At 42.1% G+C, this 57671-nt stretch carries 58 protein-coding genes, 1 rRNA gene and 2 pseudogenes (2 of these 61 only partly in view); 5 read left to right on the top strand and 56 right to left on the bottom strand.

The genetic code is table 11. The annotated features are described in order from the left end of the window. The 3 genes from CLIN57ABFB40_RS18570 to CLIN57ABFB40_RS18560 form a co-directional block, all read right to left on the bottom strand. Window positions 1–317, bottom strand: a 16S ribosomal RNA gene (locus CLIN57ABFB40_RS18570); it reaches 1212 nt to the left of the window's first position. 2046 nt (window positions 318–2363) lie between these two features. Further along, window positions 2364–4691: a beta-galactosidase gene (locus CLIN57ABFB40_RS18565; RefSeq protein WP_175631435.1), complete on the bottom strand. Its 2328-nt coding sequence runs from the start codon at window positions 4689–4691 to the stop codon at window positions 2364–2366. Between the two features lie 11 nt (window positions 4692–4702). Further along, window positions 4703–6076: a Gfo/Idh/MocA family protein gene (locus CLIN57ABFB40_RS18560; protein ID WP_410489620.1), complete on the bottom strand. Its 1374-nt coding sequence runs from the start codon at window positions 6074–6076 to the stop codon at window positions 4703–4705. Window positions 6077–6318: 242 nt separating this feature from the next. Between CLIN57ABFB40_RS18560 and CLIN57ABFB40_RS18555 the strand changes: the two genes are divergently transcribed. Then, window positions 6319–6861, top strand: coding sequence for an RNA polymerase sigma factor (locus CLIN57ABFB40_RS18555; protein WP_175631567.1), 543 nt, complete (start codon window positions 6319–6321; stop codon window positions 6859–6861). Between the two features lie 87 nt (window positions 6862–6948). On the opposite strand, the pseudogene CLIN57ABFB40_RS18550 reads toward CLIN57ABFB40_RS18555, so the two are convergent. The 5 genes and pseudogenes from CLIN57ABFB40_RS18550 to CLIN57ABFB40_RS18530 form a co-directional block, all read right to left on the bottom strand. Further along, window positions 6949–10518: pseudogene (locus CLIN57ABFB40_RS18550) on the bottom strand (glycoside hydrolase family 2 TIM barrel-domain containing protein); the annotation flags it as partial. 75 nt (window positions 10519–10593) lie between these two features. After that, a complete protein-coding gene (locus tag CLIN57ABFB40_RS18545; protein ID WP_175631432.1) occupies window positions 10594–11604 on the bottom strand; it encodes an aldo/keto reductase in 1011 nt (336 codons plus the stop codon). Window positions 11605–11818: 214 nt separating this feature from the next. Then, window positions 11819–13306 carry an MBOAT family O-acyltransferase gene (locus CLIN57ABFB40_RS18540; RefSeq protein ID WP_175631431.1) on the bottom strand — a complete coding sequence of 496 codons (1488 nt, stop codon included), beginning with the start codon at window positions 13304–13306 and terminating at the stop codon, window positions 11819–11821. Next, window positions 13293–14210 carry an SGNH/GDSL hydrolase family protein gene (locus CLIN57ABFB40_RS18535; RefSeq protein WP_175631430.1) on the bottom strand — a complete coding sequence of 306 codons (918 nt, stop codon included), beginning with the start codon at window positions 14208–14210 and terminating at the stop codon, window positions 13293–13295. Before CLIN57ABFB40_RS18535 ends, CLIN57ABFB40_RS18540 begins: the two co-directional genes overlap by 14 nt. Beyond that, window positions 14197–15594, bottom strand: a complete 1398-nt coding sequence (locus CLIN57ABFB40_RS18530; RefSeq protein ID WP_175631429.1) for an SGNH/GDSL hydrolase family protein — start codon at window positions 15592–15594, stop codon at window positions 14197–14199. The genes CLIN57ABFB40_RS18535 and CLIN57ABFB40_RS18530 overlap by 14 nt, the downstream gene beginning before the upstream one ends. Window positions 15595–16110: 516 nt before the next feature. On the opposite strand from CLIN57ABFB40_RS18530, the gene CLIN57ABFB40_RS18525 reads away from it, so the two are divergent. Genes CLIN57ABFB40_RS18525 through CLIN57ABFB40_RS18515 form a run of 3 tightly spaced genes read left to right on the top strand, consistent with a single transcriptional unit; the run spans window position 16111 to window position 17212 of the window. After that, entirely contained in the window at window positions 16111–16446 is a 336-nt protein-coding gene (locus tag CLIN57ABFB40_RS18525) for a hypothetical protein (protein WP_175631428.1), read from the top strand. Window positions 16447–16458: 12 nt separating this feature from the next. Further along, entirely contained in the window at window positions 16459–16821 is a 363-nt protein-coding gene (locus tag CLIN57ABFB40_RS18520; RefSeq protein WP_175631427.1) for a hypothetical protein, read from the top strand. A gap of 52 nt (window positions 16822–16873) precedes the next feature. After that, complete coding sequence (locus tag CLIN57ABFB40_RS18515; RefSeq protein ID WP_175631426.1) at window positions 16874–17212, top strand: hypothetical protein; 339 nt, start codon at window positions 16874–16876, stop codon at window positions 17210–17212. Between the two features lie 114 nt (window positions 17213–17326). Here CLIN57ABFB40_RS18515 and CLIN57ABFB40_RS18510 read toward each other — a convergent pair whose 3' ends face one another. The 7 genes and pseudogenes from CLIN57ABFB40_RS18510 to CLIN57ABFB40_RS18480 all read right to left on the bottom strand — a co-directional run bounded on the left by CLIN57ABFB40_RS18510 (window position 17327) and on the right by CLIN57ABFB40_RS18480 (window position 25783). Beyond that, the gene (locus CLIN57ABFB40_RS18510; RefSeq protein ID WP_175631425.1) at window positions 17327–17620 is read right to left on the bottom strand and encodes a PG0541 family transporter-associated protein; all 294 of its coding nucleotides are present in this window, start codon (window positions 17618–17620) and stop codon (window positions 17327–17329) included. Between the two features lie 15 nt (window positions 17621–17635). Next, the gene (locus CLIN57ABFB40_RS18505) at window positions 17636–20794 is read right to left on the bottom strand and encodes an efflux RND transporter permease subunit (RefSeq protein WP_175631424.1); all 3159 of its coding nucleotides are present in this window, start codon (window positions 20792–20794) and stop codon (window positions 17636–17638) included. Window positions 20795–20824: 30 nt separating this feature from the next. Next, window positions 20825–21841, bottom strand: a complete 1017-nt coding sequence (locus CLIN57ABFB40_RS18500; protein WP_175631423.1) for an efflux RND transporter periplasmic adaptor subunit — start codon at window positions 21839–21841, stop codon at window positions 20825–20827. A gap of 33 nt (window positions 21842–21874) precedes the next feature. Further along, window positions 21875–23221 (bottom strand): TolC family protein, encoded by a 1347-nt coding sequence (locus CLIN57ABFB40_RS18495; RefSeq protein ID WP_175631422.1) that lies wholly within the window; start codon window positions 23219–23221, stop codon window positions 21875–21877. Window positions 23222–23266: 45 nt separating this feature from the next. Beyond that, window positions 23267–23923 carry a TetR/AcrR family transcriptional regulator gene (locus CLIN57ABFB40_RS18490; protein ID WP_175631421.1) on the bottom strand — a complete coding sequence of 219 codons (657 nt, stop codon included), beginning with the start codon at window positions 23921–23923 and terminating at the stop codon, window positions 23267–23269. A gap of 320 nt (window positions 23924–24243) precedes the next feature. Beyond that, window positions 24244–25038 (bottom strand): annotated as a pseudogene (locus CLIN57ABFB40_RS18485) (urocanate hydratase); the annotation flags it as partial. Between the two features lie 103 nt (window positions 25039–25141). Next, the gene (locus CLIN57ABFB40_RS18480; RefSeq protein WP_175631420.1) at window positions 25142–25783 is read right to left on the bottom strand and encodes a DUF6563 family protein; all 642 of its coding nucleotides are present in this window, start codon (window positions 25781–25783) and stop codon (window positions 25142–25144) included. A gap of 295 nt (window positions 25784–26078) precedes the next feature. Here CLIN57ABFB40_RS18480 and CLIN57ABFB40_RS18475 point away from each other — a divergent pair, with 295 nt between their 5' ends. Continuing rightward, window positions 26079–27905, top strand: coding sequence for a MutS family DNA mismatch repair protein (locus CLIN57ABFB40_RS18475; protein WP_175631419.1), 1827 nt, complete (start codon window positions 26079–26081; stop codon window positions 27903–27905). Between the two features lie 52 nt (window positions 27906–27957). On the opposite strand, the gene CLIN57ABFB40_RS18470 is transcribed toward CLIN57ABFB40_RS18475, so the two are convergent. The 41 genes from CLIN57ABFB40_RS18470 to rplA form a co-directional block, all read right to left on the bottom strand. Beyond that, complete coding sequence (locus CLIN57ABFB40_RS18470) at window positions 27958–28500, bottom strand: hypothetical protein (RefSeq protein WP_175631418.1); 543 nt, start codon at window positions 28498–28500, stop codon at window positions 27958–27960. 105 nt (window positions 28501–28605) lie between these two features. Then, a complete protein-coding gene (locus tag CLIN57ABFB40_RS18465) occupies window positions 28606–29001 on the bottom strand; it encodes a hypothetical protein (protein WP_175631417.1) in 396 nt (131 codons plus the stop codon). Window positions 29002–29150: 149 nt separating this feature from the next. Beyond that, entirely contained in the window at window positions 29151–29654 is a 504-nt protein-coding gene (gene rplQ / locus CLIN57ABFB40_RS18460) for a 50S ribosomal protein L17 (protein ID WP_024988114.1), read from the bottom strand. A gap of 3 nt (window positions 29655–29657) precedes the next feature. Then, entirely contained in the window at window positions 29658–30650 is a 993-nt protein-coding gene (locus CLIN57ABFB40_RS18455; protein ID WP_004296325.1) for a DNA-directed RNA polymerase subunit alpha, read from the bottom strand. An 11-nt stretch (window positions 30651–30661) separates the two neighbouring features. Next, entirely contained in the window at window positions 30662–31267 is a 606-nt protein-coding gene (gene rpsD, locus CLIN57ABFB40_RS18450; RefSeq protein WP_004296326.1) for a 30S ribosomal protein S4, read from the bottom strand. Between the two features lie 117 nt (window positions 31268–31384). Beyond that, a complete protein-coding gene (gene rpsK / locus CLIN57ABFB40_RS18445; RefSeq protein ID WP_004296327.1) occupies window positions 31385–31774 on the bottom strand; it encodes a 30S ribosomal protein S11 in 390 nt (129 codons plus the stop codon). An 11-nt stretch (window positions 31775–31785) separates the two neighbouring features. Next, window positions 31786–32166, bottom strand: a complete 381-nt coding sequence (gene rpsM, locus CLIN57ABFB40_RS18440) for a 30S ribosomal protein S13 (RefSeq protein ID WP_004296328.1) — start codon at window positions 32164–32166, stop codon at window positions 31786–31788. A 33-nt stretch (window positions 32167–32199) separates the two neighbouring features. Then, window positions 32200–32316 (bottom strand): type B 50S ribosomal protein L36, encoded by a 117-nt coding sequence (gene ykgO / locus CLIN57ABFB40_RS18435; RefSeq protein WP_002558051.1) that lies wholly within the window; start codon window positions 32314–32316, stop codon window positions 32200–32202. A gap of 8 nt (window positions 32317–32324) precedes the next feature. Further along, entirely contained in the window at window positions 32325–32543 is a 219-nt protein-coding gene (gene infA, locus CLIN57ABFB40_RS18430) for a translation initiation factor IF-1 (protein WP_002558052.1), read from the bottom strand. Window position 32544: 1 nt separating this feature from the next. Further along, a complete protein-coding gene (map, locus tag CLIN57ABFB40_RS18425; protein WP_175631416.1) occupies window positions 32545–33342 on the bottom strand; it encodes a type I methionyl aminopeptidase in 798 nt (265 codons plus the stop codon). A 15-nt stretch (window positions 33343–33357) separates the two neighbouring features. After that, entirely contained in the window at window positions 33358–34698 is a 1341-nt protein-coding gene (gene secY, locus CLIN57ABFB40_RS18420) for a preprotein translocase subunit SecY (protein ID WP_175631415.1), read from the bottom strand. Window positions 34699–34702: 4 nt separating this feature from the next. After that, window positions 34703–35149, bottom strand: a complete 447-nt coding sequence (gene rplO, locus CLIN57ABFB40_RS18415) for a 50S ribosomal protein L15 (protein ID WP_175631414.1) — start codon at window positions 35147–35149, stop codon at window positions 34703–34705. 32 nt (window positions 35150–35181) lie between these two features. Further along, the gene (rpmD, locus tag CLIN57ABFB40_RS18410) at window positions 35182–35358 is read right to left on the bottom strand and encodes a 50S ribosomal protein L30 (protein ID WP_004296332.1); all 177 of its coding nucleotides are present in this window, start codon (window positions 35356–35358) and stop codon (window positions 35182–35184) included. Between the two features lie 9 nt (window positions 35359–35367). Beyond that, window positions 35368–35886, bottom strand: coding sequence for a 30S ribosomal protein S5 (gene rpsE, locus CLIN57ABFB40_RS18405; protein WP_004296333.1), 519 nt, complete (start codon window positions 35884–35886; stop codon window positions 35368–35370). 5 nt (window positions 35887–35891) lie between these two features. Then, window positions 35892–36236, bottom strand: a complete 345-nt coding sequence (gene rplR, locus CLIN57ABFB40_RS18400; RefSeq protein ID WP_024988108.1) for a 50S ribosomal protein L18 — start codon at window positions 36234–36236, stop codon at window positions 35892–35894. 21 nt (window positions 36237–36257) lie between these two features. Then, window positions 36258–36827 carry a 50S ribosomal protein L6 gene (gene rplF / locus CLIN57ABFB40_RS18395; protein WP_175631413.1) on the bottom strand — a complete coding sequence of 190 codons (570 nt, stop codon included), beginning with the start codon at window positions 36825–36827 and terminating at the stop codon, window positions 36258–36260. A 15-nt stretch (window positions 36828–36842) separates the two neighbouring features. After that, window positions 36843–37238, bottom strand: a complete 396-nt coding sequence (gene rpsH, locus CLIN57ABFB40_RS18390) for a 30S ribosomal protein S8 (protein WP_024988107.1) — start codon at window positions 37236–37238, stop codon at window positions 36843–36845. A 52-nt stretch (window positions 37239–37290) separates the two neighbouring features. After that, on the bottom strand, window positions 37291–37590 hold the full coding sequence (rpsN, locus tag CLIN57ABFB40_RS18385) for a 30S ribosomal protein S14 (RefSeq protein WP_024988106.1): 300 nt from the start codon (window positions 37588–37590) through the stop codon (window positions 37291–37293). Window positions 37591–37595: 5 nt separating this feature from the next. Continuing rightward, on the bottom strand, window positions 37596–38153 hold the full coding sequence (gene rplE / locus CLIN57ABFB40_RS18380) for a 50S ribosomal protein L5 (protein ID WP_024988105.1): 558 nt from the start codon (window positions 38151–38153) through the stop codon (window positions 37596–37598). Continuing rightward, complete coding sequence (rplX, locus tag CLIN57ABFB40_RS18375; protein WP_007747948.1) at window positions 38153–38482, bottom strand: 50S ribosomal protein L24; 330 nt, start codon at window positions 38480–38482, stop codon at window positions 38153–38155. Before rplX ends, rplE begins: the two co-directional genes overlap by 1 nt. Window positions 38483–38502: 20 nt before the next feature. Then, a complete protein-coding gene (gene rplN, locus CLIN57ABFB40_RS18370) occupies window positions 38503–38868 on the bottom strand; it encodes a 50S ribosomal protein L14 (RefSeq protein WP_024988104.1) in 366 nt (121 codons plus the stop codon). Between the two features lie 2 nt (window positions 38869–38870). Continuing rightward, window positions 38871–39140: a 30S ribosomal protein S17 gene (gene rpsQ / locus CLIN57ABFB40_RS18365; RefSeq protein ID WP_004296341.1), complete on the bottom strand. Its 270-nt coding sequence runs from the start codon at window positions 39138–39140 to the stop codon at window positions 38871–38873. Beyond that, window positions 39137–39334 carry a 50S ribosomal protein L29 gene (rpmC, locus tag CLIN57ABFB40_RS18360; protein WP_005675431.1) on the bottom strand — a complete coding sequence of 66 codons (198 nt, stop codon included), beginning with the start codon at window positions 39332–39334 and terminating at the stop codon, window positions 39137–39139. The genes rpsQ and rpmC overlap by 4 nt, the downstream gene beginning before the upstream one ends. A 5-nt stretch (window positions 39335–39339) precedes the next feature. Continuing rightward, window positions 39340–39774, bottom strand: coding sequence for a 50S ribosomal protein L16 (gene rplP, locus CLIN57ABFB40_RS18355; RefSeq protein WP_004291234.1), 435 nt, complete (start codon window positions 39772–39774; stop codon window positions 39340–39342). Window positions 39775–39797: 23 nt separating this feature from the next. After that, window positions 39798–40529 carry a 30S ribosomal protein S3 gene (rpsC, locus tag CLIN57ABFB40_RS18350; protein WP_005675430.1) on the bottom strand — a complete coding sequence of 244 codons (732 nt, stop codon included), beginning with the start codon at window positions 40527–40529 and terminating at the stop codon, window positions 39798–39800. Between the two features lie 5 nt (window positions 40530–40534). Then, window positions 40535–40945 (bottom strand): 50S ribosomal protein L22, encoded by a 411-nt coding sequence (rplV, locus tag CLIN57ABFB40_RS18345; RefSeq protein WP_005675428.1) that lies wholly within the window; start codon window positions 40943–40945, stop codon window positions 40535–40537. Between the two features lie 36 nt (window positions 40946–40981). Beyond that, window positions 40982–41251, bottom strand: coding sequence for a 30S ribosomal protein S19 (gene rpsS, locus CLIN57ABFB40_RS18340; RefSeq protein WP_175631412.1), 270 nt, complete (start codon window positions 41249–41251; stop codon window positions 40982–40984). A 20-nt stretch (window positions 41252–41271) separates the two neighbouring features. Beyond that, complete coding sequence (gene rplB / locus CLIN57ABFB40_RS18335) at window positions 41272–42096, bottom strand: 50S ribosomal protein L2 (RefSeq protein WP_007747936.1); 825 nt, start codon at window positions 42094–42096, stop codon at window positions 41272–41274. Window positions 42097–42101: 5 nt separating this feature from the next. Then, on the bottom strand, window positions 42102–42392 hold the full coding sequence (gene rplW / locus CLIN57ABFB40_RS18330) for a 50S ribosomal protein L23 (RefSeq protein WP_007747932.1): 291 nt from the start codon (window positions 42390–42392) through the stop codon (window positions 42102–42104). Window positions 42393–42408: 16 nt separating this feature from the next. Then, complete coding sequence (gene rplD, locus CLIN57ABFB40_RS18325; protein ID WP_175631411.1) at window positions 42409–43035, bottom strand: 50S ribosomal protein L4; 627 nt, start codon at window positions 43033–43035, stop codon at window positions 42409–42411. Continuing rightward, a complete protein-coding gene (gene rplC / locus CLIN57ABFB40_RS18320) occupies window positions 43035–43652 on the bottom strand; it encodes a 50S ribosomal protein L3 (protein WP_175631410.1) in 618 nt (205 codons plus the stop codon). Before rplC ends, rplD begins: the two co-directional genes overlap by 1 nt. Window positions 43653–43670: 18 nt before the next feature. Continuing rightward, a complete protein-coding gene (gene rpsJ, locus CLIN57ABFB40_RS18315; protein WP_002558075.1) occupies window positions 43671–43976 on the bottom strand; it encodes a 30S ribosomal protein S10 in 306 nt (101 codons plus the stop codon). 81 nt (window positions 43977–44057) lie between these two features. Beyond that, entirely contained in the window at window positions 44058–46175 is a 2118-nt protein-coding gene (fusA, locus tag CLIN57ABFB40_RS18310; protein ID WP_175631409.1) for an elongation factor G, read from the bottom strand. A 47-nt stretch (window positions 46176–46222) separates the two neighbouring features. Continuing rightward, window positions 46223–46699, bottom strand: coding sequence for a 30S ribosomal protein S7 (gene rpsG, locus CLIN57ABFB40_RS18305; protein ID WP_175631408.1), 477 nt, complete (start codon window positions 46697–46699; stop codon window positions 46223–46225). A 144-nt stretch (window positions 46700–46843) separates the two neighbouring features. Next, complete coding sequence (rpsL, locus tag CLIN57ABFB40_RS18300) at window positions 46844–47245, bottom strand: 30S ribosomal protein S12 (protein ID WP_005675419.1); 402 nt, start codon at window positions 47243–47245, stop codon at window positions 46844–46846. A 136-nt stretch (window positions 47246–47381) separates the two neighbouring features. Continuing rightward, on the bottom strand, window positions 47382–47690 hold the full coding sequence (locus tag CLIN57ABFB40_RS18295; RefSeq protein ID WP_175631407.1) for a DUF3467 domain-containing protein: 309 nt from the start codon (window positions 47688–47690) through the stop codon (window positions 47382–47384). 141 nt (window positions 47691–47831) lie between these two features. Further along, window positions 47832–52115 carry a DNA-directed RNA polymerase subunit beta' gene (gene rpoC, locus CLIN57ABFB40_RS18290; RefSeq protein WP_175631406.1) on the bottom strand — a complete coding sequence of 1428 codons (4284 nt, stop codon included), beginning with the start codon at window positions 52113–52115 and terminating at the stop codon, window positions 47832–47834. A gap of 105 nt (window positions 52116–52220) precedes the next feature. Next, the gene (gene rpoB, locus CLIN57ABFB40_RS18285; protein WP_175631405.1) at window positions 52221–56033 is read right to left on the bottom strand and encodes a DNA-directed RNA polymerase subunit beta; all 3813 of its coding nucleotides are present in this window, start codon (window positions 56031–56033) and stop codon (window positions 52221–52223) included. 104 nt (window positions 56034–56137) lie between these two features. Next, window positions 56138–56512 (bottom strand): 50S ribosomal protein L7/L12, encoded by a 375-nt coding sequence (gene rplL, locus CLIN57ABFB40_RS18280; RefSeq protein WP_002558082.1) that lies wholly within the window; start codon window positions 56510–56512, stop codon window positions 56138–56140. A gap of 46 nt (window positions 56513–56558) precedes the next feature. After that, a complete protein-coding gene (rplJ, locus tag CLIN57ABFB40_RS18275) occupies window positions 56559–57077 on the bottom strand; it encodes a 50S ribosomal protein L10 (RefSeq protein WP_175631404.1) in 519 nt (172 codons plus the stop codon). A 15-nt stretch (window positions 57078–57092) separates the two neighbouring features. Continuing rightward, window positions 57093–57671 carry the 3' portion of a 50S ribosomal protein L1 gene (gene rplA / locus CLIN57ABFB40_RS18270; protein ID WP_175631403.1) on the bottom strand. Its footprint extends 120 nt past the window's final position, so 579 of the gene's 699 nt are visible here — the last part of the coding sequence; its start codon lies beyond the right edge, outside the window; it ends in the stop codon at window positions 57093–57095.

The following is a 57671-nucleotide window of genomic DNA, read 5'->3' as shown; positions in this document are numbered from 1 at the left end:
GGGGACCTTCCTCTCAGAACCCCTATCCATCGTTGTCTTGGTGGGCCGTTACCCCGCCAACTAACTAATGGAACGCATCCCCATCTCATACCGAAATTCTTTAATAATCCGATCATGCGAAAGGACTATGCCATCGGGTATTAATCTTTCTTTCGAAAGGCTATCCCCGAGTATGAGGCAGGTTGGATACGTGTTACTCACCCGTGCGCCGGTCGCCATCTTTAGTTTGCAAGCAAACTAAAATGCTGCCCCTCGACTTGCATGTGTTAAGCCTGTAGCTAGCGTTCATCCTGAGCCAGGATCAAACTCTTCATTGTAAAAGTATTGTTAATCTGCCGTTAGGCAGGTTTTTGCTCTGTTCAGGATGCCGTACAATTTATTGACTCTTTTCAATTACCTGTGTTTCACTTGTATTGCTACATGGGAAACAAGTATTGACGGTTCTATTTTTTAACTTGTACTACTTGTATTGTTTATCAATATTTCAAAGAACTTGTCGCTTTCGTTTCAAAAGCGGGTGCAAAGGTAAGAGGTTTTATTTTAACTGCCAAACTTTTTTGGAAGTTTTTTTTGTTTTTTCTTTTCAACTCGTTTCTCAGGCTCTCTTGCGAAAGGGAAAGAATAATCATAAAAGAAAAAAAGCAAAACCGCTTTCTTTGCGAATCGGACTGCAAAGATAAGAACTTTTATTTATTTATTCCAAACTTTTTCGGAACTTTTTTTGTTTTTATCGTTAAGCGGTCCTGCGCTTTGTACACTAAGTCATTTTATCAAGGCTTTCTTCTCTTGGAAAGCGGGTGCAAAAGTACGCCCTTTTCATATATGCTCCAAATATATTCTGCTCTTTTTTCTAATTATTTTTGAATGTTTATGCTAACTCGTTGATTGATAATGATGTTGTAGAACATGTTTTTTAATAAAGGGACAGGAGTGTGAGGGGACGGGAAAGAAAGGACACCTTATTATATTCACACGTGCGCGTAAAGCGCGCACGAAGAGAGAAAGAAGAGAGAATGAAAAAGGATAGGAGAAGAATCCAAAGAACGACTTTCACAAGCAGACAGAAGATTCAGGAACTCCATACTGAAAAAACGGATAGGGTTACGAAAACTTATTCAGAGGCATAACATGGAATGAAATATGGAGGAATAGAAGATTTATTATTCCATAAGCAAACTGACTAGTTCTCCTAGTGATACATAGGCACACATGAAAAGATTCCGTTCCTACTAGAAACTATTTCGAAAAATCATTTCTCATATTCTCATAGTTTACATAGCAAACATCTATTAATCAACAATATAACACCATGAGAAATAAAATAAGAAACGGCATTTCTCATGGTTTTTATGCCATTTTGCCTCAACAACCATGTATTTCTCATACTTATTTAAATCATTTCTCATTAGGCATAAAACAGCATGAACCGGATTTGAAGAATCTGAAACATTTATTATGCACTTGAAAAAGGTATGGAGAACCGTTCAATAAAATATCTGCGGAAAAACTAAAAGACCAGGAAACAATAATCGGCTTCAAGGCAAGTAGCAACAAGGATAGCACTTAATTACACATTATCAAGCAGTTATCAAGATGATAAAGAACGACATACGTATGTTTTTCTATAAGCATTTCTATCGTTGCACTCCAGTACACAGGCTTGTGCACTTTAGTGCACATACCTAAGCACTCTAGTGCACAAACCTGTGTACTGGAGTGCAACAAGATAGATGGCTATAGAAAAACATAACAATGATTAATCAAAAACATAGAGACAACAGGTGAACGGCATAAAAACAAGCTATAAAACACAGGAAGTGGATAGGAAGTTGACAGAAAGTTGGTAGAAAGTCAGCAAGGAATTAGCAGAAAATTGGCAGGGAGCCGACAAAAGGCTGATGGGTTGACTGGCGAAAAAGCCAAAGAAAAGAAGAACATTGAATCGGGCAAAATCAGAAAAGAAATACAAGGGTAATGGATGAGAAATACGATAAAAAAGAGAGAAAAACTATGAAAATAAGACTAAAGCCAATGAGAAACGGTTGAAATAGGTATGAGAAACACATGGTTTTTGAGGCAAAATGGCTGAAAAACAATGAGAAATGCCGTTTCTTATTTTATTTCTCATGCTGATATATTATTGATTAACAACACATTGACTTATAAACAATGAGAACATGAGAAATGAAAATGAAAAATCGTTTCTAGTATGGATTTAAGTTTTTCTGTAGTCTCCCGCTCTGCCTGAGCTTATCTGGTAAGAAAATAAACTTCAAACATTTACCCTTTCCGCACGCCAATCCCTAAAAACAAAGAGATTAAACGTGGAAAAGGGTAAATGTGAGATGATTCAATCCGGCAATCTATTGACGGAACAAAAAGAATTGCGGACGAGTATATAGCTGTATATCTTTTACTTTACCGGATAAGAACGAGCCTTCACGCACTTTCACCCGTAGGGCAGAAACTTTATATATCTCCTTCATGTCAATAATAATCTGATGAGGATGGTCAGAACCGACAGTCGGATCTGTGTGCCAAAATGAAGAGACATCGCCATCGTATAAGTTCTCTCCTACTCCCAAATTTTTATCAGACAGTTCACTACTTACATAGACAACTTCCCATTTTGTCTTATCAATCGCCTGTCCCTTATCGTCCAATAACTCGACTTCTGAAATACAAGCCTGATTGTCATCGGTATAAGAAGAAAGCGTTTCGATGCAAAAATGGCGTAATGTTGTGGCAACGGGAAATTCAAATAGCTGCCATTCATTAGATTCCTGTACGGTGGCTTTCAGCGCAATATCTCCCTTTTCAAGAATGGGAGTTCCTTGGACGATACGGCGTTGTCCCTGTTGGTAGTTCTTATCCACTCCCAAGCTGTCGAGTATCGGTTGGTTCAAACCTTGCAAAGAACGGTTTCCGGCATCTTCCATTTCAAAAACAACGATTTCATTCTCCCCTTCTTTCAGCCAGGGAGCAGGCACGTATAAAGTCTGCTGCGGGCCGATGTTCCAAAAACGTCCGAGTGATTTTCCATTTACCCAAACAGCGCCTTTTCCCCATTGGCTCATATCGACAAAACAATCCCCTTTCTTTTGAAGGTTGAATACGCCCTTATGGAAAGCCGGAACTCCACGCACCGGTTCGCCGAAATTCAGTTCGGACACCTTTTCTTTATAAAGAGGAAGCGGAGTAATAGACCATCCGGTCAGTTTTTCATCTCCCCATAGCACTTGGTTTGTAATCCCTTTGCGGTTGAACTGTATATCAGGGCCATAGTTGACGCGACCAGTGTTTTCCACCAATATCTCCAAGACGGCAGGCGCCTGTGGAATATCCAATAGTACATTATTCTGATTGTAACGGCGGTCCAGGCTTGCCACCTGTTTTCCATTCACCAGAATCACGGCATAATCACGCAAATCCTGTATAATCATTTTTTGTTTGCCGGCCTTGTTGATAGTGGTCTGATAATGTATATAACCAAAATCAACTCCCAAATCTTCCATCGAGAGCACATTCTCCGATTCGGTAGTCTGATGGAAAGCCGCTTTTAGCGGAGCACTCTCTTTCAGTTCAATCGCAGCGAAGGACGTTGTCGGATTATCGGCAGGCACATCAGGCAATACCGTTCCTTCGGGCAAATACTTCTGAATCACTTCCCTGAAAGCATGATATTTCGGGTAACAGTTTCCCCATTCGCCCAAAGGCGCGTCATAATCATAGCTTGTGGGTTGCGGACGATAGCCCCCAGCTGTATTCGCACCGTTCGTATACCAGAAGTTTGTTCCTCCGTGAAACATATACATACTGACGGACACACCATGTCCCAGCATCCAATCCAGTTGCTCCGCCGGACGTTTATAATCGACCGTCGAATGATGCTGTCCCCATACGTCGAACCATGCCGGATAAAATTCCGCTACAAAATACGGGCCGCCGGGATGATATTTATCCACAATCTTAAAGATATCTTCGCTGAACACTCCGTTCAATGTGGGCAACGCCCCGTCGATATGCCCGGCCTCAACCTGTCCGCCACCGTCACAAGTAAACAACGGGACATTGAATCCTGCCTCCTTTATCATATCGCGGAGAGCAGCCAGATATTCCTTATCCGCATCGTAAGAGCCATACTCGTTTTCCACCTGTACCATCAGTATATTCCCGCCATTGTTGATAGTCAGCGGAGCCAGTTGTTCACCGAGCGCCTTTATATACCGTTCGCAATATTGCAGGAAACGGGCGTCCTTGCTGCGGTAGACCATATCCTTTTCTTTCAGCAGCCAGGAAGGATAACCGCCGAAGTCCCACTCCGCACATACATAAGGTCCCGGACGGAGAATCACATACAAGCCTTCTTCCTGTGCCAGGCGTACAAACTCGGCAACATCCGCCTGCCCGCTGAAGTCAAACTCACCGGGCTGACGCTCGTGAAAATTCCAGAATACATAAACCGAAATAGTGTTCAGTCCCATCGCACGGGCTCTTTGCAACCGGTCGCGCCAGTATTCGTGAGGGATACGGGGATAATGCATCTCCCCGCAAATCAACTGTACATCCTTACCATTGACAACAAAGGTCCCTTCATCTATCCTGATACGTTCTTTCGGAGAAAAACAGCCCCCCGAAAGAAACGGTATCAACAAACAAAGCAGAATTTTATAAAGTCGTTGTTTATTCATCTGTCCCCCTCTTATTTTACAAAAGCATGTTGATATTTAGAAACCTTGTTCCATCCGCCGCGTGTAAAATCGGGAACTGCCACCGGAGCCGAATTATTCTCAATGGAAAGACGGGTCAGCTCCGCCATGCAGCACCATTCCGCCAAATCATAGACATCCATATCCAGCGGCAACCCATTGCGCAAGCAATAAACCAGACGATAATCCATTATATAATCCATACCACCATGACCACCGACTTTCTTGGCTGTCTCTTCCAGTTCCACATGGATAGGATGCTTGTACGCGTTCATCATTGCCACTTTCGCTTCCTCGGGCATAGCACCGTGAGCGTTCAGGTTCTCATGATTAAGCACCATGTTCGTATCCACCTGCTCGGGACGCAGGCAATATTCCTCAACCGGATATTTGCTGGCGTATCCGTCGGTGCCGACCAACTGATACATACGGCTATAAGGACGCGGAGTCATCACATTGTGCTGGATAAGCATCGTCTTACCGTTTTCGGTACGAATCACGGTAGTAGTCTGGTCGCCGTTCTGAAAGTCTTTCACTTCTTCGCCTGTCGTTTTCCGGATATATGCCGGACCGTTCACAGCCTTTGTATCCATCGACACCAGCGTTTTCATACGGTCGCCCCGATGAATATCAAGCAATTGGCAGGCAGGCCCGATACCGTGTGTAGCATATACGTCGCCACGGTTGTTGCGATTGTAGTCCATACGCCAATTATTCCAATAAGACGACCAATAATCTTCCAGATTGTGGATATACGCCCCTTCGACATGCAGAATCTCACCAAACACGCCCCGTTGAGCCATGTTCAATGTGGTAAGTTCAAAGAAATCATACACGCAGTTTTCCAGTTGCATACAGTGCTTACGAGTCTTTTCGGAAGTATTGATGAGAGCCCATATTTCTTCCAATGTCATAGCGGCAGGCACTTCAATGGCTACATGTTTTCCGTGTTCCATTGCATAAATACCCATTTCGGCATGATGTCTCCAGTCTGTCGCCACATAGACAAGGTCGATATCATCCCTGTCACATAACTGTTTCCATGAATTTTCATCCCCATAATAAGCAGTAGCTTCCGGCAGGCCGGCTTCACGCAGGATATTCTGCGCATTTTCCACACAATCCTGGCGAATGTCGCATAAAGCCTTAATCTGTGTCCCCGGAATATGCGTGAAACGGGCGACAGCTCCCGGTCCGCGTATCCCCAGTCCGATGAATCCGACACGTACCGTATCAATTTTGGGAGCAGTCAGCCGAATCACGTCCTCCTGTCCGGCAGGACGTACCGGCGTTTCCACCACGATAGGCTGAACCGCCTCTCCTTTCTTTTGCTTACACGCTGCAAAGGCGATAAACAAAAATACCATTGTTAAACTGAAAAATATCTTTTTCATAATCCTTAATCCTTATTGCTTATAATAAATTAGTTTAGTCACATTCTTCTCAAAAATTATTGATTGCTTTCCGGGCTTTGTCCACCATTTGTTCCGCGGGGGTATCGGTCAGACGTTCCAGACGGAAGTCCGACAATATCTGTCCAATCCGTTTCAACTTGGCAGGATGGTTCCTGAATTCAGCTTTCAGGATACGTACCTTCTCAAAGTCCTGAATTCCTATAACTTATCTATTACGACAAATCAGTGAAGGAAATGCTTCCTGTTTTGAAAAGATGTATAAGCGGTACTTTAAGAAATGTTATTCAATTGCATTATATTTCGTTCAGTCAACCTCTTCCGCCGAGGATGTATTATCTGATGTTTTCCTCACTTTATGGAATAAACGTGAGAACCTGAAAGATGTGAAAGACTGGGATTCTTATTTATTTATAACGGTCAAGAATCATGCTATCACATTTTTAGAGAAAAATCGTCAGGATAACCTAAGTTCTATTGACCAATTTACAATAGAGATAGCGGGAAACGAACTTACACCGGAAGAAAAACTGCTGAAAAAAGACATGGAAGAAAATATGCAGCAAGCCATCCAACAACTGCCAGAAAAAACCAGAATCGTTTATTGTATGGCAAAGGAAGAATATATGAGCTATAAACAAATCAGCGAAGCGCTGGACATATCCGAAAGAACTGTCAATACGCACATGACAACAGCTATCCGCAAATTGACGGAAAGCCTGCAAAAATACTTTAGATAACCGCCGGACGTTTCATGCACAAAACTCTGTGCGAAACCGGTGGTAGCCACTGCTACACACAATGCAGCAGTGACTGTTAAAAATCAAAATGTACTTTTCATGTTTCACTTTTTTCAAAATGATTCCGCCGGCACGTAAAGGTATCGGTGCTTTATATTCCTGAGGTTTTCCTCCATTCACCGTATATTGAATAGTGCCCGCTTTCTGCCCGGAAGTGATCTCCACTGTTCCGGCACGGTCACGGGTTATGGACAGGGGAAGTTCTCCTGAAGGTTCGACTGCAGCGATAGCAGATAAATCCGTACCCGATGGGCGTATGATGAATCCCATGTTATGATGTCCGGCATACACACAGTCTTTTGCCAAAGGAACCGGACCGCAGCTATTCCCCCCTAATCCTGTTACGGCACAATCCAGATATAAATACGTATCACCTGCTGCAGGTAGTTGATACGGATGGGATGCCAGAATCATATCCAAAGACGAGTAAGGCAAAGCAGATACAGACAACCGGCCGGTAGCAATAAAAACAGCCCCTTTATGTTGCGAATCGGTCAATGCACACCAACGGACATCTTCATGATTACCCATATTCTGCGGTTTGGGGAAATTTATAAATTCATTGGCAACCTTATTTTTATGTATTTCTATAAACTGGCTGCTTTTACGATCGGAATAATTATCAATAGGCCCGCGACCATAATATGTGAAATCTCCAAATTTCCGGGGTACTTTCATCACATAACCCAAGCGCGGCAAAGCCAAATTCGGCCGGTTGGAAGTTATACTGGCTTCCAACTCAATAGAGCCGTCTTGATAGACTGTCCATATCTGATTGGTTACGAATTTAAAGTCATCACTTTCGAAAGGCCTGTCGGAACGCTCCTCAATCCGGTTCTTGCCGGAATACATGCCTCCACTGATAAACGCACCGTTAGGTGCTTGTGACTCTACCGTAAAAGATAATATGACCGAGCCATTTTCCTGCGCTTGTATATAATGACTGATTGCCTTATGCCGAAGATTATGCAGTCCGTTATCAAACCAAGAGGAAAAAAACCAATTGTCATTATTGACAAAAGCTCTCAAAGCATTTAATTCAGGACCGTTCCCTTCTGTTATGATAAATTCGCCATTATATTTCAAACTATAAATGCTTCCGGCAGATTTGTCGAACGTTACTTCAAATCCGGCGCCTTTGACAGATACAATATTCTCTCCCGACTTTATACCGGAAAGTTCCAATTTCTTTCCGGATGAAGCTACCTCGCTTATCGCCGGGCGGCTACCGGCTTCTTTTATCAGAAGTTGTTCTTCCGCTACTACATAACCTTTATCCGCCCAAGGCATCTTTTCCTTCAAACAGAATTGGATTTTCAAGAAATATTCTGATTGTCCGGACAGGGATTGATGCACGTATGGAACGGTGACAAGTTTCCTCGTCCGCGGAGCTACACTTCCCAAGGATACAATATCTGATTTTATTTCTTTCCCATTCTCATAAAGCGAATATTTCACCAGATAATCTGCAAGGTCCTTAAAATAGTATTTATTGAAGACCTCTAATATTCCTTTTTCTATATCAACAACTTTTATCCCTATATGCTGATATACTTTCTTTACTTCGTAATATTGAGGCTTTGGCTCCAAATCACCGAACATGATTCCATTCATAACAAATTGCCCGTCATTCGGTACATCTCCAAAATCACCGCCATAAGCCAGATAACGAGCTCCGGTTGCCGGATCATAATTGTATAGAGACTGGTCTACCCAATCCCAGATAGCTCCTCCACACAGAAAATTAGTTGATTCGATTGCTTCCCAATAACTGGCAAGATTACCACAGGCATTCCCCATTGAATGTGCATATTCGGAAATATGGAACGGATATTTTATATCATACTTTCCTTGTGCCGCCCCACTGACCCAATCTACAGAAGGATATTGATTGGAGCCCATATCGACTATATCATTATTCCGTTCATACTGTACGGGACGCGAAGTGTCGAATTTCTTCAACGCCCGACAGGCGGCAACGAAATTATTTCCTGGTCCTCCCTCATTGCCTAACGACCAAATCACAATAGACGGATTATTAACATTGCTATGTACCATCTCCATTACACGTGCAATATGCGCTTTCTCCCATTCTATCGGATGAGAAAGAGAAGCTTCTTCATAGCGGAATTCATGTGACTCCAGATTAGCCTCATCCTCCAGATAAATTCCGTATTTATTGCAGAGATGATACCAATAAGGGTCGTCCGGATAATGGGAGTTTCGTACATGATTAATATTGGCCCGCTTCATCAGCATAATCTCCTTTTCCATTATCTCCCGTGAAACAGTATGTCCGGTAGACGGAGTGGATTCATGACGATTAACACCTTTCAACTTTACCGTCTTACCGTTCACATAGTAATATCGTCCTGCCAGCCCAAACTCATCCTCTGAGGCCGGTGTATCCCTGATTTCCACTTTACGAAAACCGACAAGAGTCGAAACTGTCTCTAGCGTCCGGTTCTTTTTGTCTTTCAATTCTGCTACCAATGTATAGCAATAGGGAAATTCGGCCGACCATTTCCGAGGTGTTTTCACTTGAAACACTGTTTGTATGTCTGCCGATTCTCCCGGCACAACTTCTTTTACAACTGTTGACAGCAGGTTGTCGACCAATGTATTCTCGTCAGAATAGAGTTTATTGGCATATAGTGAATAATAAATCTTATAGCCTTTAACCGCCTTCTTATCAAGATTACGGATTTCCGCCTTAATCGTCAAAGAGCCGTCCGAAAAGTTTTCGTCCAAATCGGGAATAGCTACCAAATCACGGATGTGCACCTTCGGCACTGCATGCAAAGATACTGTGCGAAAAATGCCCGGAAGACGAAACATATCCTGAGCTTCCAGAAATGAACCGTCGGAATTGCGATACACTTCGGCAGCAACTACGTTTTTACCTTTCCGCAAGTAAGGAGTGATATTAAAACTAGCCGTATTACGGGAATTTTTGGAGAAACCTATATAGTGACCGTTAATCCAAAGATAGAAGAAAGAATCTACGCCATCAAAATTAATGAATACTTCACGTTCCTTCCAATCCTCCGGAATATCAAACTCACGACGATAAGAGCCAACCTCGTTACGGTGCTTATAAGTAGCCCAATGGGTTGGCGGGGTACGCATCACGCCATTTTTCCAGTCACCTATTTCTACATGCTGTACGAAGATTACAGATTGGTTCACATAAACAGGTGTGCCGTACTTCTGACTTCCATCTTTCTGAATTCCATAAATATTCCAATTGGAAGGCACAGAAATCAAATCCCAGGAACTGACATCAAATTCGGGCTGATAAAACTCTTTCGGACGCATTTCAGGAGCAGGAGCCCAATGAAACTTCCAATCTCCATCCAGAGATTTCCAATATTTACTATTTTCCGGCAACACTTTCCGGGCACTCTCAAGATTGGAAAAAGAAAAGAAATAAGCATGCGGCTGCTCCTTGTTCAATGCCAGTTGTTCGGGAGATTCCCATTCGTTTCCATTTGGAGCAGGTGATGATGCATAAGCAAAACCTTTTAAAGGTTCGTTTGCTAGAGCTTGTACAGTTAATGCGCTATACAATACAGTAGTTAACAAAATTCTGTGCATGGTATTTTCAGGTTGTTCTGATAATAAAGACACAGATATTTTGCTAAATACGTAGTCGAGCCAATAAAAAACTTTTTAAGCTATGCCCAACAATACTTGTTCTATCGCTGTCAGTTCTTCAACAGTAAAGTCTAAGTGTTCCAATGCTTTGAGATTGTCTGCCAACTGATTCACGGAACTTGCCCCCACTATCACCGATGTCATCCTTTTATCTCTCAGCACCCATGCCAGTGCCATTTCTGCTAATGTCTGTCCACGACGACGGGCTATTTCATTTAACTGCCGGGCAGCTTCTATCTTTTCGGGAGTAACTTGCGAACGCTGAAGGAAACCGGAAGAGCGTGCGGCGCGCGAGCCTTCAGGGATACCGTTCAAATATTTGTCAGTCAGCAAGCCTTGCGCCAAAGGGGAAAAGGCGATAAAGCCGGAACCGAACTCTGCAGCCAAAGGAAGAGTTTCGGCTTCCACCGCACGGTCGAACATGCTGTAACGGTATTGGCTGATAAGACAAGGTACACCTACTTTTGCCATCATTTCGTAGGCAATGCGCGCTTGTTCGGGGGGATACTTGGATATTCCGATATAGAGGGCTTTGCCTTGCTTTACTATATCAATCAATGTTTGAATCGTTTCTTCTACCGGAGTTACTCCGTCATAACGATGGCTATAAAAAATATCGAAATACTCCAATCCTGTGCGACGGAGACTCTGGTCGATACTTGCCATCAGATTTTTGCGGGAACTATTGCCGCCATAAGGTCCCGCCCACATTTCATGTCCGGCTTTGGAAGAGATAATCATTTCATCCCGATAACCTTGGAAATTCTCTTTCATAATACGTCCGAAATTGGTTTCCGCACTTCCGGGAGCAGGACCGTAGTTATTTGCCAAATCGAAATGGGTGATACCATGGTCGAAAGCATACTTTATCATATCAGTTGCCACGGTGAAGTCGTCCACACTACCGAAGTTGTGCCACAATCCTAAAGAAATAAGAGGTAACTGCAAGCCGCTCTTGCCGCAATATTTATACTGCATACGGTCATAACGGTCGGTTGCCGACTGATAAGTGAATGAATTATCCATATGATTAACGATTTCTTTTTTTCTTTTACAAAGAAAGAAAAAATATGCCAGATAGCATCCCTACTAATCAATAAAATGGCTCGATTATCCTACATTAACCAATCACTCATCTAGAGGAAGTTTTTGTTTCTCGGTGTGAAACTTTTTGTTCCAAGCAGCCGGAAACTAAGGTCCCCGGCAATGAAGCAAATGATTAGCCTATATGAAAGAAAGTTTAGAACTGGAAGTAAATAAACGGCTGAATCTCCGAACTTTTCATCTGGATAACTACATAAATCAGAACGACCATCATCAGCGCTTTCCCCACAAACGGCATACGGATGACGCCCCGGCATACCGCATTCTCCCAACTATCGGGTGCAAAATGAAGCAGGAAACCGAGCAGCATCAATGCAAAGACTTTCCAATAACCTTCCAGCAATTGCGGGAATAGCTGAGGACGGAAAGTGGTGAATATCTGTTTCAACATATCCATCGAGTTTTGGAAATCGGCATTGCGGAAGAATATCCAGCAGAAACATACGAAATGAAAAGAGATAATCACTCCGAATATACGACGCCAACCGTGGCTTTGCTCGCCTTTCTTGCGCCCGGTGATTGTCATCCACATTTTGTGCAATGCCAAAGCAACACCGTGGAAGGTTCCCCACAGTACAAAATTCCAGGATGCTCCGTGCCATAATCCGCCCAAAAACATAGTGATTATCAGATTCAGGTATTGACGGAACTTTCCTTTCCGGTTTCCACCTAAGGATATGTATAAATAGTCTTTCAGCCAACTGGACAGGGAGATGTGCCACCGACGCCAAAATTCGGTAATGGAAGCGGACTTATAAGGAGAATTAAAGTTCAGGTTGAAATGGAACCCCAGCAGCAAAGCGATACCGATAGCCATGTCACTATATCCGGAGAAGTCGCAGTAAATCTGCAAAGCATATCCGTAAAGCCCCATCAGGTTCTCAACTCCCGAATAGAGAGTGGGATTGTCAAAGATACGCTCTACAAAGTTGACACTGATATAGTCGGAGATTATCGCTTTCTTGAACAAGCCGGAGAGAATCAGGAAAATTCCCCGTCCGAACATCTCCTGCGAGACAAAGAGCGGTTTTCGTATCTGCGGGATAAAGTCGCGGGCACGAACGATAGGGCCTGCCACCAACTGCGGGAAGAAAGATACATAGAAAGCATAATCCAGCAGGTTCGTCAGAGGTTTTATATCTTTCCGGTAGACGTCGATGGTGTAGCTCAGGGACTGGAAAGTAAAGAAGGAGATACCGACCGGCAGGAAGATGTCGAGTGCCGTGAACTCCCCTCCCATCAAGGACGCAATGACTCCGCCCAGGAAATTGGTATATTTGAAATAGGCAAGAAGCCCCAAATTGACACTTAAGCTCAGAGCCACCAATCCCTTACGTTTCCAATAGCCTTCGGCACGAGCCATGAGTTGCGCCAGGAAGAAGTCGCAAACGGTGACGAGGGCGAGCAGAAAGAAATAAGTGCCGCTACTCTTGTAGTAGAAGTAATAGGAAAAGAGGGTGACAAACAAGATACGGGCAGTATATTTGTGCTGTAACAACACGTACACAACCATAAAAGCAGCAAACAGCCAAAGAAAGATACCACTGCTGAATATCATCGGTGCTTGCGGGTCGTAAGTAAATACCTCTTTTAGTCTGCTGAAATCTATATCAATGGGAAACATAATCGTTATATGCTTTGATGATGGCTTGGTATAATAAATTTCCTTGAAGGATATATCCTTCGGGTAGATAATGTACATGATCGGGACGCATCAATTTGGCTTCCGTCCAATTGGTGCAGGCGCGACGCTTGCCTCCGACTACATCGTACATATCCCATACCAGCAGGCGGTTATTTTTAGCATAGCGGCGGATTGTCTCTGCGGCTGTCGCCGTGCGGGGATTAATGGCATAGGTACGTCTGCGCCTTCTTTGCCGGAAACTTTCATACGAGCCCGGCGGAGTCGTGAAAAGAATAGGCACATTGGGGAGACTGTCGCGCAGGAGTTTGACAAGTTCGTCCATCTGGTTGTAATGTACGTTGATACTGTAACGCCGGTTATGGCTTTCGTTCGTCCCGAAAGAAAGAATCAGCAGCTCGGGTTTCAAGGCTGCGATTTCGGCGATACGGTCGGGATGGGTAAAGGTGAGACAGGTAGCTCCGTTCACCCCTTTGTCAATGTAGGAGACAGCCCCGAAGGTCTCGGTCAGGCGGGCTCCGGTAGTCTGCGGATAAATATGCCCGCGCACGTGGCTGTCGCCGATATGAACGATGCGGACTGTATCTTCGGACAATCCGGCATGCACTTGGCGGATATGTTCGAAGACAGGAGCCAACAAGGCAATGCTGTCGATAATCTCATTCCGTCCGGTTTCGCGGAAAACTGTCGGAAAGAAGACTTGTGCAGAGATGGTATCATTCGCCCAGGTCATTTCACGCAAGGGTTTGATTTTCTTTAAAGTCTTGCCTAACGGCGGACAGGCAGGAATACGGTCTTGTGCTGTTATCTTTAAAAGAAAACAGGGAGCAGTCAGGATTCCCGCCAATATAAGTATAAAGACAGGCAGCAGGTTATTCTTTCTCATAGGCTTTTCTCCTGTCATATTGTTCTTTACCGTATATCAATGTTTCATAAAGCAGTCCTGCCAGGTGCTTGCCGCCCCGGAAGTTTATATGCGTATAGTCGTAGTTTGCCATGGACGGTTTGGCATGAACCAGTTTCGCCATGCTGCCATCACCGCCCATTGCCTCGAACATATTCCAAAAGGCGATACCGCTTTCGGCGGCAATGTTCTGCTGATAACGAATCAGATTCTTGACCCCCGGCATGGTGCGAAGGTCGCCGTTCTCGTTTTTGTAGTCACGGTCGCCGACACTCAACAGCAGGATTCCGGCTTGCGGAAAGCATGTTTTCAGATGTTCGATGGCTGCCAGCAGTCCTTTTTGGTAGTTATCGTAATTGCGTCCTCGTTCGGTAGCGACGTTCAACCCGTATTCGAGAATAATCAAGTCGTAGGGGCGTTGGCGGTTAAACTCTTTCAGCATTTGTTGCGGGATGCCGCGCAGGGAAAGTCCGGAACTTCCACGTAATGAGAAGTTATCAAGAATGATACCTTGCTTTCCATCCATTGCCAATCCGTAGAAGAGCGTGGAGTCGGCACGGTCTACCGTCCAGCGGATAGAGCCGATACGTCCGTCTACTTGCACTTCCTGCAGACTTTTGGAAGGCGCCAATACGTAACTCCTGCTGTCTCCTCTGTTCACACGGGCGGAGAGATGAACGGAAGCTTTATTATAAAAGAAGATAGAGGCACGCTGGCAGGTATCGAGCAGCGAAGCGTATTTGTTCTGCCCGCGCAACTCTACATAAGCTCCGTTTCGGGGAACGAAATAATGACCGGAGATGCCTTGTTTCTTCCTGTCGAAATAAACACTGTCCGTCACTGCGTGACTTGACCATCCGCTGAACATATGCCGCACCGTAGGACGATAGCCGCTTGTCATGGAAGTGATGGTGACAAAACCTACTCCGCAACCACCGAATCTTTTTTGGAGCATCTCCCGCAGGTCGGCGGTAAAGATGTCCGCTTCGATAAAGGAGTCACCGAATACGGCAATACGCACTAAGTTGTCACCGGAACCGGAAGTCCCGGAAGAAACACGGTCGAGGGCTTCATAAAAGGGAGCCATTCCACGGTAGGTAGAATCGCTGTAATCTTCAATGCAGGTCATACCCGCACGGCAGGTATCTACAAACTCCGGTTTCACGACGGGCGGCAGAGGGATGCTGTCCGAATCGGCTGCGGCGGTATCCGCGTCCGGATAGCGGAGGTCGCTCAAAAGGTCGACACGCCGCATGGTGTGTCCGTCGACGGTGATGGCAGGCAGCCAATGAAGCCCGAGCAAAGCGGCAAATACCGTCAGCACAAGCCACAAGGAATATGTCAGATAGTTCTTGATTATCTTCATCTTATCTAAAAATAGGAATAGGGGATGCAAACTTAGATAAAAATGACGAAAATGCCGAACGAAAAGGAATAAAAGTCAGCAAAAGATATGGTTGATACGCATTTGCAGAAGTCAATCACGTTGCCGACGAAAGATGCTACCGCTTGCCCGGAAAGAGGGATTACGGTATCGCTTCCAAATACATCTCTTTAAGATTCAGAATAACTTTCGAGAACCTCTCCAACAGGTTCACGCCCATCAGCATAGCCATACTCAACGTATTCGCTCCCAATTCTTACTGATGATTGTTCAGCAGTTCTCCCGTATGAACGAAAGGAACAGACAGGCTAAAAGGATAAGTTCCTTTGCCATCTTATCAGGTGTTTTAGTGTGAAGCTAAGGACAAAGCTAATGAAAAAGAGTTCGTCTCAGTTTATATCAACCTTCCCCCTAAAATAACAAAAGAAAAACTTGCTAATCTACAATATTTTACATAATATTGTAATCGTCCAAGTCGCACACCCAAACAATACTCTTATGAAAGCACGAATCAAACCGGGCACGCTTGTCCTTATCCTCTCAGAGCCGCTCACGGTCTTAATGCGCACCGGGAACGACTACTTGTCCTTCTTCTCTTTTGCTGCTATCTATACAACTAACGTTATTTATCACATTGACAAGCATTTGGAGTTTCCATCCGTTTCCCGCAATGGACACGACCGTATCCATGCATGGAAACAGTCGTATCAACGTATGGAAACGAGTGTGTCAATGTATGGAAACGGTCGTGTCAATGCAACGACACAGACGTTTCGCATAAAGCAACCAACCGTTTCCTATATAGGTAATGATTGCAATATTATCACACTATAAAAACCAATTCCTATGAAACTACTGAAAGAAAACAGAACAGACGCGGCGATTCTCTTGCTGCTCGCAGTTTGGGGAGTATATGAAATACTCGCGGAGACATTTGTGTATGACAGATTCGTCTCTATCGCCATTTGTATGATGTTGGTGTGGCTGTTTCCCATGTGTTGCCGGACTACAAAACCGGAAGACTCCGGCTTCAGATACAAAGCCATGCAATATGCGCTGACGTTTGCACTGACGCTGCCTTGCGCCCTTAAGATTACGGAAGTACTGCGCGGACACGCGCTACCCGCCGACAATATCAAACTTGTTTTCATAAGTATCTTTGTGCAGAGCGCCTGTTTCCTGCTCTTCAAGTACAAGGCAAAGAGGTAACAGGTGAAAAAACAAGTATTCTATCAGTCATTCATCCATAAACAACACTTTTATGAATCCACTCATCAAGTTAACCCTATTCGCAACCATTCTCTTAGGGCTGCTCACAGTCTTGACGTGTACTGAGAACGATACATGGTTCACCTTCTCTTTTGCCGCCATTTGTACTACAAGCGGCGTGTTCCTCGGGCAGCTAATCAAACAGCCCGGCACGATTTCCCCGAATGTGCTATGGAAACTATGCGGAATGTTTGTGTTTGCCATAGCCGTCTCCGTCTGTATGCATCTCCTGATTGATGATTATGCAATCAAAGTGTCATGTATCGCTTTGACAAATCTGATACTGGCTTTAGCCACCTTATCATATATGCTATATTTCAGGAAACGGTAAACCGAAGCAACTCACCGAGCAAAAGGCTAACAAACGACAGAAGTGCCCCTCAAAAGTCGAATACAAGACTTTTGAGGGGCACTTCTCATCTCCACCGGACGAAGAACTATCCCGTTAAATCGTCCGTTCGATACCCCATACAAAGGCGCGCAAGCCTAACTGTTCGGTCTCCAAGTCCATCTGGTGCAGCGCGTCCAGCAACGGGTCCACCTTCGTATCCTCCACCACCGTGATGATGGCGGAACACATACTGGGCCATGCGTGGCTGCCGTAATGCGGTTCGCCTGTCTTGGAGCCGCGTCCCTGCACCTTATCCAAATACGTAAATCCACGGCAACCCATACGGTCGAGCAATGCTATGATGCGCTCGTAATAAGCCTGGTCGAATGTTATTAATATAGATTTCATTGCGTTTCGTTCTATTTATTTCTTAATGATTTCATCTTTATGCAGTTGGAAGTACTCGTTCATCTCGCGTGCCTGCTTAATCTTGCGGCGTTGGCGGCGAACTCCCACACTACCGAAGATGCAGTACATCACCGGTACGTAAATCAACGTCAGGATGGTAGAGACTGCCAGACCACCGATTACGGAAATCGCCATCGGACTCCACATCTCCGCTCCCTGTCCCGTGCTGACTGCCATCGGAATCATACCGAGAATGGTCGTGGCAGTGGTCATCAATACCGGACGCAAGCGGCTCTTGCCCGCCGTCACCACCGCATTAAGGATGGACTGCCCGCGCTCACGGCAGAGGATGGTGTAGTCGATAAGCACAATACCGTTTTTCACCACGATACCAATCAGCATGATACCTCCCAACAGACTCATCACACTCAATGTAGTATTAGTGATAAACAATGCCATCAAAATACCACTCAGTGCAAAGAATACGGAAAGAATCAGAATGAACGGATAAGTCAGTGACTCAAACTGTGCTGCCATCACGATAAATACGAGAATTACAATCAGAATCCCCAATGTTCCCAAGTCGCGGAACGAATCCTGCTGGTCTTCGTAAGAACCGGAAATCTGTATCGTCACGTCGCCCGGCAAATCCATCTTGTCGATAATCTTATTGCCGGCAGCCACCACGTCGCCCAACGGAACACCCGAGATAACGGCGGAAACGGTCACAATACGTTCGCGGTCTTTACGCTCGATGGTGGGCGGGGCGAAACGTTCGACAACCGTTCCCACATCTTTCACGCGCACCGCCTGTCCCTGTGAATTATAGATAAGGATGTTTTCGATGCTTTCCAGGCTGGTACGGTATTCGGGAGCGTAACGCACCTTGATGTCGTACTCGTCGCCGTCCTCACGATATTTGGAAGCTACGGAACCGTTGATACGGTTGCGCAGGAAGGTACCTGCCGTAGAGAGATTCAATCCGTGCATTGCCAACTTCTCGCGGTCGAAGTCCACCTGGTATTCGGGCTGGTAGTCGCTACGGCTGATATTGACTTCGGTCACTCCCTTCACATTGAGCAGCTCGCGTTTAAGGCATGCCGACACGCTATCGGTCAGCTCCATGTCGTATCCGTAAACCTCGAAGTCGGCGCTTGCCTGGGCAGACATACCCGTGTTACTACCACCAAGAATCACCTGTGCCTTGCTGAATTCAGGATATGCCTTGAGGTCGTCGCGCATTTCGTCACAGACAGTTTCCAACGTCACATCGCGGTCGCCCGGGTCGACAAGGCTGATGTTGAAGGAGATGATATGCGAACCGTTGTCCTGCATAGACGCCCATGTATTATCGGAGTCTGCCTGACCTACTGTATAGTTGCACACTTTCATGATGCCTTTATACTTCGTGCGCCACTGTTCGGTCAGTTTCGCCGAAAGTTCTTGGGCAATCTCCTTGCGCGTACCGATGGGCAACTCTAACTTCACCGCAATACGGGCGTTGTCCTGTGCGGGGAAGAACTCCGTACCGATGCCTTTAGCACACAACAGACTGAGGAGGAAAAAGGCGATACATCCGGAGATAACCGTCCAGCGATGGCGAACCGCCCAGTTGAGCATCCTTGCATACCAGGTGTCGAGTCCGTCGAGCGTCTTCTCAATCGGAGTAAAGAAGAGCTTGAAGGCTTTCGACTGCTTCTTCTGCAAACGGAGCAACTGCGAACAGAGCATCGGCGTGAGCGACAGTGCCGAAACGGTAGAGATGAACATGATAGCACACATCATCCAACCCAACTGTTTGAAAAGCACACCCGACATACCGCTTACCATCGTCAAGGGGAAGAACACGGCAATCATCGTAAGCGTAGAAGCGACTACAGAGATTGCCACCTCGTTCGTACCGTGCACTGCCGCCTGTTTGGGGTCGGAGCCACGCTCGATATGGGTCGTCACGTTTTCGAGCACCACAATCGCATCGTCCACCACCATACCGATAGCAATAGAAAGTGATGAAAGCGAAATAATATTAATCGTATTCCCACTAATCGCCAGGTAAATGAACGAGGCAATCAACGAAAGCGGGATGGTGATACAGATAATCAGCGTTGCGCGCCAGCGTCCCAAGAAGAGGAACACGACGATTACCACGAAGAGCAGGGCATACATGACGGTTTCGGTCAAACTGTCGATGGTGTTGAGGATGTTGTCGGACGTATCGACGATGACACCGATTTTCACGTCGCTCGGCAGGTTCTTCTGAAGCCTCGGCAATGCGTCCGCCACTTTCTTGGAGATTTCCACCGAATTGGCGCCCGCCTGCTTCTGCACGATAATCATGGCACCCTTCACACCGTTGTTATAGGTCTCCTGTGCACGCTCTTCCACAGAGTCGACGATGCGGGCGACATCGCGCAAAAAGACATTCGCCCCATTATACGTACCTACCACTACGTCTGCCAACTGGCGGGAGTCGTCGAACTCGCCTTCTACACGCAACGCGTAGGTTTCACTACCGATATCGAAGTTACCACCAGGGATGTTCCTGTTCTCGGCACCGATAATGGAACTGATGGTTTCGATGGTCAGGTGATAGGCTTCCAGTTTGTTAGGGTCGCAATACACCTGAATCTCACGCTGCGGCGCACCACTGATAGACACGGTTCCGACTCCCGGAATACGTGCCAGCGGGTTTACCACACGGTCGTCCAATATCTTATAAAGCGCAGACTGGCTCTCGTTCGCCTGTACGGAAAGCAGCACGATGGGAATCATGTCCGTACTGAATTTGAAGATAATCGGATTCTCGACATCATCGGGAAGCTGCGAGCTTACCATGTCGAGTTTGTCACGCACATCATTGGTCAGAACATCAATATCGTTACCAAACTCGAACTCCAATGTAATCAATGACATATTCTCGGAAGAACGAGAGGTAATATGTTTCAGGTTACTCACCGCATTCAAGGTATTTTCGAGCGGACGAGTTACATTATTTTCTATATCCGAAGCACTTGCACCGGGATAAGCGGTCATTACCATAATCGTATTCGTATCAATGTCCGGATACAAGTCGATAGGTAATTTGGACAAAGAGAAAAGACCAAAAATCACCACTGCCAGGAAGCAGAGCGAGGTCATAATCGGTTTCTTAACCGCACCTTCGTATAAACTCATGTTTAATAGGTTTTATATCACATTATAAACTTATTTCTCAACTTCTACTTCCACACCGTTCACCAAACGTGACTGGCCGGCAACTACAACCTGAGAATTATCGGGCACACCGGATTTCAGTTCGTATTCCGAGCCCATACGTCTACCTAACTCTACCTTATTATAAGATACTTTACCATCTTTATAAACAAACACGTAACGGTCGCCGGAACCTGCCTGCTTCACGATAGCCAAATCGGGAACAACCACATTGTCGGCCGTACCGAAATTCAACGTCGCCCGAGCAAACATTCCCGGACGCACACGCTGGTCTCTGTTGTCGAGTCTGATTTCTACCTGGAATGTACGGGTAGCTGCGTCTATCGTAGGATAAACCAGATTGATGGTCCCCTTGAATACTTCATCACCATACACATCCAGTTTCACATCTACCGGCGCACCTTTTTTCACTTTGGTGAAATAGGTTTCGGATACGTTAATCAAAAGTTTCACCGGAGTGATCTGTTCTACGACCAATACAGGTGTTCCACCACTGTACATGTCGCCATTGTCATAGTTGCGCGCAGTAACTACACCGTTAATCGGGCTCAGCAGAAAGGTGTTTTCCAACAGATTATTATAAGCAGTCCGTTTTACATCGAGCTGCATCTTCGAAGCATCCCACTCGGATTTGGAAGCACCGCCTACTTTATATAATTCGTTAATACGGTTGAATTCTATTTCCTGATTGTCGAGTTGCAACTTTGTCTGGTCGAGGTTGGCCGCATCCATCTGCACTAATTTCTGTCCTTTTGATACACGGTCGCCCACTTCTACAAAGATACGGTCGATACGCACAGGAGACGAAGGAGCGATGTTGTTTTTCACTTCCGCTTCTACGGTCGCTGTATAATCCTGTATCTGGTCTACGGGGCGAGCTTTTACATCTGCCAGTTTCACGATGGGTTTTGCGTCCACGTGTTCCACAGTAGCTTTGTCTTTTCCACCTGTACATGAGCCCATAAACACAGTTAACAGCAGGGCTACTAATTGGATACTTTTTTTCATATTCCTTAGTTGTAATTTTTTAGTTGTCTATCTTTATTCTTTTCCCAAAACCTGGTCGAGGTCTGCCTTAGCAACCAGATAATCATATATTGACTGATTGTAAGTGAGCTGGGCTTGCGTCAGTGATACCTGAGAACTGTTTAGTTCGAGCACCGTACCCTTACCTACATCATAGCGTTTTTCGGCTATCACCACCGCTTTCTTAGCCTGCAGCACGTTCTCTTTGTTGCTGACTACCTGTTCTGTACTGGCAGCCATATTGTTGCGGCAACTTACAATCTGCATATTCAACTGTCTTTCCGTGTCTATACGGTTCCAGTCGAGCTGACGCATCTGAATACGGGCGGATTTTATTTTCGTAAAGTTACTTGCCTTATACAAGGGGATGCTTAGGTTGAACATCAAGTTCGAACTGTTGCTCCAGCTATAATCGAAGAAATTGATATTCGGATTATACAAGGATTGGTATTTGTAGGAGAAGCTCATCGAAAGCGTCGGCATAAAGTTGGTTTTCAAAGACTTTACATTCTTTTCCAACAACTTCATATTCAGGTCTAACTGCTTCATAGTGGTATTGTTGTTCAGATTTACGTCCTCTTCCTTCAACTGGTTGGCAAACATCTCCATCTCGTACTTAGTCAGACTGTCGTTAATCTTAATCTCCACATCGGCTGTTATGCCCATCAGCACTTTGAGCTGCAACTTAGCCAAAGTCACTGCGTTGGCTGCCGCAATCAGGTTCGGTTTGATGCTGCGCATCTGCACTTCCGCACTGATTTTATCATATTCGCTCACAGTCCCCTGCTGATACTTGGCATTGACTACATTGTAATTGTCCTCTGCCAGTTTGTAGCTTCCCTGAAGCACTTCGTAGCTGTCTTGGGCAAGCATCAACTGATAGTAGGCTTTACTTACCTGATTCACCAAATCCAGTTTGGAAGCGCGCGACTTCTCTACCGCAAGTTCAATGTCTGTCTTTGTCATTGACATAGCGCGATACACGCCTGGCACAAACAGAGGCAGATTTATGCTCAATCCGGCATTGGCGGTGTTCGTACCGTCCTGTCCCATCTTGAACGACATATCATTCAATTTCATCTCGGCTGCCTTAATCGTGTGGTCCACAGACCCGGCGATGCTGGCTTCGGGCAACAGACTTTGCCATGCTTCTTTGCCGGCTACTTTCTTCAAAGCAATTTCTTCTGCCGCCACTTTCATTGTCGGATTCTCATCCAAGGCAATTTCTAAGGCTTTGTCTAAGGTTAAGGTTAGCGTATTCCCCGCTACCTGAGTCTCCTGAGCTTTCGCAAAGCCAAACGCACAGACTACCACAGCCATCAGAAGAATCTTCTTACCTGTCGGTCTTTTCATTTTGTTCATAAAACTGGTTTCTAATTAAATCTTTAATTGTTTGTCAACTGAACCTCATTCTTCCTTTTCTTCAATGCGGTTCTTACGATATTCTTGTATAAAGTCTTCCAATACCTTGGCTCCTTTCTCTGTGGAGATGCCGCGAATATAAGTAAACATGATAGACTCGTACACTTCTATAAAAGGATATTCATTGCAAATGTCCGTATTCAGCAGCACATCAAACTGCTCGCGCACCAACATGTTGACAATAGCAAAATTCACATCCGGACGAAAAATACCTTGATCGACTCCTACCTTAAAGAAGGACATCGTTTTCTCTGAATCACTGTCCTGACGGGCTCTCATCATCTCATGTACCCTCGGATATTTCTTGATGTCTTCAAAAAAGCGTTTATTTGTTTGATGAAACATTTCAATGCTTTTCTGGAACACGGCAAGTATAACCTCAAGCACGTTGTGCGACTCCTCATATACCTGCTGCAAATATTTGTCCCTGTCTCCCTGAGCCTTCAATATGCATTCTTTCAACAATGATTCTTTATCCGAAAAGACTTCGTAAAGGGTACGTTTGGATATGCCCAATGCTGCCGCAATATCGTCCATTGTAATACTCTTGATACCTTTCGTTCTGAAAGCTTCCATTGCCGCCACTACAATCCGTTCTCTCAAGTCTGCTCTTTGGGAAACGTCTTTTCCATGTTCTGTCATCGTTCGTTCTTCTTTATTGTTTTAATGCAGTTTTTGTTTTATCTTCATTTACAGAGGAAAAACGGAACAAAGATAAATAGAAAACTCTATTTGCAAATCAAGTTTCCATGTATTTATGGTCCATTTGAGAATTATTATCATTCAACAGACCGATATGAAAACAAGTGTTAAGAGGAAAAACGGAACAAATACACGGCAAAGATAGGAAGTAAAAGAATATGGAGTAAAATTTTATCGCTGTTAGAAGGGTTCTGACCGATAAATGCCGGATAAATGCCGATAAAATCGACACTTACCCGGCAATAACAGTCACCCTAGATTATAATGGAAGCAGCTCCGGCTATCTCGGCCGCTTTAGGTTGGGCTCCGCTCATTCCACCCAAACCGGAAGATACAAACAAATGTCCCCGCAAATCTTTATCTTGCGGTATGCCGAGTTTCAGACGTCCGGCATTGAGCAGTGTATTAAATGTACCATGAACGATTCCTTGAGGGCCGATATACATTCAACCGCCGGCTGTCATCTGACCGTAATTGGCAACTCCCATCTGGGCGGCAATATGCCAGTCGTGCTGATTGTCGAATTGCCCTATCATCATGGAGTTGGTTATTATAACGCGGGGAGCGTCGGGGCGGGAGCGGAAAAGTCCTAAAGGATGACCGGATTCAATCACCAGGGTTTGTTCTTGGCTCAGTTCTTCCAGATATTGTTTTATCAAACGATATTGCATCCAATTCTGACAGACTTGACCGGTTTCTCCGTATGTGACAAGTTCGTAGGGATACAAAGCTATATCAAAGCTGAGATTATTGTCAATCATCACTTGAAAAGCTTTGCCTTCCAGACATCGACCACGATACTCGTCTACTGGCTTTGCTTTCAAATCGCCCTCAGGACGAAAACGGTATCCATAAATCCGTCCGCGAGTATGCAGTTCTTCCATAAATTCGAAAGCCAACTATTCATGCCATTCAGAGGGGATATAACGCAAAGCGTTTTTTAGTGCTGTAACTGTCTGAACCGGAGTAAGTGTATAACCGCGGTCAGGAGCTCTCCGGATACCTTTTACAAAACCCGGATAAGCTGGGAGTGCGTTGTCATAATAAAACAGAATTAAGGATTACAAACTGTAAGTAATACAGCCGTACGACTCTTCGCAAGATAGAAAAAAAGAAGAGAAAAGACAAGAGAAACTTTTTTTTCTTGTCAGAAAGTTATTATTTCTGTTTATCCCGCAATTCCAGCAAATATTTAAAAGTATGCTTCGCTTCAGGACTGTCATCTTTTAAATAGGCCTGCTTCAGTTCGGGGTGTTTCTTCAATAGTTCAAGCATCTTGTCTTTATCCAGGAATTCAATCTTTCCTGTCTCAGCATTCAGCTCATAGCAGACGCGTTTTGTGACCAAGCTTGAAGCCGCAAGGACATCACCGATATTTCCACCCAGTTTGACATCATCTTCTTCTACGAAATTTCCGCCGACAACCGAGCCTAAGGGCATGGCGCAGAAATAGATTTTTTTATCTAATTGGACAGCCGGAGCATACCAAGCCCCAAAACGTAATCTCTTATATCGTAACTTACGACAATTCAAATATAAATCTCCTTTTTCATCGCGCACAGCAAAACTACGTTTTTTTAATCTTCGCCCCATAGACTCATCATTACCGGCAGTTATCCGATAATCAGCTCCGCCTGTCAACACTATCTGATTTCGGGAACGCTTTTCTATCCGCAACACAGCAATGGTATCGCCATCCTGAGCAAGCAACTCTTTCAGGTTGGAATAAATAATGTTCTGCGCACTTATCGGAAGGCTAATTACGCCCATCAACAACAATAAGACACATCCTTTCTTCATAAGCCATCCTCCTTTCCTGTTTAAACGCATTTTAGTGTGGAAAGTTATAAATTTTAGCGGATAAATGCAAGGGGAAATACAGAAATATCAAAAAAGGAACTGGAAACCAATTATTTGCTTCCCTAATGTCGTTACTCTACATGTGTTATCATAAAAGACATCCAGATAATTATTGTTGAATCTATATTTCAATAACCGTCCGTTAATAAACGGTAAATCTGCTTCTGACTGAAACAAGCTCTTATCACGACCGCTATGAATTATATTACCTTTGCGAAAAAGTATTGAATTTATCATGGAAAAACTGGAACAGATTATCTCTAGATATCAACAAATTATTCAGAAAGCAGAACTGGAGTTACAAAATACCCGGAAACGTATTTATTACATCAGCCTCTTACGGTTGATTTTGTTTATTGGCGCCATAGCGGGCGCTATTGTCTTTTGGTCTGACGGGTGGCTGTATATTTCCGTATTTGCTATCCTGCCTTTTATCTTATTTATCTGGCTGGTAAAACGACACAACTTCTGGTTTCATCAGAAGGATTTTCTGAAAAAGAAAATAGTAATCAATGAACAGGAATTGAGAGCTATTCAATATGATTTCTCTGATTTTGAGGATGGTGAGGAATATATCGATCCCAGACATCTCTATACATTTGATTTGGACATATTCGGTGAACATTCTCTTTTCCAATATATCAATCGTACGTCAACACCTGTCGGCAAACAACATCTTGCCAACTGGTTCAATACTCATCTGAAAAAAAAGGAAGCCATTGAACAACGCCAGGAAGCTATCCGAGAGTTATCAACCGAACTGGAATATCGACAACAAATCCGCTTACTCGGATTACTATATAAAGGAAAGCCTGCCGATACTGCCGAAATTAAGAAATGGGCCGACAGTCCGAGTTACTACCGGAAACATGCATTATTACGTATCATCCCGACAACGGTAAGTATTGTCAATCTCGTATGTATAAGTCTTACTTTTTTAGATATTTTACCTGCCAGCGCTGCTGGCGGAGTGTTTATAAGTTTTGTAGTATTCAGCTCTATTTTCTCCAAAGGAATCACGAAACTACAAACAACTTATGGTGAAAAACTGCAAATTCTTTCTACATATGCCGACCAGATTCTTCTTACGGAAAAAAAGGAGATGCGCAGTCCTGTCTTGCAACAACTAAAAGCGGAACTTACCAATCAGAATGAAACTGCTTCTCAAGCAGTTCGCCAGCTTTCCAAATTAATGAATGCACTAGACCAACGAAACAATTTACTAATGAGTACTTTTCTCAATGGACTTATATTTTGGGAATTACGCCAAGTGATGAGAATCGAGCAATGGAAAGAAATGCATGCTGACAACCTTCCCCGCTGGATAGAAACAATTGGAGAAATAGATGCTTACTGTTCTCTGGCAACATTTGCATACAATCATCCCGAATATATTTATCCAGAGATTTGCTCTCAATCTTTCCAACTGCAAGCCGAAGCGCTCGGTCATCCTTTAATGGACCGTAACAAATGTGTACGCAATGGAATAAACATCGACAAACGTCCTTTCTTCATTATTATCACTGGAGCGAATATGGCTGGCAAAAGTACTTACTTACGTACCATAGGGGTGAATTATCTTTTAGCATGCATAGGCGCTCCTGTTTGGGCAAACCGGATGAAGATATATCCGGCACGACTTGTGACCAGTCTGCGCACCAGTGATTCTCTAACTGATAACGAATCTTATTTCTTTGCTGAGCTGAAACGGCTAAAACTAATCATAGATAAACTAGAAGTAGGAGAAGAACTTTTTATCATCCTTGACGAAATTCTGAAAGGTACAAACTCCATAGACAAGCAAAAAGGTTCTTTTGCCCTCATCAAGCAATTTATGAATATGAATACCAATGGTATTATCGCTACCCACGACATTTTACTGGGAACTTTAATAGAATCTTTCCCACAGAATATCTGCAACTACTGTTTCGAAGCAGATATTACGAATAATGAACTCACTTTCTCTTATCAAATGAGAGACGGAGTCGCCCAAAACATGAATGCCTGCTTCTTGATGAAAAAAATGGGGATAGCCGTTGTCAACGACTTCCCCCCATCTTAATGTATGAAAATTAAAGTTATGTTCTACATCTTATCAGTTTTGTTTGCTTTTATCAGCTTTGTTTGCTTTTTGTAAGAAAAGCTACGACTGCTGAAGCTCCATCATTTGTAAAATACTGCACGGACGTGATCGGTTGATAATTATAAGGTACAAATTGGAACAACTGAACGGCTGCAAACTTCTTATCTTCAGAAAGTATCACATCCATACGAATATTACCGCTTGACTCGCTTTTAATAGCCGAACCGGCAGAGAATGAGCCCGAATTTACTATGTTAGTCAAAGAGTCCATATACTTCAAATCAAAGAAGATGCTATGTTCTTTTGTTACGCTTCCGGTAGGTAAATAAACAACCTCCTTGGATTTCCAGAAAAGGCGAAAAATTCCTATAAGAAACAGTCCGGTTCCAAAAACCATTAATGCCATACTAATAGTAGAAGACCTGTCTTCCAGCTCAAAGGTAGAACCAAATGCAAAAATACCGACCAATAACATTACAGAAGAGATTAGAACTCCGGAGATACTTGTACGTTTAGCGATATCGGGATGTGAAGATGCAAATATAGTAGCATCAATAACTTGAGTAGTTGCCATAATATTTAAAGTTTAATTTATTAGTAAAAATATAAAGATATGAAGGACTACCAGCATACGTATTACACTAGTAATCATAGAAGAAAAAGACCAATAAATAAACGGCTAAATAATAATATGCCTTAAAGTAAATACATAATATTCACTCGAAGGTTGGCAATAATAGGAAGTTGTAGTGTCATAAATCCGCCCCCAATGTTGTGAGAGAGAGTTATCACGTTCAGCGCAACATTGTAGCAGATTCTTCAATGTAGTGAAGTATTCCCCAAGCTGCACACGCTGGATACGTGTCACAGACATTTGGTGACTTTGTAAATTTGTTAATTCAGCCACAGGCGAACAAGGAAACTCAGGAACACTGATCTGTCCGTGTTGTTTCACAGAATATGTAATAGTATTCTCTGTCTGTTCCACCGGTTCTTCGATGAAAACATTGCCTGCGATCCCATGAAGGGTAACTACCAGCAACAGAAACAATATTACCTTTACAAATTTTGCCATATTCTTCTACAAATATAACAGATTCTATTTATGAAAAGTTCATTCAGGATATCTTTTAATTTATCTTAGGATTAGTAAACAAGCCCCTAACAAAAAAGGCTATTCCCATATGGAATAGCCTTTTTATATCTATAAGAATAATTGTTGAATTATTCTGCAGATTCTGCTTTTGGTTCTTCAGCTTTCGAAGTCTCAGTTGCAGGTGCTTCAACAGCAGCAGGAGCAGCTTCGGCACTCTTCTTGGAACGACGAGTACGAGTTGCTTTCTTAGCAACTTTTTCTTTTGCCATGTTTTCATTGTAGTCAACCAACTCGATGAAGCACATTTCAGCGTTATCACCCAAACGGTTACCAGTCTTAATGATACGGGTATAACCACCTGGACGATCAGCAATCTTAACAGAAATTTCCTTGAACAATTCCGTTACTGCAATCTTATCTTGCAAATTGCTAAATACAACACGACGAGAATTCGTAGTGTCTTCTTTAGACTTAGTAATCAAAGGCTCAACAAACTTCTTCAAAGCTTTTGCCTTTGCAACAGTCGTAGTGATTCTTTTGTGCTTGATCAAAGAACAAGCCATGTTAGATAACATAGCACTTCTATGAGAAGCAGTACGACCTAAATGATTGAATTTTTTATTATGTCTCATTTTTTATTCTTTATCTAATTTATATTTAGAAATATCGGTTCCAAACGACAGATTCAGACTTTCCAGCAAATCATCAAGCTCGGTAAGCGATTTCTTTCCGAAGTTTCTGAATTTCAGCAGGTCAGTTTTGTTGAACTGTACCAAGTCACCAAGTGTTTCTACATCGGCAGCCTTCAAGCAATTGAGGGCACGAACTGACAAGTCCATATCAACAAGCTTAGTCTTCAACAACTGACGCATATGCAATACTTCTTCATCAAACTCTTCATTGCCGTCAGTATCATTACTTTCAAGCGTGATCTTCTCGTCAGAGAACAACATGAAATGATAAATCAGAATTTTTGCAGCTTCTTTCAGCGCTTCTTTCGGATGTATAGAACCGTCGGTACTAATTTCAAGCACTAGCTTTTCGTAGTCAGTCTTCTGTTCTACACGGAAGTTTTCTACAGCATACTTGACATTACGTATCGGTGTATAAATAGAGTCGATTGGAATTACATTAACGTCCGTGCAATACTCGCGATTTTCATCAGCAGGCACATAACCACGTCCTTTGTTAATTGTAATATCAATCTGCATAGTTGACTTAGAATCTAAATGACAAATAACTAATTCCGGATTTAACACTTCAAATCCAGTCAAATACTTACCTATGTCACCTGCTTTAAATTCACTGGAATTCTCGACAGTGATGCTCACTTTTTCGCTCTCGAACTCTTCAACTACTTGCTTGAATCTCACTTGTTTCAGATTCAAGATAATGTTGGTAACATCCTCTTTTACTCCAGGTACACTAGAAAATTCATGCTCCACACCGTCGATTCTGATGGTAGTGATAGCAAAACCCTCTAATGAAGAAAGAAGGATACGGCGTAATGCATTACCTACAGTAATACCAAAACCCGGTTCCAACGGACGGAATTCGAATTTACCGAATCTAGAGTCCGCCTCCAACATTAATACTTTATCAGGTTTTTGAAATGCTAATATCGCCATGAAATTAATTATTATTTAGAATACAATTCAACGATCAAATGTTCTTTAATGTTCTCAGGAATGTCTGCTCTTTCAGGTATGTGCAACATTTTACCAACCTTTGAAGCTTCATCCCATTCCAACCAAGCATATTTGCTATGATTGAAACCTGCGAGAGAATTAGCAATTACTTCCAAAGATTTAGATCTCTCACGAACACCAATCAATTGACCTGGTTTTACTGCAAATGAAGGAATATTTACCACTTCACCATCAACAGTAATGTGCTTGTGACTAACCAACTGACGAGCAGCAGCACGTGTAGGAGCAATACCCAAACGGAATACTACGTTGTCAAGACGGCCTTCCAGCAATTGAAGGAGTACCTCACCAGTAATACCTTTAGCAGTAGCTGCTTTTTCAAACAAATTGCGGAATTGTTTTTCTAAAACTCCATAGGTGTATTTAGCTTTCTGCTTTTCACGAAGTTGCACACCGTATTCAGAAGTTTTTCTTTTTCTTGAATTACCATGTTGTCCGGGAGGATAGTTCTTCTTTGACAAAACTTTATCAGCTCCAAAGATTCCTTCACCGAATTTACGGGCGATTCTTGATTTTGGTCCAGTATATCTAGCCATTTCTTTTAAATATTTAATTGTTTATTCATGAACTCAATTTGTTGCAGCCGCGATTACAGAGAGAAATTAATGTAATCCATAAACAAAATCAAGATCATTGTGTAAGTTAAAGGTAAATTAAACTCTACGTCTTTTCGGAGGACGACAACCATTATGTGGAAGCGGAGTCACGTCAATGATTTCAGTAACTTCGATACCAGCACCGTGGATAGTTCTAATAGCAGACTCACGTCCGTTACCTGGACCCTTCACATATGCTTTTACCTTTCTCAGGCCAAGATCGAATGCAATCTTTGCACAATCCTGGGCAGCCATCTGAGCTGCATAAGGAGTATTCTTTTTAGAACCTCTAAATCCCATTTTACCAGCAGACGACCAAGAAATAATCTGCCCTTCACTGTTTGCAAGAGAAACAATAATATTGTTGAAAGATGAATGAACATGCAACTGTCCATTAGCGTCTACTTTCACATTTCTCTTTTTAGCTGCAACTGTTTTTTTTGCCATATCAACAATTATTATTTAGTAGCTTTTTTCTTATTAGCAACGGTTTTCTTTCTACCCTTACGAGTACGTGCATTGTTCTTTGTGCTCTGACCTCTTACAGGCAGACCAATACGGTGACGTACACCACGATAGCAACCAATATCCATTAATCGCTTAATGTTCAATTGGATTTCGGAACGAAGATCACCTTCTACTTTATACTCTGCACCGATAATCTCACGAATCTTAGCAGCTTGATCATCTGTCCAGTCTTTAACCTTCAGATCTTTGTCTACACCAGCTTTATCTAAAATTTTTGCTGAACTACTGCGACCTATTCCATATACATAGGTCAACGCAATTTCACCTCTTTTATTCTGAGGCAAATCTACACCAACTATTCTTATAGCCATATACTAAATTATTTTTTTTGCAAAAATAACAAATTATCCTTGACGTTGTTTATACTTAGGATTTTTCTTGTTAATAACATACAAACGGCCATTACGTCTAACGATCTTACATTCTGGCGTGCGTTTCTTTAATGATGCTCTTACTTTCATATCTTATTTTATTTATATCTAAACACAATTCTTCCTTTCGATAAGTCGTAAGGAGACATTTCGACTCTCACTTTATCTCCTGGCAGGATCTTAATGTAATGCATCCGCATCTTGCCCGAAATATGTGCAGTAATCTCATGTCCGTTTTCTAATTCAACACGAAACATTGCATTTGACAATGCTTCAACTATAACTCCATCTTGTTCTATTGCAGATTGCTTTGCCATATTATATTGCTTTATCTCCTAAAACTTCTTCTATGAATTTGAATGATGACAAAATATCAGCTTCACCAGCACCTACTGCCACCGTATGTTCAAAGTGTGCAGCACATTTACGGTCTTTGGTTCTAACAGTCCATCCGTCACGTTCCATAATCACTTGCCGGTCTCCCAGTGTTATCATCGGCTCTATCGCTATGCAAAGCCCTCTCTTCATCAAAGGGCCATATCCCCTCTTACCATAATTGGGAACCTGAGGGTCTTCATGCATTTCATGACCAATTCCATGACCAACAAACTCACGCACTACACCATAAGAATGAGACTCACAATATTGCTGGATAGCATATCCGACATCCCCGATTCTTTTACCTTGCACTGCATTCTGAATACCAATATATAACGCTTCTTTAGTTACCTTCAACAAATTACGAACTTCTTCGTTCACCTCTCCTACACAAAAAGTATAAGCAGAATCACCACAAAAACCATTCATATATGTTCCACAATCCACAGACACGATATCACCTTCTTTCAGAACAATATCGTTTGGGATTCCATGTACCACCTGCTCATTTACAGAAGTACAGAGGGATGCGGGAAATGGTTCTCCATACTGATTCGGAAATCCTTTGAAAGTCGGAGTTGCTCCGTGATCTCTAATGAACTCTTCAGCAACTTTATCCAACTCACGCGTAGTTACACCGGGCTTCACCAATTTAGCAACCTCTGCCAAAGTCTTTCCGACAAGCAGGTTGCTCTGACGGAGCAATTCTATTTCATCTTCTGTTTTAAGAAATATCATTTCTAATCTAAAGAATTAATATGCCGCTACACCAGCGCGTCCTTTAATACGACCAGACTTCAACAGACCATCATAGTGTCTCATCAACAAATGACTTTCAACCTGTTGTAGCGTATCAAGAACCACACCTACAAGAATTAACAAAGACGTACCACCGAAGAATTGAGCGAAACCGGCTTGTACACCAAATATACCGGCAAAAGCAGGCATAATAGCAACTAAAGCCAAAAAGAAAGAACCAGGTAAAGTAATACGAGACATAATATCATCAATATACTCTGCTGTTTTCTTTCCTGGTTTAATGCCAGGGATGAAACCATTATTTCTCTTCATATCCTCAGCCATCTGAGTCGGATTAATTGTAATTGCAGTATAGAAATACGTAAATAATATAATCATTACCGCAAAGACAAAATTATACCAGAAACTTGTATGATCTGTAAACGCATGCAAGAAACCGCCTGCATTATTTACATTTGAAAAACCGATAAATGTAATAGGTATAAACATGATTGCCTGAGCAAATATGATAGGCATTACACCTGCAGTATTCACTTTCAAAGGAATGTACTGTCTTGCACCACCATATTGTTTGTTACCCACAATTCTCTTAGCATACTGTACGGGAATCTTTCTCACTCCCTGAACTAAAAGAATTGCAGCGCCAATCACTAACAATAAGAATACGATTTCAATTATAAACATAATCAGACCACCACTCTTATTTGCCACTCTTGATACAACTTCCTGTAGTAGAGCATCAGGGAAACGAGCGATAATACCAATTAAAATGATAAATGAAATACCATTACCAATACCTTTATCAGTAATTCTTTCACCAAGCCACAAAATAAACATACTACCTGCTGCCAAAATAATGGTAGAGGTAATCATAAACAGAGTCCAATCTAATGAAGCATTTAAGGAAGGACCAGCCTGCATTTTAAGATTGAGCAAATAAGAAGGCGCCTGAACTAACAATATAGCGATCGTAAGATAACGAGTATATTGATTCATTTTTCTTTTGCCGCTCTCACCCTCACGTTGCAGTTTCTGGAAATACGGCACAGCAATTCCCAACAACTGGATTACAATAGATGCAGAGATATAAGGCATGATTCCTAATGCAAAAATAGAGGCATTAGAAAATGCTCCTCCAGAGAACATATTTAACAAGGCTAAAAGGCCTTCACTTGTTTGTTCGTGCAATTTTGCCAGCATTGCCGGATTAATACCCGGTAATACGACATATGATCCGAAACGGTAAATTGCTACAAACAATATGGTGATGAGGATCCGCTGTCTCAGATCCTCAATCTTCCATATATTCTTTAATGTTTCAATAGCTTTTCTCATTGAATCAGAGTTTTACTACAGTTCCACCAGCAGCTTCAATAGCAGCAGTTGCAGTCTTAGAGAATGCATGAGCTTCTACTTCCAGCTTGTTAGTCAGAGTTCCATTACCCAATACTTTTACCAACTGATTTGAAGAAATAAATCCTGCTTCGACAAAGTCGTTAACACCAACTTTTACCAAAGTCTTAGCTTCAGCTAATTTCTGGATAGTATCCAAGTTGATTGCTTTATATTCTACACGATTGATATTCTTAAAACCAAATTTAGGAACTCGACGTTGAAGAGGCATCTGACCGCCTTCAAAACCGATTTTCTTTGAGTATCCAGATCTTGATTTAGCTCCTTTATGACCTCTTGTAGAAGTACCGCCTAAGCCAGAACCAGCACCACGTCCAATTCTTTTTCTTGTCTTAGTAGATCCCTCTGCAGGTTTTAAATTACTTAAGTTCATATTGTAATTTCGTTTTATTATTCAACAAATAATTACTTAACAATGGCAACCAAGTGTTTTACTTTATCTACCATTCCAAGAATTGAAGGAGTGCTTTCGTGTTCAACCACACGGTTCAGTTTACGAAGCCCCAGTGCATCAAGAGTTCTTTTTTGATCAGCCGGAGCACCAATTCTACTTTTAACTTGTTTGATCTTTATAGTTGACATATCTCCTCCTTATCCTCTAAATACTTTTTCAACACTAATTCCTCTGTTTTGAGCAACCATTCTTGCATCACGCATTTCACTCAAAGCTTCAATTGTGGCTTTAACAAGGTTATGCGGATTTGAAGAACCTTTTGATTTAGCCAAAACATCAGTAACACCAACACTTTCCAATACAGCACGCATAGCACCACCAGCTACAACACCGGTTCCGTGGGATGCTGGTTTGATGAATACTTCAGCACCACCAAATCTAGCTGATTGTTCATGAGGAACAGTACCTTTCAAAATAGGTACTTTCACCAAATTCTTTTTAGCTGACTCAACACCTTTAGCGATAGCAGCTGTTACTTCACCTGCTTTACCAAGTCCCCAACCAATGATTCCTTCTTCGTTACCTACAACAACGATTGCAGAGAAACTAAAAGTTCTACCACCTTTGGTAACTTTAGTAACACGATTAATAGCAACCAATCTATCCTTCAGTTCTATATCGTTAGTAATCTTAACTCTATTATTAACTCCTGCCATAATGATTAAAATTTAAGTCCACCGTTACGAGCAGCATCAGCTACTTCTTTTACTCTCCCATGATACAAGTAACCATTACGGTCAAAAACAACAGTAGTTATACCTGCTTCCTGAGCCTTTTTAGCAATCATTTCACCAACTTTAGCAGCTTGTTCTTTTTTAGCAACTTTTTCAGTCATACCTAAAGAAGAAGCAGCAGCCAATGTCTTACCAGAAAGATCATCGATAATCTGGACATAAATTTGCTTGTTACTTCTAAATACACTCATACGCGGACATTCAGTAGTACCTGAAATCTTATTGCGTACTCTATATTTGATCTTAACTCGTCTTTCTATTTTTGTTGTCATAATAATCTAATTTTATATGATTTACTTAGCGCCGGCTGATTTACCAGACTTTCTACGAATTACTTCGCCAACAAACTTAATACCTTTACCCTTATATGGTTCAGGCTTACGGAAAGAACGTATTTTAGAGCAAACTTGACCAAGCAACTGTTTGTCACACGATTCCAATATAATAAGAGGATTCTTATTTCTTTCAGACTTAGTTTCAACTTTTACCTCAGCAGGCAATTGGATGAAAATATTGTGTGTATAACCTAAAGCCAGTTCAATGATGTTACCTTGGTTAGAAGCACGATAACCTACACCGACAAGTTCCAACTCTTTTTTGTATCCTTCAGATACGCCCACAACCATGTTATGAACCAATGAACGATACAAACCGTGAAAAGCATGTTTCTGCTTCGGATTATCAAGCATTTCTTTATCGTTTTCTGTTAAAGTTACGTGTCCATCTTCAATAGCAACATTGATAGCTGGATTCACATATTGGCTCATTTCGCCTTTGGGTCCCTTTACGGTAACCACATCATCCTTCAGAGTGACTGTCACTCCAGCAGGGATACTAATGGGTAATTTTCCTATTCTTGACATTCTAGTTCCTCCTAATTAATATACATAACATAAGACTTCACCACCGATCTTCAGTTCTGCAGCCTCTTTGTTAGTCATTACACCTTTGGAAGTAGATATTATAGCAATACCCAGCCCATTAATAACACGCGGCATATCTTTATAACCGGTATACTTACGCATACCAGGAGAAGATATTCTTTCTAATTTTTTGATTGCGTTAACTTTGTTAACAGAATCATACTTCAAGGCAACCTTAATAGTTCCTTGTGGTCCATCTTCTACAAACTTATAGTTAAGAATGTAGCCTTTCTCAAAAAGAATCTTAGTGATTTCTTTTTTCAAATTTGAAGCGGGAACTTCAACTACTCTGTGCTTTGCAGCAATTGCGTTCCGCAACCTCGTCAAATAATCTGCTATTGGATCAGTCATATAAAAATAAATTAAATTAATCAGGACTTCCCTGACAATATTTAAACAATAATTACCAGCTTGCTTTCTTTACGCCCGGTATCAGTCCATTAGATGCCATTTCACGGAACTGAATTCTCGAAATTCCGAATTGGCGAATATAACCTTTGGGACGACCAGTCAGTTTGCAACGATTATGCATACGAATCGGATTAGAATTCTTTGGCAATTCTTGCAACTTCTGTGCAGCTTCGAATGCATCAGCAGGATCACCTGTTCTAACAATTTGCTTCAAAGCAGCTCTTTTTTCGGCGTATCTGGCTACTAATTTAGCACGTTTTACTTCACGTGCCTTCATTGATTCCTTTGCCATATCTATTAGTCTTTTTTAGCGTTTTTAAAAGGTAAACCGAATTCCTTCAGCAATGCATAACCTTCTTCATCTGTTTGCGCAGAGGTTACAAAGGTAATATTCATTCCGAGAATTCTTGTAATACTATCGATATTTATTTCAGGGAAAATGATTTGTTCCTGAATACCAAGGGTATAGTTACCTTTACCGTCAAACTTACTTTCGATACCTTTGAAGTCACGGATACGAGGAAGAGCTACACGAACCAATTTTTCAAGGAATTCGTACATTCTTTCACGACGTAAAGTTACCATAACACCGATCGGCATTTTTTTACGCAACTTAAAATTCGCGATATCTTTACGAGAAATGGTAGCTACGGCTTTCTGACCTGTAATAGCCGTCATTTCATTGATTGCAACTTCAATAATCTTCTTATCGGCAACAGCCATACCTAAACCCTGATTGATGACAATCTTCTTAAGTACGGGTACCTGCATTGTAGAAGAATACTGGAACTGTGATTTCAATGCAGGTGCTATACGCTCTGCATATTCTTTCTTAAGACTAGCAGTATTACTCATTACTTAATCTCCTCTCCTGATTTTTTAGAATAACGCACTACAGTTCTTTTACCTTCCAAAGAACTTACTTTTCTCCCAATACGCGTTGCTTTACCAGTTTTTGGATCAACCGGGTTCAAGTTTGAAATGTGGATAGAAGCTTCCTGCTTCACGATACCACCTTGCGGATTCTTAGCATTCGGTTTTGTGCTTTTAGATACCATATTGATACCTTCTACAAATGCACGTCCTTCTTTAACAAGAACCTTCAATACACGACCAGTTTTGCCCTTATCTTCACCAGCATTTACGTAAACTGTATCGCCTTTTTTAATATGTAATTTACTCATTACTTAAATCTTTTACAAAATTAAAGTACCTCAGGCGCAAGTGACACAACTTTCATGTTTGTAGCACGAAGTTCTCTTGCTACAGGACCGAAAATACGACTTCCTCTAATTTCACCTGCATTATTCAACAACACGCAAGCATTATCATCAAAACGTATATAAGAACCATCAGGACGACGGATTTCTTTCTTTGTACGTACAATCAAAGCCTTTGATACTGCACCTTTTTTAACATCACTAGAAGGAATGACACTCTTCACTGAAACTACAATGACATCCCCCACTGAAGCGTAACGACGACGTGTACCACCTAAAACGCGGATACACATAGCCTCTTTAGCCCCACTGTTATCACATACTGTAAGTCTGGATTCTACTTGTATCATAATTACTTAGCTCTTTCAATTATTTCTACTAATCTCCATCTTTTAGTCTTGCTCAAAGGACGAGTTTCCATGATGCTTACAGTATCACCTATATTGCATTCATTCTTTTCATCGTGAGCATGGTACTTCTTCGTTTTACTAACGAACTTACCATATATAGGGTGTTTTTCCTTAAACTTGGCAGCAACTGTGATCGTTTTATCCATCTTATTGCTCAACACAACCCCTGTTCTTTCTTTTCTTAAATTTCTTGCTTCCATCAAGCTGATCATTTATTGTTAAGTTCTCTTTGGCGTAACTCAGTTTTCATACGCGCAATAGTCCTGCGTAATTGTTTGATTTGAGCAGGATTTTCCAAAGGAGAAATAGAATGATTGATAACCATCTGGTCATAATTAGCTGTTTCTGCCTCTACTCTTTCTACTAAATCACTAGTAGTCATTTCTTTAATTTCTGCAATTTTCATAACACTTACGCATTTTGATTTTGAATATCATAATCACGTCTTACGACAAACTTCGTTGTAATAGGAAGCTTTTGAGCAGCTAAGCGCAATGCTTCTTTCGCGATTTCGTAAGATACCCCTTCAGCTTCAATAATGATTCTACCTGGAGTCACAGGAGCCACAAATCCCTCTGGAGCACCTTTACCTTTACCCATACGTACATCGGCAGGTTTTCTAGTGATCGGTTTATCCGGGAATATACGGATCCAGATCTGTCCTTGACGTTGCATATATCTTGTTACTGCAATACGAGCAGCTTCGATCTGACGGCCTGTAATCCACTTAGTCTCCAAAGCCTTTATGCCAAAAGAACCAAAGGCCAACTGGTTACCTCTCTGGGCATTACCTTTCTGACGACCTTTTTGTTGTCTTCTGAATTTTGTCTTTTTCGGTTGTAACATAGTTTCCTAAAATTCAAATTCGTTTAGCGATTATTTTTCTTTCTTTTGAAGTTCTTTCCGCCGTTGTTTCCACCATTGTTTCCACGACCACTTTCTTTGCTTTGCGTAAAGTTCGGAGCCAATTCTCTCTTACCAAACACTTCACCTCTACAAATCCAAACTTTGATACCCAACAGACCTACTTTAGTCAATGCTTCTGCATGACAGTAGTCGATATCAGCTCTGAAAGTGTGCAACGGAGTTCTTCCTTCTTTATACATTTCAGAACGAGCCATTTCAGCTCCATTCAAACGTCCTGAAATCTGAATTTTGATACCTTCAGCCCCCATACGCATTGTGTTTGCGATAGCCATCTTGATGGCACGACGATAGGCAATTTTACCTTCTACCTGACGAGCGATGTTATTAGCAACAATCACAGCATCTAGTTCCGGTCTTTTCACTTCAAAGATATTGATTTGAATATCCTTGTCGGTAACCTTCTTCAACTCCTCTTTTAACTTATCAACTTCTTGGCCACCTTTACCGATAATAATACCCGGGCGAGCAGTACAAACAGTAATAGTAACGAGCTTCAGCGTACGTTCAATTACGATTCTTGATACACTTGCCTTTGCAAGTCTTGCATTAAGATATTTACGGATTTTGCTATCTTCCAGCAAAGAATCACCGTAATCATTTCCACCATACCAGTTAGAATCCCATCCTCTGATAATTCCTAAACGGTTGCTTATTGGATTAACTTTTTGTCCCATCTACCTTAATTTTGATCTTCGTTATTACTTTTAGCACCAACGAACAATGTTACGTGATTTGAACGTTTGCGAATTCTATAACCTCTACCCTGTGGTGCCGGTCTCATTCTTTTGAGCGTAGCTCCACCATCAACAAAAATCTTTGTTACGAACAACTCGCCGCTTTCTGCTTTACGTTCGTTTTTCTGTTCCCAGTTAGCAATTGCAGAGCGAAGCAATTTTTCCACTCTTGCAGCAGCTTCTTTTGAAGAAAATTTCAAAACACCAAGTGCCCTGTTCACTTCCATGCCACGGATCATGTCTGCAACCAGACGCATCTTACGCGGAGAAGTAGGAACATTTTGCAATTTCGCAAAATACATGGTCTTAAGGGCTTCTTTTCTCTTTTCAGCCGATATTTTTTTTCTTGCTCCCATTATTATTTATTACTTTATTATTTCAAATAAATCCTGTTATTTTTTCTTATTACCAGCGTGTCCTCTGAATGTACGAGTTGGAGCAAATTCGCCCAACTTGTGTCCTACCATATTCTCGGTAACATAAACAGGAATAAATTTATTTCCATTGTGAACTGCAACTGTATGACCTACAAAATCAGGCGAAATCATTGAAGCTCTGGCCCAAGTCTTTACTACGACTTTCTTGCCTGATTCATTCATGGCAAAAATTCTCTTTTCAAGCTTTACGTTAATATATGGACCTTTTTTTAATGAACGACTCATAGTTTACTCAATTAATCAGATTACTTTTTTCTTCTCTCAATAATGTACTTAGACGATTGTTTCTTAGGAGCTCTTGTCTTAAGTCCCTTAGCATACAATCCCTTACGTGATCTTGGGTGACCTCCGGAAGCACGTCCTTCACCACCACCCATCGGGTGATCAACCGGGTTCATAACAACACCACGGTTACGAGGACGACGTCCTTGCCAACGAGAGCGTCCAGCTTTACCTGAACTTTCCAATCCATGATCAGAGTTACCTACACTACCGATAGTAGCTTTACATGTGCTAAGAATCTGTCTTACTTCACCTGAAGGCAACTTGATTACACAATATTTACCCTCACGAGAAGTCAACTGAGCAAAGTTACCAGCCGAACGAACCAAAGCAGCGCCCTGTCCCGGACGTAATTCGATATTGTGAATCACAGTACCTACGGGAATGTTTTGAAGAGGAAGAGCATTACCAATCTCTGGCGCTGCTGTTTCACCTGACATCAGAGTCGCACCAACTTGCAATCCATTGGGAGCAATAATATATCTTTTTTCACCATCAGCATAAAATAACAAAGCAATACGAGCCGAACGATTCGGATCGTATTCAATTGTCTTAACCACTGCTGGAACACCGTCCTTATTTCTCTTGAAATCGACAATTCTAATCACCTTTCTATGTCCGCCACCAATGTAGCGCATAGTCATCTTACCTTCGTTATTACGACCTCCAGATGATTTTTTACCATATACAAGAGACTTTTCTGGTACTGATGCAGTAATTTCTTCGAAAGTACCAATAATTTTATGTCTTTGCCCCGGCGTTGTGGGCTTAAATTTACGTACTGCCATTTTTGTTAAATATTGCTATAAAAATCAATAGTATCTCCTTCTTTTAATGTCACGATTGCTTTTTTGAATGCATTCGTACGACCATTGATGATACCTGCTTTTGTATAACGGCTTTTGTTTTTGCCAGCATACTTCACGGTATTCACATCAACTACTGTAACATTATAAAGAGCTTCAACTTCCTTCTTAATTTCCAGTTTGTTAGCATCAGGACGCACAACGAAGCCGAAACGATTCAACTTGTCAGTGATTGCAGTCATTTTTTCTGTTACCAACGGTTTAATAATAATTCCCATTATTTAAGCCTCCTTTTTAAATTAAGATATTGTCAATAGCTTTCAGAGAGTTTTCAGTAAGCATAACAACCCCAGCATTCAATACTCTGTAAGTATTTAATCCTGAGATAGTCTGAACGTTAGCACCCTCGATGTTACGAGCTGACAAATATACGTTTTTATTTGCTTCCGGTAAAACCACAAGTAGCTTTTTGTCGGAAACTTTAAGATTTTTTGTCATTGCAATGAAATCTTTTGTCTTCGGAGCTTCAAAAGTGAAGTCTTCTACAACAACAATTGCATTGTTTTGAGCTTTATAAGACAAAGCGGACTTCCGAGCCAATGTCTTAACTTTTTTATTCAACTTAAAGAAGTAGTCTCTTGGTTTCGGACCGAAAACACGTGCACCACCAACAAGAACCGGTGAATTCATATCACCACGACGTGCTCCACCGCCACCTTTCTGGCGACCGATCTTACGAGTAGAACCACTGATTTCACTTCTTTCTTTTGACTTATGAGTACCCTGACGCTGATTGGCCATAAATTGTTTTACGTCCAGATAGATAGCGTGGTCGTTGGGCTCAATGCCGAAGATAGATTCGTTTAACGTAACCTTTCTCCCAGTGTCTTCACCTTTAATATTATATACGTTAACTTCCATTATTTCTCAATTAATACGATTGAACCTTTGCAACCCGGGATAGAACCTTTGATCAAAAGAAGGTTATGCTCCGCGATCACTTTTAATACCTGCAAGTTTTGTACAGTGACTCTGTCACCACCAAGCTGTCCGCCCATGCGCATTCCTTTGAATACTTTTGCAGGGTAAGAACAAGCACCAATAGAACCCGGTTTACGAGCACGGTTGTGCTGACCGTGAGTAGACTGACCTACACCACCAAAACCATGTCTTTTTACTACACCCTGAAAACCTTTACCCTTAGAAGTGCCAACAACGTCAACAAAGTCAGCGCCATCGAACAACTCTACGGTAACTGTATCACCCAAATTCAATTCTGTTTCAAACTCTTTGAACTCAGCCAAGTGTCTCTTCGGTGTTACTCCAGCTCTTTTGAAGTGCCCCATCAACGGTTTAGTTGTATGTTTTTCCTTTTTGTCCTGGAAACCCAACTGAACAGCTGCATAGCCATCTTTCTCTACTGTTTTAACCTGAGTAACAACACAAGGACCTGCTTCGATAACAGTGCATGGTACATTCTTACCATCGGCACTGAAAACGGATGTCATTCCGATTTTTTTTCCTAATAATCCTGGCATTTCACTAATTTTTAATTATCAAACTTTAATTTCTACTTCCACACCACTCGGTAACTCCAATTTCATCAGAGCGTCTACTGTCTTAGCTGTTGAGCTATAGATGTCGATCAATCTCTTATAAGAAGAGAGTTCAAACTGTTCACGAGACTTTTTATTAACGAAAGTCGAGCGGTTCACGGTAAAGATACGCTTGTGCGTAGGAAGAGGAATTGGACCACTAACGATAGCACCTGTAGCCTTTACAGTTCTTACAATCTTCTCAGCAGACTTGTCAACCAAGTTGTGGTCGTAAGATTTCAATTTAATTCTAATTTTCTGACTCATTATATTTTAAATTAAGATAGTTATAAATAAGATAAAGCGGCAGGCTAAGAGTCATTCGCTAGCCTGCTGCTCTAGATATTTTTAGAGTAAATCAGCACGTCCCTTTACTTCTTCCAATACCGCCTTAGCAATAGAAGTAGAAACCTGAGCGTGATGAGAGTAAACCATTGATGAGGTTGCACGACCTGAAGTGATAGTACGTAACGCAGTTACATAACCAAACATTTCAGCCAACGGAACCATTGCCTTCACGATGCGAGCACCAGAACGACTAGACTCCATGCCTTCAACCTGTCCACGACGTTTGTTCAAGTCACCGATAACATCACCCATATTTTCTTCCGGAGTTACAACCTCTAGCTTCATGATAGGCTCCATCAGAACAGGACCTGCCTTAGCACAAGCATTCTTATATGCCTGAATAGCACAAATCTCGAAAGACAACTGATCTGAGTCAACTGGGTGGAACGAACCATCAACCAATGTTACTTTCAACGAATCCAGCGGATAACCAGCCAAAACACCATTCTTCATAGCGCTTGTGAAACCTTTCTGAACCGACGGAATAAATTCCTTAGGAATATTACCACCCTTCACTTCATCAATAAACTGCAATCCACCTTCTTTGAAGTCTTCGTCAACAGGACCAATCTTAACGATGATATCAGCAAATTTACCACGACCACCAGATTGTTTCTTATAAACTTCACGAAGATCAACTGTCTTAGTGATAGCTTCTTTATAATTAACCTGAGGTTTACCTTGATTACATTCAACTTTAAACTCGCGTTTCAAACGGTCAATGATGATATCCAAATGAAGCTCACCCATACCCGAAATAACTGTTTGACCAGTTTGTTCATCAGTTTTCACTGTAAATGTCGGATCTTCTTCAGCCAGCTTAGCCAGACCATTAGACAATTTATCCATGTCTTTCTGAGTCTTAGGCTCTACTGCGATACCAATTACAGGTTCCGGGAAGTCCATAGATTCAAGTACAATCGGGGCAGTTTCATCACACAAAGTATCACCTGTGTGAATATCTTTAAAACCAACACCAGCACCAATATCACCAGCACCAATCACTTCAACCGGATTCTGCTTGTTTGAGTGCATCTGGAACAAACGAGAAACACGTTCTTTCTTACCAGAACGAGAGTTATAGATATAAGAACCAGCTTCAATCTTACCTGAATATACACGGAAGAAAGTCAAACGACCTACATAAGGGTCAGTTGCAATCTTAAATGCCAAAGCAGAAGTCTTTTCATCATCGCTTGGCTTACGATCCTCTTCAGCACCTGTTTCAGGATTTGTACCGATCACGTTTTCCGTATCCAATGGAGAAGGCAAGAAAGCACAAACATAATCAAGCAATGTCTGAACCCCTTTATTCTTAAACGAAGAGCCACAAAGCATCGGCACAACAGCCATCTGAACAGTTGCATTACGAAGAGCTCTCAATACTTCTTCTTCAGTAATTGTAGAAGGGTCATCAAAATATTTCTCCATCAAAGCATCGTCAAATTCAGCTACTTTTTCGAGCATTTTATCTCTCCATTCATTAGCTTCATCAACCAAATTTGCAGGGATTTCTTCTACTGTATAGTCAGCGCCCATTGTTTCATCATGCCAGTAAATAGCTTTCATTTTAATCAGGTCTACAAGCCCCTTGAAAGATTCTTCAGCACCAATAGGAACAACGATCGGGCAAGGATTAGCTCCCAAAACGTCCTTCATCTGGCGTACAACTTCAAAGAAGTCAGCACCAGAGCGGTCCATTTTGTTTACATATGCAATACGCGGTACATTATATTTATCAGCCTGACGCCATACAGTCTCCGATTGCGGTTCCACGCCACCTACTGCACAATAAGCAGCAACAGCACCATCCAGGATACGCAACGAACGTTCTACCTCTGCAGTAAAGTCTACGTGTCCCGGAGTATCAATCAAGTTAATTTTATAAGTATCACCAGCATACTTCCATCTTGTTGTCGTCGCAGCAGATGTAATAGTAATACCACGTTCTTGTTCCTGCTCCATCCAGTCCATAGTAGCAGCACCATCATGCACCTCACCAATTTTGTGAGTCAATCCAGTATAGAACAGAATACGTTCAGAAGTTGTTGTTTTTCCGGCATCGATGTGAGCCATGATACCGATATTACGAGTCAAATGTAAATCTTGCTTAGCCATTTTATTTTCCTTTACTTTAAGTTTTTAATTGATTATATCTTATAGTATTAGAATCTAAAATGAGCGAATGCACGGTTAGCTTCAGCCATTCTGTGCATATCTTCTTTACGCTTATAAGCACCACCTTGTTCATTGAACGCATCCATGATTTCAGCAGCCAATTTATCAGCCATAGATTTACCACCTCTTTTACGAGCATACAAAATCAAGTTCTTCATTGAAACTGATTCTTTACGATCCGGGCGAATTTCAGTAGGAACTTGGAAAGTAGCACCACCTACACGGCGAGACTTAACTTCCACTTGTGGAGTCACATTATCCAAAGCCTTTTTCCAGATTTCGAGAGCTGATTTTTCTTCGTTAGGAAGTTTTGCTTTCACTGTTTCCAGAGCGGCATAAAAAATCTCGTAAGATGTATTTTTTTTGCCATCATACATCAAATGATTTACGAACTTAGAAACCTTTTGGTCATTAAAAACGGGATCCGGAAGGATAACGCGTTTTTTGGGTTTTGCTTTTCTCATTTGTTTGAAAAATAATGTTTTTGTTCTTGGTTGTCTACCTCTTGACTTCTTCAACTCCCCCACCGGAGAATTTACTCAACCTTTAGCATTTCCAACAAACTAAAACGTAAGTTATTACTTTGATTTTAATTTAAGTTTTAATCCTTATTTCTTTTTAGCCGGTGCAGCTTGTCCCGGTTTCGGGCGCTTAGCTCCGTATTTAGAGCGTCTTTGAGTACGACCAGCAACACCTGCTGTATCAAGAGTACCACGAACAATGTGATAACGTACACCCGGAAGGTCTTTTACACGACCACCACGCACCAAAACGATTGAGTGCTCTTGCAAATTGTGTCCTTCTCCCGGAATGTAAGAGTTCACCTCTTTTTGATTAGTCAAACGTACACGGGCTACTTTACGCATTGCAGAGTTCGGCTTCTTCGGAGTAGTAGTATATACTCTCACGCAAACGCCACGTCTTTGAGGACATGAATCCAAGGCTGGAGATTTACTTTTCTCCACCAGCACTTCGCGTCCTTTTCTTACTAATTGCTGAATTGTAGGCATTTTAATTGTTTTTTGATTTATATTATTGTTATATTAATTTCGTAACTATACATTTTGGGCTGCAAAAATACGAATAATATTTGAATATTCAATGCACTACAACCTTTTTTTATTTTTTAATATTTTTATATCACTCTCATGCTTCGCCTTTTACGCTCGTTAGAGGAGCAATGGGAGATTCATCGGAAATACGTATCGTACCAAACACCCGTTCATACTTGGCAATATTATCTTCCAATGCACGCAACAGACGCTTTGCATGCTCAGGAGCCACGATTATACGAGATTGTACGTCAGCTTTCGGCATCCCCGGCATCACACGTATAAAATCAAGAATAAATTCTGAACTTGAATGAGTTATGATAGCAAGATTGGCATATGTACCTTGCGCTACCTCTTCTTTCAACTCAATCTGTAATTGTCCGTTATTATTTTGTTCTTCCATTATTTAATATAATTAATGTTATTCTGCAAAATAACACAATTTTCTCGAGACAAAGACAATACGCTCAAATAAAAAGAGACAAAAAAGGAGCAATTACCTCATTCGGCAATCGCTCCTTCTCATATAGTCAATTGAATTGTATTATTCTACTTCATTGTAGTCGAGCACTGTTTTCTTGTTAGCCAAGATACGGTCATACTCTTCTTTTGAACCAACGATAAGTTTTTCAAATTCACGTTGTCCTGTACCTGCCGGAATCAAGTGACCACAGATCACATTTTCCTTCATACCTTCAAGTTTATCAATCTTACCGTTAATAGCAGCTTCATTCAATACCTTCGTTGTTTCTTGGAAAGAAGCAGCCGACATAAAGCTTGAAGTCTGTAAAGCAGCACGTGTGATACCTTGAAGAATCTGAGTAGATGTGGCAGCAACAGCATCACGAACCTCAACAGGTTTCAAGTCACGGCGTTTCAGCATACTATTCTCATCACGCAACTTACGGGCAGTTACAATCTGACCAGCTTGCATACTTTGGGAATCACCTGCGTCAACCACAACTTTCTTACCCCAAATACGGTCGTTTTCTTCCATGAACTCCAGTTTGTCTACAACTTGTTGTTCCAAAAAGCGAGTGTCGCCCGGTTCGTCAATCTGTACTTTACGCATCATCTGGCGAACGATAATCTCGAAGTGCTTGTCATTGATTTTCACACCCTGCAGACGATATACATCCTGCACTTCATTCACGATATATTCTTGTACAGCCGTAGGACCTTTAATAGCCAAGATATCTGCCGGAGTAGTAGCACCGTCAGACAACGGAGTACCAGCACGTACATAGTCATTTTCCTGTACCAGAATCTGCTTAGATAACGCAACTAAATATTTCTTGACCTCACCAGTCTTAGAAGTTACAATAATCTCACGGTTACCACGTTTAATCTTGCCCATCGTTACCTCACCGTCAATTTCAGAAACAACAGCAGGATTAGACGGATTACGAGCTTCAAACAATTCAGTAACACGAGGAAGACCACCCGTGATATCACCTGCTTTACCTACGGCACGCGGAATCTTCACGATAACTTCACCGGCTTTCACCTTCTGACCATTTTCGATAATCACGTGACCGCCCACCGGTAAGTTATAAGTACGAATCAAATCACCATCTTCAGTCAAGATATGAGCCGAAGGAACTTTCGTCTTATCCTTAGATTCGATAATGATAATTTCACGAAGACCTGTGGCTTCATCCGATTCAACCTTATAAGTAACGTTCTCAATTACGCCCTCAAACTCGATTTTACCGGTTGCTTCTGTGATAATAACAGCATTGAACGGGTCCCATTTAGCAATCAGCTTGCCTTTTTCTACCAAGTCGCCATCACCTACATACAACGTTGAACCATAAGGAACATTATGAGTAGAAAGAACGATGTTGGTATTTACGTCTACGAAACGAACTTCAGCCAAACGACCTACTACTACTTTCGCAGACTCACCCATTTCATCAACAATATCTACTGTACGCAACTCTTCAAATTCAAGACGTGCATTATTCTTAGCAACGATACTTGCATTTGCTGCTATATTGGCAGCAGTACCACCGGCGTGGAATGTACGCAATGTCAACTGTGTACCCGGCTCACCGATAGACTGAGCAGCAATTACACCTACAGCTTCACCCTTCTGAACCATGCGGCTCGTAGCTAGGTTACGTCCGTAACATTTAGCACAAACACCCTTCTTAGCCTCGCAAGTCAATACCGAGCGGATTTCAACACTCTCGATTGGAGAATCTTGAATCTTCTTGGCAACTTCTTCCGTGATTTCTTCTCCACCAGCAACAAGTAATTCGCCAGTAGTAGGATGAATAATATCATGTACGGAAACACGCCCCAAGATACGTTCGTACAGAGTAGCAATAACTTCATCATTATTCTTAAGGTCTGTACAAACCAATCCACGGAGTGTACCGCAGTCTTCCTCCGTAATAATCACATCGTGCGATACGTCTACCAGACGACGAGTCAAATAACCGGCATCAGCAGTCTTTAAAGCGGTATCCGCCAAACCTTTACGAGCACCGTGGGTAGAGATAAAGTATTCCAATACCGAAAGTCCTTCTTTAAAGTTCGACAAAATCGGGTTCTCAATGATCTGACCACCTTCAGCACCTGCTTTCTGCGGTTTTGCCATCAAACCACGCATACCTGACAACTGACGAATCTGTTCTTTAGAACCACGGGCACCAGAATCAAGCATCATATACACAGAGTTGAAGCCTTGATCATCCGAAGAAATTGTCTTCATCAAGATGTTAGACAACTCAGAGTTAACATGTGTCCAAATATCAATAACCTGATTATAACGTTCATTATTGGTAATGAAACCCATGTTATAGTTATTTACGACTTGTTCTACTTCATCGTAACCTTTCTGTACCAAAGTTTCCTTTTCCTTCGGAATGATAATATCACCCAAGTTGAATGACAAGCCACCCTCGAACGCCATCTGATAACCTAAGTTCTTGATTCCATCCAGGAAGTCGGCAGCTTTAGCCACACCGCACACCTTAATTACATCACTAATAATATCACGAAGAGATTTCTTAGAGATAATAGTATTGATATAACCAGCTTCAGGCGGAACGATTTCATTTACAATCACACGTCCAACCGAAGTTTCGCGCATTACGTCTACAATATTACCATTTTCATCAACGTCTTTCACGATTACCTTCACCGGAGCATGGATATCTACTTTACCTTCATTATAAGCAATCAATGCCTCTTCCGGACCATAGAATGTCAGACCTTCGCCCTTAGCACCAGCACGCAACTTAGTGATATAGTACAAACCAAGAACCATATCCTGCGCCGGTACAGTAATAGGCGCACCGTTTGCCGGATTCAAAATATTATGTGATTGAAGCATCAACATCTGTGCTTCAAGAATTGCCTCATTACTCAAAGGCAAGTGAACAGCCATCTGGTCACCGTCAAAGTCAGCATTAAATGCCGTACATGCCAACGGATGCAACTGGATTGCCTTACCTTCAATCATTTTCGGTTGGAAAGCCTGAATACCCAAACGGTGCAGTGTCGGAGCGCGGTTCAACAGTACCGGATGCCCTTTCATTACATGTTCCAAAATATCCCAAATCACCGGTTCCTTACGGTCAACAATCTTCTTTGCAGACTTGACAGTCTTAACAATACCGCGTTCGATAAGCTTGCGGATAATAAACGGCTTGTACAATTCAGCAGCCATTAATTTAGGAATACCGCATTCGCCCATTTTCAATTCAGGACCAACGACAATTACCGAACGGGCAGAGTAGTCAACACGTTTACCTAACAAGTTCTGACGGAAACGTCCTTGTTTACCTTTCAAACTGTCAGACAATGATTTCAACGGACGGTTGGCATCTGTCTTTACAGCACTTGATTTACGTGAGTTATCAAACAAAGAATCGACAGATTCCTGAAGCATACGTTTTTCATTACGCAAAATTACTTCCGGAGCCTTGATTTCGATGAGCCGTTTCAAACGGTTGTTACGGATAATCACACGACGATAAAGGTCGTTCAAGTCTGATGTAGCAAAACGACCACCATCCAACGGAACCAACGGACGAAGTTCGGGCGGGATAACTGGTACGATACGTACAATCATCCATTCCGGTTTGTTACGTCCGCGTGATGAACGGAACGATTCGACTACCTGAAGACGTTTCAACGCTTCATTCTTACGTTGCTGTGAAGCATCGTTACCTGCACGGTGACGCAATTCGTAAGACAAAGCATCCAAATCCAGACGAGCCAGCAAATCATAGATTGCTTCAGCACCCATCTTTGCAACAAATTTATTCGGATCATTATCTTCAAGATATTGATTGTCCTTTGGAAGTGTATCCAGAATATCCAAATATTCCTCTTCTGAAAGCAAATCATATTCAGCTACGCCATCTTCAGCTTTTACACCTGGCTGAATAACAACATAACGTTCGTAGTATATAATCGAATCCAGTTTCTTTGTCGGCAATCCGAGCAAATAACCGATTTTATTAGGGAGCGAACGGAAATACCAAATGTGAGCCACCGGCACAACCAATTGGATATGTCCCATACGTTCACGGCGTACTTTTTTTTCAGTAACTTCCACACCACAACGGTCGCAGACGATACCTTTATAACGGATACGCTTGTATTTACCGCAATGGCACTCATAATCCTTGATAGGACCAAAGATGCGCTCGCAGAACAAACCGTCACGTTCAGGTTTGTACGTACGGTAATTAATGGTTTCAGGCTTCAAAACTTCACCACTCGAATTCTCAAGGATTTCTTCCGGAGAAGCCAAACCAATTGAGATCTTCGAGAAATTACTTTTCGTCTTATTTTCTTTTCTAAAAGCCATACTCTATATAATTGAGATTTGATAATTGAATCATTGGAAATTGAAAAAGACACGGATGTCAACAAACCGTTAACGGTTTGTTGACACCACGCATTCTTCATTATTTTATTCTAGGTTGATACTCAAACCTAAACCTCTCAACTCGTGTAACAATACGTTCAAGGACTCCGGAATACCAGGTTGCGGCATCGGTTCACCTTTCACTATTGCTTCATAAGCTTTCGAACGTCCTACCACGTCATCAGACTTGATAGTCAGAATCTCCTGTAGGATATGAGCAGCACCAAAGCCTTCGAGTGCCCAAACTTCCATTTCTCCGAAACGCTGACCACCGAATTGTGCTTTACCACCAAGAGGTTGCTGAGTAATCAATGAGTACGGACCGATAGAACGAGCGTGCATCTTATCTTCAACCATGTGACCTAACTTCAACATATAAGTTACTCCCACAGTTGCCGGTTGGTCAAACTGCTCACCTGTACCACCATCACAGAGATAAGTCTTACAGTAGCGGGGCAATCCTGCCTTATCTGTCCACTCATCCAGATCATCCATTGTTGCACCATCGAAAATAGGAGTTGCAAATTTCACACCTAATGTTTTTCCGGCACGTCCAAGTACAGCTTCGAAAATCTGACCAATGTTCATACGTGAAGGCACACCCAACGGATTCAATACAATGTCAACTGGGGTACCGTCTGCCAAGAACGGCATATCTTCCTGACGTACAACACGTGACACGATACCCTTGTTACCGTGACGACCTGCCATCTTATCACCTACACCAATCTTACGTTTCTTGGCAATATATACTTTAGCCATCTGAATAATACCAGCAGGAAGTTCATCACCAATAGTGATAGCAAACTTCTTACGTTTCAGCTCAGCATCTAGTTCTTTATATTTCTTAATGAAATTCATCACCAAATCACGAATCATGCCGTTAGTGTGCTCGTCACTTGTCCAATTACTCAATTGGATAGAAGTGAAATCAAGCGAATCAAAATCTGATGCACTGAACTTAGCCCCCTTGGCAATCACCTCTGCACCCAAATAGTCTTTCACGCCCTGCGAAACCTTTCCTTCTGTTAAAGTCATCAGTTTTTTAACCAGAATACGTTTCAAGTCCGCAACCTTAGATTCAAATTCATCATCAATCTTAGGCAACAATGCTTTGTCTGCAAGTTTAGAACTACGGTTCTTAATGACACGTGAGAATAGCTTCTTGTCGATAACTACCCCTTTCAAAGAAGGAGAAGCTTTCAGTGAAGCATCTTTTACATCACCGGCCTTGTCACCGAAGATTGCACGAAGCAGTTTTTCTTCAGGAGAAGGGTCAGACTCACCTTTCGGAGTAATTTTACCAATCATGATATCACCCGGCTCGATACGTGCACCGATTCTTACGATACCATTTTCATCCAAGTCCTTGGTAGCCTCTTCACTAACATTCGGGATATCAGAAGTCAGTTCTTCCATACCACGTTTTGTTTCACGAACTTCCAAGGAATACTCTTCCACATGAACTGAAGTCAACAGGTCTTCACGTACCACACGTTCGTTCAAAACGATAGCATCCTCATAGTTGTACCCCTTCCAAGGCATATAAGCTACCAGCAAGTTCTTACCCAATGCCAACTCGCCTTTTTCAGTAGAATAACCTTCTGTCAAGATATCACCTTTCTTCACACGCTGCCCTTTGTCACAAGTAGGACGCAAGTCAATCGTCATATTCTCGTTAGTCTTACGGAACTTAGGTATTCTATATTCTTTCAAAGCCGGTTCGAAACTTACAAATTCTTCATCTTCCGTACGGTCGTACAAAATACGAATTGTAGTAGCGTCAACATAGTCAACGACCCCATCTCCTTCCGCAGTAATCTGCGTACGAGAGTCTCTGACCAACTGACGTTCAATACCTGTACCCACAATCGGCGCCTCGCTTCTCAACAATGGAACAGCCTGGCGCATCATGTTTGATCCCATCAATGCACGGTTAGCATCATCATGTTCCAAGAACGGAATCAGTGAAGCTGCAATTGACGCAATCTGCTGAGGAGAAACGTCCATCAAGTCAACTTCCGACGGTTCCACAACAGGGAAGTCAGCATCCTGACGAGACTTAACCTTATTACGCACAAATGTACCATCATCGTTCAACGGAGCGTTACCCTGTGCAATAATCTTTTCCTCTTCTTCTTCAGCAGTCAGATAAATCAGACCATTATCAGAAAGATCCACCTTGCCGTTTTCAACCTTACGGTAGGGAGTTTCAATGAATCCGAGCTCATTAATCTTAGCGAATACACACAACGAAGAAATCAAACCGATATTCGGACCTTCAGGAGTTTCAATCGGACAAAGACGACCGTAGTGTGTATAGTGAACGTCACGAACCTCAAATCCTGCGCGTTCACGAGAAAGACCACCAGGACCCAGTGCAGACATACGACGCTTGTGCGTGATTTCAGCCAGCGGGTTTGTCTGGTACATAAATTGAGACAAGGCATTCGTTCCGAAAAAAGAATTGATCACAGAAGAAATAGTCTTCGCGTTAATCAAGTCAATCGGAGTAAACACTTCATTGTCACGAACATTCATACGTTCACGAATCGTACGAGACATACGAGCCAAACCAACAGCAAACTGGTTAGAAAGCTGTTCGCCCACTGTACGTACACGACGGTTGCTCAAGTGGTCAATATCATCCACATCTGCCTTAGAGTTAATCAACTCAATCAGATATTTGATGATTTCAATGATATCTTCCTTTGTGAGGACACGCACGTCCATATCAGTCGTCAAGTTCAACTTTTTGTTGATTCTGTAACGACCTACATCACCAAGGTCATATCTTTTTTCTGAGAAGAACAAGTTGTTGATAACTTCACGCGCACTTGCGTCATCAGCCGGATCAGCGTTACGCAACTGACGGTAGATATACAACACAGCCTCTTTTTCCGAGTTACTCGGGTCCTTCTGCAGCGTATTATATATAATAGAGAAATCAGACTGGTTCGGCTCATCCTTGTGTAAAAGAATGTTCTGAACTCCCGATTCCAAAATTTCATCAATATGCTCCTCTTCCAGTACGGTTTCGCGGTCGATAATAACTTCGTTACGTTCAATAGAAACCACTTCACCGGTATCTTCATCAACGAAATCTTCAATCCATGTTTTCAAGACACGTGCAGCCAGCTTGCGCCCCAGCACTCTCTTCAGATTTGTCTTGTTAACCTTCACATCTTCTGCAAGGTTGAAAATCTCCAGGATATCTTTGTCATTCTCGAAGCCAATCGCACGCAACAGAGTAGTTACCGGCAATTTCTTCTTACGGTCAATGTATGCATACATCACATTATTGATGTCAGTAGCAAACTCAATCCACGAACCTTTAAACGGAATAATACGAGCCGAATAAAGTTTTGTACCATTGGCATGCACGCTTTGACCGAAGAACACACCCGGAGAACGGTGAAGTTGTGACACAACTACGCGTTCGGCACCGTTAATGACGAAAGTAGCCTTATCAGTCATATAAGGAATCGGGCCAAGGAATACGTCCTGAATCACTGTATCAAAATCCTCATGATCGGGGTCCGTACAGTAAAGCTTAAGTTTCGCTTTTAAAGGAACACTATAAGTGAGCCCACGCTCTATACAATCATCAATGGTATAACGCGGCGGATCAATATAATAGTCCAGAAACTCAAGAACAAAATTGTTTCTAGTATCGGCAATAGGGAAGTTTTCAGCAAATACTTTATACAATCCCTCATTCTTACGCTTTTCAGGTGGGGTATCTAATTGTAGAAAGTCTTGGAATGACTTCAATTGTACTTCCAGAAAATCCGGATATTCGAGCGGATTCTTAGTCGAAGCAAAATTAACTCTTTGATTTACAGTATTTGAAGACATCTAGTAATGAATTTGGAGAACTTAATTTGAAATATATACACAAAAAGGTTAAGAATCCTCTTGTGAAGGATTCCTAACCGAATTACCTGATTACCAGGCCAATGTTATTTAAGTTCAACTTCAGCTCCAGCTTCTTCCAATGTTTTCTTCAATGATTCTGCTTCGTCTTTAGCCAAACCTTCTTTTACTACACTAGGAGCACCGTCAACCATGTCCTTAGCTTCTTTCAAACCAAGACCACAAGCTTCCTTAACGGCTTTAACTACCTGAAGTTTAGCTGCACCAGCGCTCTTCAATACTACGTCGAAAGAAGTTTTTTCTTCTACAGCAGCAGCACCAGCTGCGGGACCAGCAGCAACAGCTACAGCTGCAGCAGCAGGTTCAATACCGTATTCTTCTTTAAGGATAGTTGCAAGTTCATTAACTTCTTTTACTGTCAAGTTAACTAATTGTTCTGCAAAAGCTTTCAAATCTGCCATTTTTTGTATGATTTTAATTGTTTAAATACTTTGTTGTTTTATGAAATTATTCGGGTCTCTCACCAAGAGTTTTGAGTACTCCGTGAAGTGTGTTACCACCTGATTGAAGAGCAGAAATAACATTCTTCGCCGGAGATTGCAGCAATGCAACGATGTCAGCGATAACTTCATTCTTACTCTTGATTGCAACGAGAGCATCCAATTGGTCTGCACCAATGTAGAAACTTTCTTCTGCATATGCAGCTTTCAGTCCGGGGATACCGTCTTTTGCTTTGTCTTTGATCAGTTTGGCCGGTACGTTTGCAATGTTGCAGAACATAATAGCGGTAGTACCTTTCAAAGAGCCGTACAGAGGAGAGAAATCTTCTTCCAGGCTTTCGAGAGCCTTGTGAAGCAATGTGTTTTTAACCACCATCAGTTTGATGTCCGATTTAAAACAATCTCTTCTCAATGCGCTGGTAGCGGCAGCGTTCATAGCTGTAACGTCTACCAAATAGAAATGACCGTATTCCTTTACTGTAGCAGCAATCTGTGCTATAATCGAATTTTTATCTTCCTTTCTCATGATTAGTCTGTTTTATTAGATTTCTTCCACTGATTTCGGGTCAATCTTAATACCCGCACTCATTGTACTTGAAAGATAAATACTCTTAATATATGTACCCTTTGCTGCTGTCGGTTTCAGTTTGTTGAGCGTAGAGATAAACTCTTTCGCGTTGTCGCGAATCTGCTCAGGACTGAATGAAACCTTACCGATAGAAGTATGAACGATACCGCTCTTGTCAACTTTAAAGTCAATCTTACCTTGTTTTACTTCTTTTACAGCTTTAGCAACATCCATAGTTACAGTACCACTCTTCGGGTTCGGCATCAATCCGCGAGGACCGAGTACACGACCGAGTGCACCAATTTTACCCATGATAGACGGCATAGTGATAATCACGTCGATATCAGTCCATCCACCTTTGATCTTTTCAATATATTCGTCAAGACCAACATAGTCAGCGCCAGCTTCTTTTGCAGCAGCTTCAGCATCCGGTGTACAGAGCACCAACACACGTACTTGTTTACCAGTACCGTGAGGAAGTGAAACGACACCTCTCACCATCTGGTTGGCTTTACGTGGGTCAACGCCTAAACGTACATCGATATCCAGTGA

Source organism: Bacteroides acidifaciens (assembly GCF_903181435.1).
Classification (GTDB): Bacteria; Bacteroidota; Bacteroidia; order Bacteroidales; family Bacteroidaceae; genus Bacteroides.
This window is presented reverse-complemented; position numbering and strand designations above follow the sequence as displayed.

What these genes read in the sequence shown, in the direction of transcription:
- rpmC (WP_005675431.1), bottom strand. Translation starts at nt 39,334, where the DNA reads ATGAAAATTGCAGAAATTAAAGAAATGACTACTAGTGATTTAGTAGAA.
- rplE (WP_024988105.1), bottom strand. Translation starts at nt 38,153, where the DNA reads ATGAGTAATACTGCTAGTCTTAAGAAAGAATATGCAGAGCGTATAGCA.
- CLIN57ABFB40_RS18500 (WP_175631423.1), bottom strand. Translation starts at nt 21,841, where the DNA reads ATGAAAAAAAGTATCCAATTAGTAGCCCTGCTGTTAACTGTGTTTATG.
- rplP (WP_004291234.1), bottom strand. Translation starts at nt 39,774, where the DNA reads ATGTTACAACCGAAAAAGACAAAATTCAGAAGACAACAAAAAGGTCGT.
- rpsG (WP_175631408.1), bottom strand. Translation starts at nt 46,699, where the DNA reads ATGAGAAAAGCAAAACCCAAAAAACGCGTTATCCTTCCGGATCCCGTT.
- rpoC (WP_175631406.1), bottom strand. Translation starts at nt 52,115, where the DNA reads ATGGCTTTTAGAAAAGAAAATAAGACGAAAAGTAATTTCTCGAAGATC.
- infA (WP_002558052.1), bottom strand. Translation starts at nt 32,543, where the DNA reads ATGGCAAAGCAATCTGCAATAGAACAAGATGGAGTTATAGTTGAAGCA.
- rplL (WP_002558082.1), bottom strand. Translation starts at nt 56,512, where the DNA reads ATGGCAGATTTGAAAGCTTTTGCAGAACAATTAGTTAACTTGACAGTA.
- rplX (WP_007747948.1), bottom strand. Translation starts at nt 38,482, where the DNA reads ATGAGTAAATTACATATTAAAAAAGGCGATACAGTTTACGTAAATGCT.
- rplN (WP_024988104.1), bottom strand. Translation starts at nt 38,868, where the DNA reads ATGATACAAGTAGAATCCAGACTTACAGTATGTGATAACAGTGGGGCT.
- rpsJ (WP_002558075.1), bottom strand. Translation starts at nt 43,976, where the DNA reads ATGAGTCAGAAAATTAGAATTAAATTGAAATCTTACGACCACAACTTG.
- CLIN57ABFB40_RS18545 (WP_175631432.1), bottom strand. Translation starts at nt 11,604, where the DNA reads ATGGATAATTCATTCACTTATCAGTCGGCAACCGACCGTTATGACCGT.
- rpsK (WP_004296327.1), bottom strand. Translation starts at nt 31,774, where the DNA reads ATGGCAAAAAAAACAGTTGCAGCTAAAAAGAGAAATGTGAAAGTAGAC.
- rplQ (WP_024988114.1), bottom strand. Translation starts at nt 29,654, where the DNA reads ATGAGACATAATAAAAAATTCAATCATTTAGGTCGTACTGCTTCTCAT.
- rpoB (WP_175631405.1), bottom strand. Translation starts at nt 56,033, where the DNA reads ATGTCTTCAAATACTGTAAATCAAAGAGTTAATTTTGCTTCGACTAAG.
- CLIN57ABFB40_RS18480 (WP_175631420.1), bottom strand. Translation starts at nt 25,783, where the DNA reads ATGAAGAAAGGATGTGTCTTATTGTTGTTGATGGGCGTAATTAGCCTT.
- rplO (WP_175631414.1), bottom strand. Translation starts at nt 35,149, where the DNA reads ATGAACTTAAGTAATTTAAAACCTGCAGAGGGATCTACTAAGACAAGA.
- CLIN57ABFB40_RS18295 (WP_175631407.1), bottom strand. Translation starts at nt 47,690, where the DNA reads ATGGAAGAACAAAATAATAACGGACAATTACAGATTGAGTTGAAAGAA.
- ykgO (WP_002558051.1), bottom strand. Translation starts at nt 32,316, where the DNA reads ATGAAAGTAAGAGCATCATTAAAGAAACGCACGCCAGAATGTAAGATC.
- rpsQ (WP_004296341.1), bottom strand. Translation starts at nt 39,140, where the DNA reads ATGATCAGCTTGATGGAAGCAAGAAATTTAAGAAAAGAAAGAACAGGG.
- fusA (WP_175631409.1), bottom strand. Translation starts at nt 46,175, where the DNA reads ATGGCTAAGCAAGATTTACATTTGACTCGTAATATCGGTATCATGGCT.
- CLIN57ABFB40_RS18470 (WP_175631418.1), bottom strand. Translation starts at nt 28,500, where the DNA reads ATGGCAACTACTCAAGTTATTGATGCTACTATATTTGCATCTTCACAT.
- rpsN (WP_024988106.1), bottom strand. Translation starts at nt 37,590, where the DNA reads ATGGCAAAGGAATCAATGAAGGCACGTGAAGTAAAACGTGCTAAATTA.
- CLIN57ABFB40_RS18565 (WP_175631435.1), bottom strand. Translation starts at nt 4,691, where the DNA reads ATGAATAAACAACGACTTTATAAAATTCTGCTTTGTTTGTTGATACCG.
- rplJ (WP_175631404.1), bottom strand. Translation starts at nt 57,077, where the DNA reads ATGAGAAAGGAAGATAAAAATTCGATTATAGCACAGATTGCTGCTACA.
- rplR (WP_024988108.1), bottom strand. Translation starts at nt 36,236, where the DNA reads ATGACAACAAAAATAGAAAGACGAGTTAAGATCAAATATAGAGTACGC.
- CLIN57ABFB40_RS18510 (WP_175631425.1), bottom strand. Translation starts at nt 17,620, where the DNA reads ATGAAATCTATATTAATAACATTCGACCAGGCTTATTACGAGCGCATC.
- rpsC (WP_005675430.1), bottom strand. Translation starts at nt 40,529, where the DNA reads ATGGGACAAAAAGTTAATCCAATAAGCAACCGTTTAGGAATTATCAGA.
- rplW (WP_007747932.1), bottom strand. Translation starts at nt 42,392, where the DNA reads ATGGGAATTATTATTAAACCGTTGGTAACAGAAAAAATGACTGCAATC.
- CLIN57ABFB40_RS18495 (WP_175631422.1), bottom strand. Translation starts at nt 23,221, where the DNA reads ATGAACAAAATGAAAAGACCGACAGGTAAGAAGATTCTTCTGATGGCT.
- CLIN57ABFB40_RS18515 (WP_175631426.1), top strand. Translation starts at nt 16,874, where the DNA reads ATGAATCCACTCATCAAGTTAACCCTATTCGCAACCATTCTCTTAGGG.
- rpsH (WP_024988107.1), bottom strand. Translation starts at nt 37,238, where the DNA reads ATGACTGATCCAATAGCAGATTATTTGACGAGGTTGCGGAACGCAATT.
- rpsL (WP_005675419.1), bottom strand. Translation starts at nt 47,245, where the DNA reads ATGCCTACAATTCAGCAATTAGTAAGAAAAGGACGCGAAGTGCTGGTG.
- CLIN57ABFB40_RS18520 (WP_175631427.1), top strand. Translation starts at nt 16,459, where the DNA reads ATGAAACTACTGAAAGAAAACAGAACAGACGCGGCGATTCTCTTGCTG.
- CLIN57ABFB40_RS18535 (WP_175631430.1), bottom strand. Translation starts at nt 14,210, where the DNA reads ATGAGAAAGAATAACCTGCTGCCTGTCTTTATACTTATATTGGCGGGA.
- rpsE (WP_004296333.1), bottom strand. Translation starts at nt 35,886, where the DNA reads ATGGCAGGAGTTAATAATAGAGTTAAGATTACTAACGATATAGAACTG.
- CLIN57ABFB40_RS18560 (WP_410489620.1), bottom strand. Translation starts at nt 6,076, where the DNA reads ATGGTATTTTTGTTTATCGCCTTTGCAGCGTGTAAGCAAAAGAAAGGA.
- secY (WP_175631415.1), bottom strand. Translation starts at nt 34,698, where the DNA reads ATGAGAAAAGCTATTGAAACATTAAAGAATATATGGAAGATTGAGGAT.
- CLIN57ABFB40_RS18530 (WP_175631429.1), bottom strand. Translation starts at nt 15,594, where the DNA reads ATGAAGATAATCAAGAACTATCTGACATATTCCTTGTGGCTTGTGCTG.
- CLIN57ABFB40_RS18475 (WP_175631419.1), top strand. Translation starts at nt 26,079, where the DNA reads ATGGAAAAACTGGAACAGATTATCTCTAGATATCAACAAATTATTCAG.
- CLIN57ABFB40_RS18465 (WP_175631417.1), bottom strand. Translation starts at nt 29,001, where the DNA reads ATGGCAAAATTTGTAAAGGTAATATTGTTTCTGTTGCTGGTAGTTACC.
- CLIN57ABFB40_RS18505 (WP_175631424.1), bottom strand. Translation starts at nt 20,794, where the DNA reads ATGAGTTTATACGAAGGTGCGGTTAAGAAACCGATTATGACCTCGCTC.
- rplB (WP_007747936.1), bottom strand. Translation starts at nt 42,096, where the DNA reads ATGGCAGTACGTAAATTTAAGCCCACAACGCCGGGGCAAAGACATAAA.
- rpsD (WP_004296326.1), bottom strand. Translation starts at nt 31,267, where the DNA reads ATGGCTAGATATACTGGACCAAAATCAAGAATCGCCCGTAAATTCGGT.
- rplF (WP_175631413.1), bottom strand. Translation starts at nt 36,827, where the DNA reads ATGTCAAGAATAGGAAAATTACCCATTAGTATCCCTGCTGGAGTGACA.
- rplC (WP_175631410.1), bottom strand. Translation starts at nt 43,652, where the DNA reads ATGCCAGGATTATTAGGAAAAAAAATCGGAATGACATCCGTTTTCAGT.
- rplV (WP_005675428.1), bottom strand. Translation starts at nt 40,945, where the DNA reads ATGGGAGCAAGAAAAAAAATATCGGCTGAAAAGAGAAAAGAAGCCCTT.
- CLIN57ABFB40_RS18540 (WP_175631431.1), bottom strand. Translation starts at nt 13,306, where the DNA reads ATGTTTCCCATTGATATAGATTTCAGCAGACTAAAAGAGGTATTTACT.
- rpsS (WP_175631412.1), bottom strand. Translation starts at nt 41,251, where the DNA reads ATGAGTCGTTCATTAAAAAAAGGTCCATATATTAACGTAAAGCTTGAA.
- rpmD (WP_004296332.1), bottom strand. Translation starts at nt 35,358, where the DNA reads ATGTCAACTATAAAGATCAAACAAGTTAAAAGTAGAATTGGTGCTCCG.
- CLIN57ABFB40_RS18455 (WP_004296325.1), bottom strand. Translation starts at nt 30,650, where the DNA reads ATGGCGATATTAGCATTTCAAAAACCTGATAAAGTATTAATGTTGGAG.
- rpsM (WP_004296328.1), bottom strand. Translation starts at nt 32,166, where the DNA reads ATGGCTATAAGAATAGTTGGTGTAGATTTGCCTCAGAATAAAAGAGGT.
- rplD (WP_175631411.1), bottom strand. Translation starts at nt 43,035, where the DNA reads ATGGAAGTTAACGTATATAATATTAAAGGTGAAGACACTGGGAGAAAG.
- CLIN57ABFB40_RS18525 (WP_175631428.1), top strand. Translation starts at nt 16,111, where the DNA reads ATGAAAGCACGAATCAAACCGGGCACGCTTGTCCTTATCCTCTCAGAG.
- map (WP_175631416.1), bottom strand. Translation starts at nt 33,342, where the DNA reads ATGATATTTCTTAAAACAGAAGATGAAATAGAATTGCTCCGTCAGAGC.
- CLIN57ABFB40_RS18490 (WP_175631421.1), bottom strand. Translation starts at nt 23,923, where the DNA reads ATGACAGAACATGGAAAAGACGTTTCCCAAAGAGCAGACTTGAGAGAA.